47 protein-coding genes (2 of these 47 running past the window's edge) are annotated in these 56,312 nt (G+C 73.0%); 26 read left to right on the plus strand and 21 right to left on the minus strand.

Annotation, left to right across the window (positions count from 1 at the left end):
- Positions 1-621, plus strand: the 3' portion of a protein-coding gene (mqnE, locus tag ACIRQY_RS19075) for an aminofutalosine synthase MqnE (RefSeq protein ID WP_351789496.1). The gene continues 543 nt to the left of window position 1, outside the view; the window shows 621 of its 1,164 coding nt (coding positions 544-1,164); the start codon falls outside the window, past its left edge; the stop codon is at positions 619-621.
- A gap of 162 nt (positions 622-783) precedes the next feature.
- On the opposite strand, the gene ACIRQY_RS19080 is transcribed toward mqnE, so the two are convergent.
- Positions 784-1,317 carry a GNAT family N-acetyltransferase gene (locus tag ACIRQY_RS19080; protein ID WP_351789499.1) on the minus strand — a complete coding sequence of 178 codons (534 nt, stop codon included), beginning with the start codon at positions 1,315-1,317 and terminating at the stop codon, positions 784-786.
- A gap of 158 nt (positions 1,318-1,475) precedes the next feature.
- Here ACIRQY_RS19080 and ACIRQY_RS19085 point away from each other — a divergent pair, with 158 nt between their 5' ends.
- The 3 genes from ACIRQY_RS19085 (at position 1,476) to ACIRQY_RS19095 (ending at position 4,206) form a co-directional block, all read left to right on the plus strand.
- The gene (locus ACIRQY_RS19085; RefSeq protein WP_403927050.1) at positions 1,476-2,036 is read left to right on the plus strand and encodes a hypothetical protein; all 561 of its coding nucleotides are present in this window, start codon (positions 1,476-1,478) and stop codon (positions 2,034-2,036) included.
- A gap of 129 nt (positions 2,037-2,165) precedes the next feature.
- The gene (locus ACIRQY_RS19090) at positions 2,166-2,432 is read left to right on the plus strand and encodes a DUF4229 domain-containing protein (protein WP_351789504.1); all 267 of its coding nucleotides are present in this window, start codon (positions 2,166-2,168) and stop codon (positions 2,430-2,432) included.
- A gap of 427 nt (positions 2,433-2,859) precedes the next feature.
- A complete protein-coding gene (locus tag ACIRQY_RS19095; protein WP_403927054.1) occupies positions 2,860-4,206 on the plus strand; it encodes a dicarboxylate/amino acid:cation symporter in 1,347 nt (448 codons plus the stop codon).
- A 103-nt stretch (positions 4,207-4,309) separates the two neighbouring features.
- Here the strand turns inward: ACIRQY_RS19095 and ACIRQY_RS19100 are convergent, their stop codons facing one another.
- A complete protein-coding gene (locus tag ACIRQY_RS19100; RefSeq protein ID WP_403927057.1) occupies positions 4,310-4,972 on the minus strand; it encodes a pyridoxal 5'-phosphate synthase in 663 nt (220 codons plus the stop codon).
- Between the two features lie 292 nt (positions 4,973-5,264).
- Positions 5,265-6,428, minus strand: coding sequence for a thiolase C-terminal domain-containing protein (locus ACIRQY_RS19105; RefSeq protein ID WP_351789513.1), 1,164 nt, complete (start codon positions 6,426-6,428; stop codon positions 5,265-5,267).
- Positions 6,429-6,533: 105 nt separating this feature from the next.
- Between ACIRQY_RS19105 and ACIRQY_RS19110 the strand changes: the two genes are divergently transcribed.
- A complete protein-coding gene (locus ACIRQY_RS19110; protein ID WP_403927061.1) occupies positions 6,534-7,832 on the plus strand; it encodes an acyl-CoA dehydrogenase family protein in 1,299 nt (432 codons plus the stop codon).
- 9 nt (positions 7,833-7,841) lie between these two features.
- Entirely contained in the window at positions 7,842-8,324 is a 483-nt protein-coding gene (locus ACIRQY_RS19115; protein ID WP_403927319.1) for a nitroreductase family deazaflavin-dependent oxidoreductase, read from the plus strand.
- Positions 8,325-8,419: 95 nt separating this feature from the next.
- On the opposite strand, the gene ACIRQY_RS19120 is transcribed toward ACIRQY_RS19115, so the two are convergent.
- Positions 8,420-9,295, minus strand: a complete 876-nt coding sequence (locus ACIRQY_RS19120) for a helix-turn-helix domain-containing protein (RefSeq protein WP_403927063.1) — start codon at positions 9,293-9,295, stop codon at positions 8,420-8,422.
- Between the two features lie 233 nt (positions 9,296-9,528).
- On the opposite strand from ACIRQY_RS19120, the gene ACIRQY_RS19125 reads away from it, so the two are divergent.
- Positions 9,529-10,197, plus strand: coding sequence for a DUF4097 family beta strand repeat-containing protein (locus ACIRQY_RS19125; RefSeq protein ID WP_403927066.1), 669 nt, complete (start codon positions 9,529-9,531; stop codon positions 10,195-10,197).
- Between the two features lie 109 nt (positions 10,198-10,306).
- Here ACIRQY_RS19125 and ACIRQY_RS19130 read toward each other — a convergent pair whose 3' ends face one another.
- Complete coding sequence (locus ACIRQY_RS19130; RefSeq protein ID WP_351789525.1) at positions 10,307-10,954, minus strand: TetR family transcriptional regulator; 648 nt, start codon at positions 10,952-10,954, stop codon at positions 10,307-10,309.
- 490 nt (positions 10,955-11,444) lie between these two features.
- Between ACIRQY_RS19130 and ACIRQY_RS19135 the strand changes: the two genes are divergently transcribed.
- Together ACIRQY_RS19135 and ACIRQY_RS19140 are read left to right on the plus strand one after the other, a co-directional pair.
- Entirely contained in the window at positions 11,445-12,239 is a 795-nt protein-coding gene (locus ACIRQY_RS19135) for a VOC family protein (protein ID WP_351789528.1), read from the plus strand.
- Between the two features lie 214 nt (positions 12,240-12,453).
- Positions 12,454-14,898, plus strand: coding sequence for a PQQ-binding-like beta-propeller repeat protein (locus ACIRQY_RS19140; RefSeq protein WP_403927069.1), 2,445 nt, complete (start codon positions 12,454-12,456; stop codon positions 14,896-14,898).
- Positions 14,899-14,947: 49 nt separating this feature from the next.
- Here ACIRQY_RS19140 and ACIRQY_RS19145 read toward each other — a convergent pair whose 3' ends face one another.
- The 3 genes from ACIRQY_RS19145 to ACIRQY_RS19155 form a co-directional block, all read right to left on the minus strand.
- Positions 14,948-15,544, minus strand: a complete 597-nt coding sequence (locus tag ACIRQY_RS19145; RefSeq protein WP_403927072.1) for a hypothetical protein — start codon at positions 15,542-15,544, stop codon at positions 14,948-14,950.
- A 239-nt stretch (positions 15,545-15,783) separates the two neighbouring features.
- Positions 15,784-15,987, minus strand: a complete 204-nt coding sequence (locus ACIRQY_RS19150; RefSeq protein WP_403927075.1) for a hypothetical protein — start codon at positions 15,985-15,987, stop codon at positions 15,784-15,786.
- The gene (locus ACIRQY_RS19155; RefSeq protein WP_403927078.1) at positions 15,984-16,352 is read right to left on the minus strand and encodes a hypothetical protein; all 369 of its coding nucleotides are present in this window, start codon (positions 16,350-16,352) and stop codon (positions 15,984-15,986) included. The genes ACIRQY_RS19150 and ACIRQY_RS19155 overlap by 4 nt, the downstream gene beginning before the upstream one ends.
- Before the next feature lie 172 nt (positions 16,353-16,524).
- Here ACIRQY_RS19155 and ACIRQY_RS19160 point away from each other — a divergent pair, with 172 nt between their 5' ends.
- Positions 16,525-16,803 carry a GntR family transcriptional regulator gene (locus tag ACIRQY_RS19160; RefSeq protein WP_351789543.1) on the plus strand — a complete coding sequence of 93 codons (279 nt, stop codon included), beginning with the start codon at positions 16,525-16,527 and terminating at the stop codon, positions 16,801-16,803.
- A 552-nt stretch (positions 16,804-17,355) separates the two neighbouring features.
- On the opposite strand, the gene ACIRQY_RS19165 is transcribed toward ACIRQY_RS19160, so the two are convergent.
- The 5 genes from ACIRQY_RS19165 to ACIRQY_RS19185 all read right to left on the minus strand — a co-directional run bounded on the left by ACIRQY_RS19165 (position 17,356) and on the right by ACIRQY_RS19185 (position 21,410).
- Positions 17,356-18,261 (minus strand): radical SAM protein, encoded by a 906-nt coding sequence (locus ACIRQY_RS19165; protein WP_403927082.1) that lies wholly within the window; start codon positions 18,259-18,261, stop codon positions 17,356-17,358.
- 83 nt (positions 18,262-18,344) lie between these two features.
- Positions 18,345-18,512, minus strand: a complete 168-nt coding sequence (locus ACIRQY_RS19170; protein WP_403927085.1) for a hypothetical protein — start codon at positions 18,510-18,512, stop codon at positions 18,345-18,347.
- A 228-nt stretch (positions 18,513-18,740) separates the two neighbouring features.
- Positions 18,741-19,223, minus strand: coding sequence for a hypothetical protein (locus ACIRQY_RS19175; RefSeq protein WP_403927088.1), 483 nt, complete (start codon positions 19,221-19,223; stop codon positions 18,741-18,743).
- Between the two features lie 622 nt (positions 19,224-19,845).
- Positions 19,846-21,018: a helix-turn-helix domain-containing protein gene (locus ACIRQY_RS19180; RefSeq protein WP_403927091.1), complete on the minus strand. Its 1,173-nt coding sequence runs from the start codon at positions 21,016-21,018 to the stop codon at positions 19,846-19,848.
- A gap of 242 nt (positions 21,019-21,260) precedes the next feature.
- Positions 21,261-21,410 carry a hypothetical protein gene (locus ACIRQY_RS19185; protein ID WP_403927094.1) on the minus strand — a complete coding sequence of 50 codons (150 nt, stop codon included), beginning with the start codon at positions 21,408-21,410 and terminating at the stop codon, positions 21,261-21,263.
- Positions 21,411-21,578: 168 nt separating this feature from the next.
- Here ACIRQY_RS19185 and ACIRQY_RS19190 point away from each other — a divergent pair, with 168 nt between their 5' ends.
- Positions 21,579-22,922, plus strand: a complete 1,344-nt coding sequence (locus ACIRQY_RS19190; RefSeq protein WP_403927097.1) for a tetratricopeptide repeat protein — start codon at positions 21,579-21,581, stop codon at positions 22,920-22,922.
- A gap of 261 nt (positions 22,923-23,183) precedes the next feature.
- Here the strand turns inward: ACIRQY_RS19190 and ACIRQY_RS19195 are convergent, their stop codons facing one another.
- The 3 genes from ACIRQY_RS19195 to ACIRQY_RS19205 are packed head-to-tail and all read right to left on the minus strand — an operon-like array spanning position 23,184 to position 25,531.
- A complete protein-coding gene (locus ACIRQY_RS19195; protein WP_403927100.1) occupies positions 23,184-23,960 on the minus strand; it encodes an enoyl-CoA hydratase/isomerase family protein in 777 nt (258 codons plus the stop codon).
- The gene (locus tag ACIRQY_RS19200; RefSeq protein WP_351789566.1) at positions 23,957-24,382 is read right to left on the minus strand and encodes an OB-fold domain-containing protein; all 426 of its coding nucleotides are present in this window, start codon (positions 24,380-24,382) and stop codon (positions 23,957-23,959) included. The genes ACIRQY_RS19195 and ACIRQY_RS19200 overlap by 4 nt, the downstream gene beginning before the upstream one ends.
- A 6-nt stretch (positions 24,383-24,388) precedes the next feature.
- Positions 24,389-25,531 (minus strand): lipid-transfer protein, encoded by a 1,143-nt coding sequence (locus ACIRQY_RS19205; RefSeq protein WP_351789569.1) that lies wholly within the window; start codon positions 25,529-25,531, stop codon positions 24,389-24,391.
- A 121-nt stretch (positions 25,532-25,652) separates the two neighbouring features.
- On the opposite strand from ACIRQY_RS19205, the gene ACIRQY_RS19210 reads away from it, so the two are divergent.
- Entirely contained in the window at positions 25,653-27,203 is a 1,551-nt protein-coding gene (locus tag ACIRQY_RS19210) for a FadD3 family acyl-CoA ligase (RefSeq protein ID WP_403927321.1), read from the plus strand.
- A 367-nt stretch (positions 27,204-27,570) separates the two neighbouring features.
- Here ACIRQY_RS19210 and ACIRQY_RS19215 read toward each other — a convergent pair whose 3' ends face one another.
- Together ACIRQY_RS19215 and ACIRQY_RS19220 are read right to left on the minus strand one after the other, a co-directional pair.
- Positions 27,571-27,786, minus strand: coding sequence for a hypothetical protein (locus ACIRQY_RS19215; RefSeq protein WP_351789571.1), 216 nt, complete (start codon positions 27,784-27,786; stop codon positions 27,571-27,573).
- A 976-nt stretch (positions 27,787-28,762) separates the two neighbouring features.
- Positions 28,763-31,921: a BTAD domain-containing putative transcriptional regulator gene (locus tag ACIRQY_RS19220; RefSeq protein WP_403927104.1), complete on the minus strand. Its 3,159-nt coding sequence runs from the start codon at positions 31,919-31,921 to the stop codon at positions 28,763-28,765.
- Positions 31,922-32,250: 329 nt separating this feature from the next.
- Between ACIRQY_RS19220 and ACIRQY_RS19225 the strand changes: the two genes are divergently transcribed.
- The 8 genes from ACIRQY_RS19225 (at position 32,251) to ACIRQY_RS19260 (ending at position 44,645) form a co-directional block, all read left to right on the plus strand.
- A complete protein-coding gene (locus tag ACIRQY_RS19225; RefSeq protein WP_351789576.1) occupies positions 32,251-33,471 on the plus strand; it encodes an amidohydrolase family protein in 1,221 nt (406 codons plus the stop codon).
- Positions 33,472-33,796: 325 nt separating this feature from the next.
- Positions 33,797-35,986 (plus strand): FG-GAP repeat domain-containing protein, encoded by a 2,190-nt coding sequence (locus ACIRQY_RS19230; protein ID WP_403927107.1) that lies wholly within the window; start codon positions 33,797-33,799, stop codon positions 35,984-35,986.
- Positions 35,987-36,291: 305 nt separating this feature from the next.
- The gene (locus ACIRQY_RS19235) at positions 36,292-37,212 is read left to right on the plus strand and encodes an LLM class F420-dependent oxidoreductase (protein ID WP_351789580.1); all 921 of its coding nucleotides are present in this window, start codon (positions 36,292-36,294) and stop codon (positions 37,210-37,212) included.
- Between the two features lie 19 nt (positions 37,213-37,231).
- Positions 37,232-37,993: an SDR family NAD(P)-dependent oxidoreductase gene (locus tag ACIRQY_RS19240; protein WP_351789583.1), complete on the plus strand. Its 762-nt coding sequence runs from the start codon at positions 37,232-37,234 to the stop codon at positions 37,991-37,993.
- 107 nt (positions 37,994-38,100) lie between these two features.
- Positions 38,101-39,225, plus strand: a complete 1,125-nt coding sequence (locus tag ACIRQY_RS19245; protein WP_403927111.1) for an LLM class flavin-dependent oxidoreductase — start codon at positions 38,101-38,103, stop codon at positions 39,223-39,225.
- A 172-nt stretch (positions 39,226-39,397) separates the two neighbouring features.
- Positions 39,398-41,137, plus strand: a complete 1,740-nt coding sequence (locus tag ACIRQY_RS19250; RefSeq protein ID WP_403927113.1) for an amidohydrolase family protein — start codon at positions 39,398-39,400, stop codon at positions 41,135-41,137.
- A complete protein-coding gene (locus ACIRQY_RS19255) occupies positions 41,134-42,591 on the plus strand; it encodes an aldehyde dehydrogenase family protein (RefSeq protein WP_351789592.1) in 1,458 nt (485 codons plus the stop codon). Before ACIRQY_RS19250 ends, ACIRQY_RS19255 begins: the two co-directional genes overlap by 4 nt.
- A gap of 488 nt (positions 42,592-43,079) precedes the next feature.
- Complete coding sequence (locus ACIRQY_RS19260; protein ID WP_403927116.1) at positions 43,080-44,645, plus strand: APC family permease; 1,566 nt, start codon at positions 43,080-43,082, stop codon at positions 44,643-44,645.
- A gap of 142 nt (positions 44,646-44,787) precedes the next feature.
- Here ACIRQY_RS19260 and ACIRQY_RS19265 read toward each other — a convergent pair whose 3' ends face one another.
- Entirely contained in the window at positions 44,788-45,000 is a 213-nt protein-coding gene (locus tag ACIRQY_RS19265; protein WP_351789597.1) for a hypothetical protein, read from the minus strand.
- Between the two features lie 237 nt (positions 45,001-45,237).
- Positions 45,238-45,705: a carboxymuconolactone decarboxylase family protein gene (locus tag ACIRQY_RS19270; RefSeq protein WP_351789599.1), complete on the minus strand. Its 468-nt coding sequence runs from the start codon at positions 45,703-45,705 to the stop codon at positions 45,238-45,240.
- 256 nt (positions 45,706-45,961) lie between these two features.
- Here ACIRQY_RS19270 and ACIRQY_RS19275 point away from each other — a divergent pair, with 256 nt between their 5' ends.
- From ACIRQY_RS19275 to ACIRQY_RS19290, 4 genes are read left to right on the plus strand one after another with little or no spacing between them, the layout of a single operon-like run.
- Positions 45,962-46,792, plus strand: a complete 831-nt coding sequence (locus tag ACIRQY_RS19275) for an LLM class F420-dependent oxidoreductase (RefSeq protein ID WP_403927119.1) — start codon at positions 45,962-45,964, stop codon at positions 46,790-46,792.
- A 60-nt stretch (positions 46,793-46,852) separates the two neighbouring features.
- The gene (locus tag ACIRQY_RS19280) at positions 46,853-47,314 is read left to right on the plus strand and encodes a prevent-host-death family protein (protein WP_403927122.1); all 462 of its coding nucleotides are present in this window, start codon (positions 46,853-46,855) and stop codon (positions 47,312-47,314) included.
- Entirely contained in the window at positions 47,311-47,664 is a 354-nt protein-coding gene (locus tag ACIRQY_RS19285) for a hypothetical protein (RefSeq protein ID WP_403927124.1), read from the plus strand. The genes ACIRQY_RS19280 and ACIRQY_RS19285 overlap by 4 nt, the downstream gene beginning before the upstream one ends.
- A 55-nt stretch (positions 47,665-47,719) precedes the next feature.
- Positions 47,720-50,314 (plus strand): bifunctional FO biosynthesis protein CofGH, encoded by a 2,595-nt coding sequence (locus ACIRQY_RS19290; protein ID WP_403927127.1) that lies wholly within the window; start codon positions 47,720-47,722, stop codon positions 50,312-50,314.
- Between the two features lie 121 nt (positions 50,315-50,435).
- Here the strand turns inward: ACIRQY_RS19290 and ACIRQY_RS19295 are convergent, their stop codons facing one another.
- Entirely contained in the window at positions 50,436-51,497 is a 1,062-nt protein-coding gene (locus ACIRQY_RS19295) for a helix-turn-helix domain-containing protein (RefSeq protein WP_351789613.1), read from the minus strand.
- 263 nt (positions 51,498-51,760) lie between these two features.
- On the opposite strand from ACIRQY_RS19295, the gene ACIRQY_RS19300 reads away from it, so the two are divergent.
- Positions 51,761-55,444 (plus strand): S8 family peptidase, encoded by a 3,684-nt coding sequence (locus ACIRQY_RS19300; RefSeq protein ID WP_403927131.1) that lies wholly within the window; start codon positions 51,761-51,763, stop codon positions 55,442-55,444.
- A gap of 304 nt (positions 55,445-55,748) precedes the next feature.
- Positions 55,749-56,312: the 5' portion of an ADP-ribosylglycohydrolase family protein gene (locus ACIRQY_RS19305; RefSeq protein ID WP_403927134.1), read on the plus strand. 555 nt of this gene lie beyond the right edge of the window; the window shows 564 of its 1,119 coding nt (coding positions 1-564); the start codon lies at positions 55,749-55,751; its stop codon lies beyond the right edge, outside the window.

Consider the following 56,312-nt stretch of genomic DNA (forward strand, 5'->3'; position numbering starts at 1 on the left):
TGGGAGGTCCGGCAGCACATCGTGGACCACCGCACCCACTGGGAGGACTGGTCCCGGATCCACCGGCTCGCCCACGAGAAGGGGCTCAAGACCCCCTCGACCATGCTGTACGGGCACATCGAGGAGCCCCGGCACCGGGTGGACCACGTGCTGCGGCTGCGCGAGCTCCAGGACGAGACCGGCGGCTTCCAGGTCTTCATCCCGCTGCGCTACCAGCACGACTTCGTGGACATGCAGGACGGCAAGATCCGCAACAGGCTCCAGGCGCGCACCACGATGGCGACCGGCGCCGAGGCGCTGAAGACCTTCGCGGTCTCCCGGCTGCTCTTCGACAACGTGCCGCACGTCAAGGTCTTCTGGGTGATGCACGGCGTGCAGACGGCGCAGCTCGCGCTCCAGCACGGTGCCGACGACATGGACGGCTCGGTCGTCGAGTACAAGATCACCCACGATGCCGACAACTACGGCACGCCGAACAAGCTGGGCCGCGAGGACCTGCTGGAGCTGATCCGGGACGCGGGCTTCCGGCCGGTCGAGCGGAACACCCGGTACGAGATCATCCGCGAGTACCCGGGCCCGGACGCGGACCGGCGCGAGTCGCCGCAGGCGATGCGGGTCTGAGGCACGGCACGCGGGACCGGGCGGACCGGCGGCGCGCGGGGCCCGGGAAGGGCTGCGTGCGGTGACCGGGTCGCCCCGGGCGATCGGGGAAGGGCCGGTGGGAGTGATCCCGCCGGCCCTTCCGCGTGTCCGGTGCGGGGTGTTCCGGTGCGGGGCGCGGGGTCAGTGCAGCGGGAGCAGCATGATGATGTCGTCGCGGTCGTCGCCGGGGGCCACCCGGATCGCGCCGGGGACGCGGCCGACCTCCTTGTAGCCGCACCTGGCGTAGAAGCTGTCGACGCCGGTGCCGCCCCGGCAGGTCAGCCGGATCGCCTCTATCGCCTCGAAGCCCTCGGCGGTCCCCGCGGTGTGCTCGACGGCGGCCATGAGGTCGCGGCCGTACCCCTTGCCCTGGTGCCGGGGGTGGACCATCACGGTGTAGAGCCACACCCAGTGGGTCATCAGCGGGTGGGTGTTGAAGGAGAAGAAGGCGGTGGCGGCGATCTCGCCGTCCTCGTCGCGGCCGACGAGCAGCCGGGTGCCGCCCTCGGTCATGGCGACGAGGTGCCTGATCAGGGCGGGGCGGATCTCGTCGGGGGTGACGGGGGCCACGAAGCCGACGGCTCCGCCCGCGTTGGAGACGTCGGCCCAGAGGGAGAGCAGGCCGTCGCGCAAGGTGGGGTCGACCGCCGGGTCCACCTCGAAAGTAAGGGTCATGTCAGCATCTTATCTATTACTTGGTTGACTCCTCAAGAGCTCCCGACCTTGGGCCGTCCGGTTCGGGACCTTCGGCGGTGGAGTCGTGACCGGCGACGGGAGTAGCTTGTGAATGTATTCACAAGCACCTGAGACGTGAAGCTGGAAGAAGGTCCGTCATGGCTGTCCACGCGCCGCAGCGCCCCACCCGCCGCGCCCACCTCCCGGGCAGCCAGGACGACGTCCTGGTCCGCTCGGCCCCCGCCCGCAAGGTTCTCGCGGCGGCCCGGGTCCTGGTCGGCTTCTACTTCCTCTGGCCCTTCCTGGACAAGGCCTTCGGTCTCGGCAAGGCCACCCCGTCGGCCGGGGCGTGGATCAACGGTGGGCACCCCACCGAGGGCTTCCTGTTGCACGGCACCAGCGGCCCCTTCGCTCACATGTTCGACTCGGTCGCGGGTGCCTGGTGGCTCGACACCCTCTTCATGCTCGGTCTGCTCGGTGTCGGCCTCGCCATGATCCTCGGCATCGGGATGCGCGTCGCCGCCGTCTCGGGCTCGCTCATGATGGGCTTCATGTGGCTCGTCACCCTCTGGCCCGGCGCCAACCCCTTCCTGGACGACCACTGGATGATCGCCCTGGTTCTCCTGATCACCGCCGCGACCGGGGCCGGGAGCTACTACGGCCTCGGCGGACGCTGGGCGCGGCTCCCGCTGGTCCGCGAGCACCGCTGGCTGATCTGAACCCGGCCCGGGACCCCCTCCCGGCGAGCGCCCCTCCCCGTGCTTCACTGGAGGGGCGCTCGTCCCCATTTGGGGCCCCTGGGCGCCTCTCGGAAACCCGGAAACGTCGGAACGGATGAGTGGACTGACATGCTCCGCTACACGCTGATGCGGCTCGGCATCTTCGCCGGATGCTTCCTCGCCCTGTGGGGCCTCGTCTACGCCGGTGTGCTGCCGCGCGGGCTCGGCGACTCGAACCTGCTCTGGGTCCTGGTGCTCTCCATCGTCATCTCCGCCCCGCTGAGCTTCGTCCTGCTGCGCAAGGTGCGGGACCAGGCCAGCGTCGAGGTCGTCGCCAGGGTGGACCGCGCCAAGGGCCGCCTCGCGGCCAACCGGTCCCAGGAGGACGCGCTCTAGGACCGGTCGGGGCGCGCGGCGGGCGGGGTCCGATCCGCGCCCGAGCGGGGTCCCGTCCCATAAAGGCCACGTAAGGTTCGTCACAGACACGTACGACCCCCGGACACCCCGGGCAGGAGCTTCGAAGGCTCCCGCCTGGGGTGTTCTGCGTTTCCGAGGTGGGCGGAGGGCCGGATTCCCCCAAAGAAGGGCTTTGAGGTTCTCAAAGTTCAAGTGTTAACGTATTCGACATGACGACAGCAGTGCGACTTCCCCATGCCCCGGGCATCCCGCTCGTGGCGCGCCTGCACGTCGATCTGTGCCGCTGTATGTCCGCGGTCTGTTGCCGCGAGCTCTGACCCGGCATCATGCGGCGGCCCGCGCGAGAGCGTCTGTGCCGCACCCCCGTCCCCGTATCGCCCCGCATACGCACCTGTGGAGTGTGCCCGTGTCCGCGTCCGCGACCACGCCCGAGACGAAGCCTCCGACTTCCTCCCGCATACCGAAGGTCCCCTTCTGGGCCCAGATCATCGCCGGTCTGGTCCTCGGCGTCCTGCTCGGCTGGCTGGCCCGCAGCCAGGACGTCTCCTGGCTCAAGGAGACCCTCGGCCAGATCGGCGACATCTTCGTCCAGCTGCTCAAGCTGGCCGTCGCCCCGCTCGTCTTCTTCGCGATCCTGGTCTCGATCACCAACCTGCGGAAGGTGAACAACGCCGCCAGGCTCGCCACCCGCACCCTGCTCTGGTTCATGATCACCTCGCTGATCGCGGTGGCCATCGGCCTCGCCATCGGCCTGATCACCAACCCGGGCGCGGGCACCGGCCTCACCCCGCAGGACGGCAAGCTGCCCAAGCGCGAGGGCTCCTGGATCGACTTCCTGACCGGGATCATCCCGACGGACGTCATCACCCCGTTCACCGAGCTGAACGTGCTCCAGATCGTCTTCATGGCCGCCGTCGCGGGCATCGCCGCCCTCAAGCTGGGCGACCGCGCCAAGCCGATCCTCACCCTCTCCGAGTCGATCCTCGAACTGCTGCAGAAGGCCCTGTGGTGGGTCATCCGGCTCGCCCCGCTCGGCACCGTCGGCCTCATCGGCTTCGCCATCGCCGACTACGGCTGGGAGCTGATCGGCAAGTACGCGACCTTCACCGCCGACGTCTACATCGGCTGCGCCCTGGTCCTCTTCGGCGTCTACCCGCTGCTGCTCGCGACGGTCGCCAAGGTCAACCCGCTGCACTTCTTCAAGGGCGCCTGGCCCGCCATCCAGCTGGCCTTCGTCTCCCGCTCCTCGGTCGGCACCATGCCGGTCACCCAGAAGGTCACCGAGCGCCTCGGCGTCCCGAAGGAGTACGCCTCCTTCGCCGTCCCGTTCGGCGCCACCACCAAGATGGACGGCTGCGCCGCGATCTACCCGGCGCTCGCCGCGATCTTCATCGCGCAGATCTTCGACGTACAGCTCGGCATCGGCGACTACCTGCTGATCGCCTTCGTCTCCGTGATCGGCTCGGCGGCCACCGCCGGTCTGACCGGCGCCACGGTCATGCTGACCCTGACCCTCTCCACCCTGGGCCTCCCGCTGGAGGGCGTCGGCCTGCTCATGGCGATCGACCCGATCCTCGACATGATGCGGACCGCCACCAACGTCGCCGGCCAGGCGCTCGTCCCGGTGATCGTCGCCGCCCGCGAGAAGATCCTCGACCACACGGCGTACGAGAACGCCTCGGCGTCCCCGATCGACGAGCTGGTCGACGTCCGCGAGGCCGAGCAGAAGGTCGCGGTCCCGGCCACCGTCTGACCCCGGACCCCGCCGGGCCCTCCGCCCGGCGCGATCCCGCCCCCGCACCCGCGTGCCCCCCGCCCCCTGTCCGGGCGGGGGGCACGCGGGTTTCCGGCGGGACTCACGGCCACAGGAGTTCGCGGGTCCAGGGGGTCTCCGGGGCGGGTGTGCGGCGGTAGCGCAGCCGGAGGTGGCGGCGGCGGGCGTCGCCCTGGAAGAACTCGACCTCGGACGGTTCGACGACGTAGAGGGTCCAGGTCGGGACGGCGGCGGTCGGGTCCGTCTCCGCCCGTTGCCAGGCCGCCCCGCTCGCCGCCGCGAGGGTCTCCGGGGAGTCCAGGACCTCGCTCTGGCGGCCCACCAGGGCCGCCGCGAGGGCGCCGGTGGTACGGGCGTGCAGATCCTCGTACGCCTCCTCGGAGGTGCCGGTGACGACCCGGCCCCTGACCCGGACCTGGCGGCCCTGGACCGGCCAGTAGAAGCCGAGCGCCGCCTCGGGGCGCGCCGCGAGCTGGCGGCCCTTGGCGCTGGTGGCGTGCGAGGCGAAGTGCCAGCCGCGCGCGTCGGCGTCGTGCAGCATCACCGTCCGCACGTCGGGGCGGCCGTCGGCGCCTGCGGTCGCCAGGGAGAGGGTGTGCGGTTCGCTCTGGCCCGCCGCGACGGCCGCCGTGAACCAGTCGTGGAAGAGGGGCAGCGGCTCGGGCGGGGCGTCCGCCGGTTCGAAGGCGGGCAGTTCGGTGTCCCAGACCCTCAGGGAGCGCAGTGCGTCGTGGAAGTCGTTCATGGGGCCACGGTAGGGCGCGGGGCGCCGGGGGGTCGGCGCGGCGCGGAGCGCCCGGGGGCCGTGGGCTCGGTATGGGGGCGCGGGGCGGCCGGGGTGCTCGTGGAGCGGGGCGGCGTGCGCCGCCGCCCGGGCGGTGGCGGAGGTGGCGGCGACGGTCCGCAGGTCGCCCCCTGCGGGTCGCCGCCCGTGCGGGATCTCCTGTCAGGCCGCACCCGGCGTCCCGCCTGCGCGCGCCTGGCCGTACGAGTGCCCCGTCGGCCCGTCGGCCCGTGCGCGTCTCGGGCCCGGGGCCTCAGCCGCGGCCCAGGACCACCGTGCCCGAGGAGCAGAACCAGCCGCCCGTCCCCGAGGCGACCGCCAGCTCCGGCAGGGAGCCGTCCGGTCGCCGCACCTGGAGCCCCGGCGCCTCCCCGCGCAACTGCCGTACCGCCTCCACCAGCAGGAACAGCCCGCGCATCCCCGGATGGCAGGCCGAGAGCCCGCCGCCGTCCGTGTTCACCGGCAGCCGGTCCTTCTCCTGGACGAACGGCCCGCCCTCGCCCTTCGCGCAGAAGCCCAGGTCCTCCAGGGTCACCAGGGTCATGTACGTGAAGGCGTCGTAGACCTCGGCGAGGTCGATGTCCGCCGGGGTCACGCCCGCCCGTTCGAAGGCGAGCCGCCCGCTGACCGCCGCCGGGGAGACCGTGAAGTCCTCCCACTCCGACATCGTGGTGTGCGAGACGTGCTCGCCCGTCCCCAGGACCCAGACCGGGGCGGTACGGCAGTCCCGCACGTACTCCTCGGCGACCAGCAGCACCGCGCAGCCGCCGTCGCTGCGCAGACAGCAGTGCAGCTTGGTGAACGGGTCCGCGATCATCGGCCCGGACAGCACCTCGTCGACGGTGATCGGCTCGCGGAACATCGCCTCCGGGTTGAGCACCGCGTTCGCCCGGGTCCGTACGGCGACCTCGGCCAGCTGTTCCAGGGTGGTCCCGTACTGGTGCATATGGCGGCGCGCGGCCATCGCGTACTTGGCGATCAGGGTGTGCCCGTAGGGGACCTCGAACTGGAGCGGGCCGCGCGACCCGAACGAGAGGTTCGAGGTGCGCCGCCGGGCCCGGATGTCGGCGCGCGCGGTGGAGCCGTACACGAGCAGCACCGCGTTGGCGTGCCCGGCGGCGATGGCGTCGGCGGCGTGCGCGGCCATCACCTCCCAGGTGGCGCCGCCCACCGAGGTCGAGTCCACCCAGCGGGGCCGCAGCCCCAGGTACTCGGCGACCTCGACCGGCGCGAGGGTGCCGAGCCCCGCCGAGGCCAGGCCGTCGATCAGCGAGCGGTCGAGCCCGCTGTCCGCGAGGGCCCGGCGGGCGGCCTGGGCGTGCAGCGCGTACGGGGTGGCCTCGTCGACCCGGCCGCCGTCGGAGAGGGCGACGCCGACGACGGCCACGCGGCGGGCGCTGTGCGTGAGGGAGGACATGAATCTGACGGTACATCAGATTCTCTCGATCGGGACCGGCGCATCTCTGGCAACCCGCCCACCACCGGCCTAGCATGACGCACCGTCAGAATCGGAGGGAGCCCCATGGACGCCGACGACAGCGCAGAGCCCGCCGCCGGGACCACCTCGCCCGCCGCCCCGCTCACCGAGGAGCAGCGGGAGATCCGGCGCACCCTGCGGGACCTGCTCGCCGAACGGGCCGGACCACGGGAGAACCGCGCGGCCACCGCCACCCCCCAGGGGTACGACCCCGGGCTCTGGGCCCGGATGGCCCGGACCCTCGGCCTCGCCGGGCTCGCCCTCCCCGAGGAGTACGGCGGCGTCGGCTGCGGCCTCGCCGAACTCGCCCTCGCCTGCGAGGAGACCGGCCGCGCCCTCGCCCCCTCCCCGCTCCTCGCCACCAGCGTCCTCACCGCCCCCCTGCTCACCGCCCTGGGCACCCCCGCCCAGCGCGCCGCGCTCCTGCCGCGCCTCGCCGACGGCAGTCTGACCTGCGCCCTCGCCGTCCCCGGCGCGGCCCTCGCCCTTGCCCTCGGCCTGACCGGCGACAACACCGCCGAGAGCTGGTCCGGCGGCGGGCGCGCGGGCGGCGTCCAGGCCCGGCCGGTCACCGGGGCCGACGGCGACGCGGGCGGCGGCGACGGAGGAGGCGCCGGGGGAGGCGCCAGGGGCGGGCACGGCTGGCGGCTGTACGGCGAGGCCGCCCAGGTCGTCGACGGCCACAGCGCGGGGCTGCTCCTCGTCGCCGCCCACACCGGCGGCTTCGCCCGCAGCCGCACCCTGCTCCTCCTCGTACGGGACGGGCCCGACGCACCCGCCCCCGGGCTGGTCAGGACCCGGATGCCCACCCTGGACCTCACCCGCACCCAGGCCACCGTGCAGTTCCGGGACACCCCCGCCGAACTCCTCGGCGAGGAACCGGCCGACGTCCTCGGCGCCCTCGCCGTCACCGGCCGGACCGCCGCCGTGATGATCGCCGCCGAAGCCGTCGGCGCCGCCCGCGAGGCCCTCGACCGGACCGTCGCCCATGTCGGCGCGCGCGAGCAGTTCGGGCGGCCCGTCGGCTCCTTCCAGGCCGTCAAGCACCGCCTCGCCGACCTGTACGTGCAGATCGAGGCCGCCCGCTCGCTCACCCACTGCGCCGCCCGCGAGCCGGGGCCCGGGCCCGAGAGCGGACCGCTCGCCCTCGCCCACGCCCTGGAGGCGCTGCGGGCCACCGCCGGGGAGTCCCTCCAGCTGCACGGCGGCATCGGCTTCACCTGGGAGCACGAGGCACACCTCTACTTCAAACGGGCCGCCTCCGACGAACTGCTCTTCGGGCCCGTGCGGCGGCTGCGCGCACGGGCGGCGGAACGGACCGGACTCTTCGGGGAGGCGGCGTAGATGGCCGTGATGTCGGTGGGGCGCACCATCATGCAGAAGGTGTCGTCGACCCGGGTCTTCGCCCGGATCGGCCCGCACGTCGTGCCCGCGATGGACAAGGCCGTGCACCGGCTGACCCGGGGAAAGGTACTGCTCAGCGCGCGGATGCTGCCCGGGGTCGTGCTCACCGCCCGGGGCGCCCGCAGCGGGCTGCCCCGGGTCACCCCGCTCGCCTGCATGCCCGAGCCGGACGGGCGCTGGCTGCTCGTCGGCTCCAACTTCGGCCGCCCCGGGCACCCGTCCTGGACGGCCAATCTGCTCGCCCACCCGGACGCCGAGGTGAACTGGCGGGGTGAGGACGTGCCCGTCCGTGCGGAACTCCTGACGGGGGAGACGCGGGCGGAGGCCTGGCGGGCGGCCCTGGAGTTCTGGCCGCCGTACGCCACCTATCAGGCCCGGATCGAACGCGAGATCAGGCTCTTCCGGCTGACCCGGCGGACGCCCGGCGTCTGACGGGGTGCTCGGCGGGATGCCTGACGGGCCCCGGTGGGCTGCCTGGCGGGCTGCCTGACGGGGCGCCCGGTGGGATGTCCCTCGGCGGCCGGGCCTCAGGCCGAGGCCGCCGAGGCCGCCGGGGAGGCGGGAGCGTCGGGGGAGGCCGGGGCTCCTGAGGGATGCGGGGCTCCCGAGTCGTCCGGTGTCTCCTCGGCTTCCCCGTCCCCCGGGGCGTCCGGGGCGTCCGGGGTCCGGGGGACGTCCGTCGCCGGAACCGGCCCCGGCTTCGTGTGGAGGATCTCGCGGGCCTGTTCCGCCGCGCGGGCAATGCTCTCCGAGACGAAGTCCAGGAAGCGGGCGATGTTCTCCAGCCGGGCGCCCGCCGGGGTGCCGGGTCCGAAGACCCCGGCGCCCTCCCGCGCGGTCGCGGAGATGTGCGCGGTCGAGTGGGCACTGGCCAGCATCGACCGGTACCAGACGTCGTCGTCCACGACGTACCGCTCGCGGCGGCGCTCGTCGCGCTCCCGGGCGACGAACCCCTGGGCGTCCAGGAACGTGATGGCCTTGGAGACGGACGCGGGGCTGACCCCGAGGTGCTGGACCAGCTCGGACGCGGTGAGGCTGCCGCTGTCGGCGAGGCAGATGGCGGCCATCACCCGGGCGGTCATCTGCGGCATTCCCGACTGCATGAGGACGGTCGTGAACACCTCCTCGTAGGCGCGCACCGCCCCGGCGTCCCGCCCGTGCGGCTGGGGCGCCGGGGCGGCCGGCCGGGACGCGGTCCGCCCGCTCCGGTGGGCGCGCTGCTCGGTGGCGCGGTGGGCGAGGTCGGCGCGGTATCCGGCGGGTCCGCCGTTGCGCATGACCTCGCGGGTGACGGTCGACGTGGGGCGGTCGAGCCGCCGGGCGATCTCCGCGTAGGGGAGGCCGTCGGCGAGGCCGAGGGCGATCCGTTGACGTTCCTGCTGGGTGAGCCTGCCGCCCGGCATCCCTGTCTCCTTCGTGATGTGTGCAGCGTGATGCCCCCAGCCTAGCGTTCACCTTCACTTCATTGCAACGAGCGAGGGAGGGTTGTTGCGTTAGATTCTGGTTCGTTGCAACGATTTACTGCATCTGACCAGCAGGAATGGCGAATGGATGCAACAAAAGTGTTGCTGGATCTGTGAACGCAACGTAGCTTTCTCTCATCGGAAACGGAAGCAAAAACCCCAAGGAGAGCGTCATGCAGAAGTTCCTCACCCCGGCCGCCGTCACCGCCGTCCTCGACATCCCCGCCGGACGTATCCGCCTCATCGCCGCCGACCGGACCGACACCACGGTCGAGGTCCGCCCCGCGAACGCCGCCGAGAGCCGCGACGTGAAGGCCGCCGAGCGGGCCGAGGTCGGCTACGCGGACGGCGTCCTGCGGATCGCCGTCCCGGAGGGCGGGCGCCGGGTCCTCGGCGCCTCCGGCTCCGTCGAGGTGACCGTCCAGCTCCCGGCCGGCTCCCATGTCGAGGCGAAGGCCGCCGCCGCCGACCTCCGGGGCGTGGGGCGGCTCGGGGACGTCACCTTCGAGGGCGCGCAGGGCACCGTCAAGCTCGACGAGACCGGGGACGCGCGGCTCGTCCTCCAGGCCGGTGACATCACGGTCGGCCGTCTCGGCGGCTCCGCCGAGATCCGTACGAGCAAGGGTGACCTCCGGGTCGCCGCCGCCGAGCGCGGCACGGTCGTGCTCGACACCGCGTACGGCGAGATCGAGATCGTCGCGGCCCGGGGCGTCTCCGCCACCCTGGACGCCGGTACCGCCCACGGCCGGGTCCACAACGCGCTCCGCAACACGGACGGCGCCGCCGACCTCGCCGTCCGCGCCACCACCTCCTACGGCGACATCACCGCCCGCAGTCTGTGAGGCGTCCGGTGTGCCCGGCGGGGCCCGGACACGGCGACGCCGACGGCGGTCCGTGGGGGCGGGCCGCCGTCGGCGTCGGCGACAGGACGGGTGGAGGGGGCGGGCGGGTTTATCTGGTCGGCTTCTTGCCGGTGATGCCGAGGTGGACCAACAGGGCCAGGTTCGGCTTGAGTTCGGCCTGCTTCACACCCCAGGTGGTGAAGCCCTTCTGGTGGCCGGCGACCGCGGCGAGCATGGCGACCAGGGAGCCCGCCATGGCGGCGGGACTGACCTCCTTGTCGACCTTGCCCTTGGCCTGGAGCTCCTTCACCGAGTCCGTCAGGGAGTTGGTGACCGAATTCAGGATCTTCATGCGGATCTTGTAGAACCGCTTGTCGCCCTCGGCGGCACCGAGGTCGACGACCCGGAGGATCGCGTCGTGCCTGCGCCAGAAGTCCAGGAAGCCCTCGACCAGGTCCTCGGAGGTCTGCCAGGCGGCCTTGCCGACCCAGGAGCGGCCGGAGACCAGTTCGGTCAACCCGGCTCCCTCCTTGGCCATTTCCTCCGCGATCTCGAGGACCGCGCCCTCGACGTCCGGGAAGTACTGGTAGAACGTCGCGGGTGAAGTGCCCGCCTTCCGGGCCACATCGATGACCTTGACGTCCCGGTACGGCGAGGAGCTGAGCATCTCGCCGAGGCAGTCGAGCAGCTTCTGCCGCGTCGCCTGGCCGCGTCGTCCGGCCACGCGGCCGTCGACGGTGCGTACTTGTCCTGTCATGCCGTCAGCTTACCGAGGGGGTGTCGGCGCGCGATTCGGCCGACTGCAAATGGGGTGCACCCCTGCTGCGTCCGTGTTCTACGAGGTCGGCACGGGTGTCCGGGCCGGGGCCCCGGCGGCGGGGAGGGGCGGGATCTCGCCAGTCCGGGACGGCGTACGGACGGTGCGCACACGGAGTACGGACGGTGTGCACACGGAGTACGGCCCGTGCGCGGACGGCGTACGGCCGAGGTGCGGGCAGCGTACGGCCGAGGTGCGGACGGCGTGCGACCGAGGTGCGGCCCCCGGCTCCGGGTGCGGGCCCGCCCCGGGCCCTGGGTGTGCCCGGGTGGGCGGCCACGGGAACCCCGTACCCGAACAGGCTTATGAACAGGCTGTGGAAAACTTCGGTGGACAACTCAAGCGCCCCAAGGGTTGTACGCCAGAAAATCGCTACTTTGTTCGTATTTCGAGGGGTGCGGGACCGTCTCCACGGCCCTAGCGTGACCCCATGGCCGTACGCACCGAGGGCACCCCCTGCTGGGTGGACGCACAGCTCCCCGACCTGGAAGCGGGCAAACGCTTCTACGGCGGGCTGTTCGGCTGGACCTTCGGCCCCGGCCGGGGCGAGGCCCTCCTCGACGGGCGCCCGGTCGCCGGGCTCCTCCCCAAGCGCGACGGCCGGATGCCCACCACCTGGACCCTCTACCTCGCCACCCCGGACGCGGGGGCCCTCGCCACCCGGATCAGGGCGGCGGGCGGACGGATGGTCATGGAGCCCTACCCCGTCGGCCCCTTCGGCGTCCTCGCGCTGGCAGCCGACCCCGGCGGCGCCGTCTTCGGCCTCCGCCAGCAGGGCGAGGACGACGGCTTCGGGGCCACCGGCGTCCCCGGCACCTTCTGCTGGATGGAGGTGTACACCCGCCTCCCCGACGCCGTCGACACCTTCTACGCCGGGGTCTTCGGCTACCTCGGCCGCCAGGCCGACGCCCGCGAGGAGGGCCGGGAACCCGGCTTCGACTACCGCGTCTGGTCCCCGCCGGGAGCCCGCCCCGGCGACGACGCCGCCTTCGGCGGGCGGGCCGTCCTCACCGACGACTTCCCCGCCGAACTCCCCGGCCACGTCCTCGTCTACTTCGCCGTCCGCGACTGCGACGAGGCCTGCGCCACCACCGTCCGGCTCGGCGGCCGGGTCGCCGTCCCGCCCTTCGACACCCCGCACGGCCGCATCGCCGTCCTCCACGACGACCAGGGCGCCCGGTTCGCGGTCCTCGCCGAACCGCGCGAGCCGTCCGGGACGCCCTGACCCGCGTACTCCGTCCGCCGCGCTCCGCCCCGAAAGTCCCGCTCCGTCCCCCGCCGCCCGCCCCGGACCGACCGGCCCTCCGCACGGCCGGTGACACCCGCCGCGACGCGTGACACCCCGATCCGCCCCCGGGTTCGCCACCGGGCCCTCGGACAGGAAGAATCAGCGCCACGGGGCCGTACCCTCATGGCCCGTACGGGGAGGTGGCAGGCAAGTGGACCAGCTGACGCAGCACGACCCGAGACGCATCGGGCCCTTCGAGGTGCTGGGCCGGCTCGGCGCGGGCGGAATGGGCCTGGTCTATCTCGCGCGCTCGGCCTCGGGCCGTCGCGTGGCGATCAAGACCGTGCGCACGGAGCTCGCGGAGGACCAGCTGTTCCGTGTCCGCTTCACCCGTGAGGTGGAGGCCGCGCGGGCGGTCTCCGGCTTCTACACGGCCGCCGTCGTCGACGCCGACCCGAGGGCGGCCGTGCCCTGGCTGGCGACCGCCTACGTCCCCGCGCCCTCCCTCGAAGAGATAGTGAACGAGTGCGGGCCGCTCCCGGCCCAGGCCGTGCGCTGGCTGGCCGCGGGAGTCGCCGAGGCCCTCCAGTCCATCCACGGCGCGGGACTGGTCCACCGGGACCTCAAGCCCTCCAACGTCCTCGTCGTCGAGGACGGCCCCCGGGTGATCGACTTCGGCATCGCGTCCGGGGTCTCCAACACCCGGCTGACCATGACCAACGTCGCCGTCGGCACCCCCGCCTACATGTCGCCCGAGCAGGCCCGCGACTCGCGCAGCGTCACCGGCGCCAGCGATGTCTTCTCGCTGGGCTCGATGCTGGTCTTCGCCGCCACCGGACACGCGCCCTACCACGGCGCCAATCCGGTCGAGACCGTCTTCATGCTGCTCCGCGAGGGCCCCGACCTGGAGGGCCTGCCCGAGGAGCTGCGGCCCCTCATCGACTCCTGCATGCAGACGGACATCGGCCGCAGACCCACCCCGGCCGACCTCCAGGCCCAGCTGGCCCCGCACCTCTTCGGCCCGGGCAGCGACGACAGCGGCACCGCGTCCGCCTGGCTGCCGCACAGTGCCACCGCCATGATCGAGACCCGCAGGGGCGGGGGCCGGACGGTCCCCGCCGCGCCGCCGGTCCCGCGCCGCACGCCCCCGCCGCCGCCCCGCCCGCCGGGCGACCCCCGCTTCCCGGAGCCCGCGCCCGACGCGGGCCGCCGTCCGGGGGCGGCGCCCGTCGGCGGCGGACGGCACGCCGGACGCGCCGAGAGCGCCGGGGGCCCGGTACGGCTGGGCGGCGCGACCGTACCGATCGGACCCGGCCCCCGGGTCGCGGACACCCGGGCCGCGCTGGCCGTCGGCCGGAGCGCCGACGCGGGCCCGGCCACCGGCTGGATCCGCCCGCCGGGCGGCGGCCCGCACGGCGCGGACCACGGCTCGTACGCCGGGGAGCCCGGCCCGCCGCCCGGCGCCCGCCCGGTCGGCGTCCCCGCACAGGGCGCCGAACCGGCCCCGGCGGAACCGGGCCGCTGGCGGCCCTGGCGCTTCCGCATGTCGAACGACGTGTGGGGCACCCCGGTCGTCGACGGCGACCTGCTGTACGTGACCTCCTTCGAGGTGCACGCCCTGGACACCGGGAGCGGACGCCGCCAGTTCAAGACCCGGGACGTGGCCTGGTCGATGGCGGTGGCCTCGGGCCGTATCCACGCCTCCGACGGACCCACCCTGTACGCCCTCGACGCCACCGACGGCGGCGAGCGCTGGCGGCAGCGCACGGACGCCTGGGTGTACTCGCTCCAGGTCGACCGGGGCACCGTCGTCACCGGTACGCGCGGCGGCGGGGTGCAGGGCTGGGAGGCGTCCAACGGCGCCAAGCTGTGGGAGATCACCGGCGCCCAGACCGACTTCGAGACCCCGGAGGCCGGGCCCGCCGTGCACGGCGACACCGTGTACGTGTGGCGGGACGCCCGGCTCCAGGCCCTCGACGCCCGGACCGGCGTGGAGCGCTGGTCGTACCCGATCGGTGACGCCGCCTCCTGCGCCAACGTGCCGGTCCGGCTCGCCCCGGCCGAGGACGGCCGGGTGTACGTGGCCGCCGGGAACCGGGTCCTGGCGGTCGACATCGCCTCCGGCCACGTCCGCTGGCACTTCGAGGCGCCCGCTGTCTTCCTCTCGCCCCCGGCCTTCGCGCCGGGACCGGCGGTCACCGGCGGCGGGGTGTACCTCTCCGACCACCTCGGCACGGTGTACGCGATCGACGCCGCCACCGGCCAGGACCGCTGGCGGATCGCGACCGAGCCGCGCCAGTCGGCCGAGCCGGTGCTCGTCGCCGACGGCAATGTGCACGTCGGCAGCGGCAGCGCGCTCTACACGCTCGACGCGGTCACCGGCACGCCCCGCTGGCGGTTCGCGGCGGGCGGCGACCTGGTCGGCTCGCCGGTCGTCGCCGACGGCCGGGTGCACTTCGGCTCCGCCGACCACGTCCTCTACACCCTGGACGCGAGCGGCGGGCAGCTGCGCTGGAAGCTGGCGACCGGCGGCGAGATCACCGGCTCGCCGGTGGCCAGGGGCGGGGTCGTGTACGCGTGCAGCAAGGACCGCTGCGTGTACGCGCTCGACGCGGTCAAGGGCACGGCCACGGGCCGGGGACCCGGCGCGCGGTAGGGAAGAGGCATCTGCGGACCCGCCGTCCGGGGGAGCGGCCCCCTCGGGGTCAGACCCTCGGGGGCGGGTCCTCGCGCGGGGGCTCCGGCGGCGGTACGTCGAAGGTGCGGGTCGCCGCGTACGGCGTCGAGGCCGTGGGGTGCTGGTCCGGCGTCCCCCCGGTGACGTCCGGCGGCGGTTCCGCGGGAGGTACGGGCTCCGGCGCGGGCCCCCGGCGCGGTGCGGCGCGGCGGCGGGACCGGCCCGACATCACGAGCGCGCCGAGCAGCAGCAGGACCCCGCCGCCGAGGGCGTTCGCCACGCCTTGGCCGAGTCCCCGGCCGTCGCCCGAGATCACCAGGCTGCCCTCGGCCTGCCCGACCCGCACCATCCACAGGACCGTGAAGCCGAGGACGACGATCCCGGCGGCGGCCACCAGTGCCCGGGAGCGCAGGACCACGCCGAACAGGGTGAGCAGGGCGGCGAAGGCGAACGGCAGCAGGATCGAGGCGAGCACGTCGGGCTTGCCGTCGGTGATGCCGGTGAACAGGTCGCCGATCGCGTAGTCGCGCCCGTGACGGCCGTCGTACCAGGCACGGAAGGGGCTCCAGACGGCGGCCGTCGCTCCGGCGAGAGCCAGGACCGAGCCGATGACGTTGCGGACCATCGCTGCGGCCTCCTTCACGGGGACGGCTCTCGCTCCCGACGCTACGCCGGGTGGGTGAGGCCCGCCACGCGGCCCGTCCCCTGGTGAGCCGGTGGTGCGGTGGTTCCTCGCGGGCGAGGATCCTGCTGGCGTGTGCGGAGGGCGGGCCCGACCCGGCGGGCACGCCCGGCCGGGCGTGAACCGGGGCACCCCGCCCGGCACATGGCCGAACGGGGCGTTCCGTTGTCCGCGCGGGGGCGCTACACGCCTTCCTGGACCTCTCCGGGCATCGGGGCCGGGCTCGCTGTCGTCAGCTCCGCGGGGCAGCCCCACAGGGTCACTCCGGGGCCGCTGGCGCGCTCGACGTAGCCGAGTTCGACGGGGACGGTCGTCCATGTGCCGCAGACGACGCAGAGCGCGCCCGTGCGGGCCGGGGTGGTGGCGGTCAGGGCGTCGCGGGTCATGCGGTCACGCGCGCGGCGGTGAGAGCGGCGAGGGTTTCGAACTGGTCGCCCGCGTAGCCGTAGGCGTGGTCCACGCCGAGGGAGGCGAGGACGGCGGCGGTGCGCCGTTCGCGGATGACGCCGAGCCGCGCGGTGGTGTCCGCTTCCCGCCGGAACCGTTCGGCCGCTTCCTCTTTGGTCGGGCAGGTCCACGGGCGGGACCAGGGCGACACGGGTGCGGGTGCGGACGCCGTCCGCTCGCCGAGGTGGGCGGCGGAGTGGCGTCCGGAGCGGCGGGGGGCCGTGGCGAGGACGGCCGCCAGGACGACCGCGAGGACGGTCACGAAACCGAGTCCGAGGAACAAGTGGGCGGTAAGATCGCGCATTGTCTGTCAGCTCCCAATGGCTGATGGGCGGAGCCCCGGTTGACCGGTCCTAAGCGGTCTGCCGGGGCGATCTCGTTGTGCTGCGCACGACGATAGAGCAACTGGTCTAACAGGTCTAGGTGGTCTGCTCGTCTAAGTCGCCTGGGAGTGACGGGTTGTCTACGCTTCGGCCATGCCTGAGCAGCCGCAGAATCCGCATGCCCCGCACGCGCCGTACATGGCGGTGCTTGCTGAACTCTCGGCGGACATCAAGGCGGGGGCGTACCGGCCGGGCGACAAGATCCCGTCGGATGCCGAGTTGGTCAAGCGCTTCGGGGTGGCGCGGATGACCGTCCGGCGGGCGGTCGGCATCCTCCGGGAACGGGGTGTCGTGCGGACCGAGTGGGGCAAGGGGACGTTCGTGGTCGACCCCGCCGAGGACCGCCAGGCCGACGACCAGGCCGACGCGTAGCACCCCGCCCGCGCACCGCAGGGTGCAGCGCACGGACGGGGCGGGTGTGTCACGCCCTCGCCGCTCCATCGGAGAGCGGCCCCGTACGCGGGGGGCAGATCGGGTCGGGCGTTCCACGGTCCGGTACGGCAGAGGCGGGGGAGCGTCCGCCGTACCGGGATCTGAGGAGTTGTGTTACTCGGGGCTGCCTGGGGCTACGGCCGGGGGCCGTAGCTGGGTAAGGGAGCGCTGGTAGAGGGTCTGCCCCGCGTAAGAGGCGTACGCGGGAGCCGGTGAGGCGTCCTCGATGACGAGTTGCGCGGCAGCTTTGAGAACGGCCCCCCACGCCAACACGTGCTGTTGCGCGCTGCGCCCGCACTGCTGCGGTTCTCCGGGCAGGCACAGCGGTAGCCCTGCGGGCAGCAGTTTGTTCGCCGCGTGACGGACGAACCGTGCGCGGTCCAGCCACTGTTCCTCGGTCCGGCCGGGGCCCGTGACGGATTCCCCGCACCACGCGTTGAAGTCGTCTCCGTGATCAACCATGCGTCTCGCCGCTTCCTTCGCTGGTTCTGCCTAGGTGGACGCGCCGATGGTAGGGGCGCCCAACAGTGTCGGGGCTTCTTCGGGGTCGCAGTGCCCGACCGAGGGAACGCACGGGGTGCACGGTCCGCACATGGGAAGGAACTGCGGAGGGGTGCACGACTGGACCCCGTCGCCGTGTACGGCCCCGATATCCGCCGTGACCCTCGCCGCGCGCGCCCCGTTCCATACGTCGGCCATCGAGGAATCCTTGACGTTCCCCATCGTGAGGAACCGTCCGAGGACGCACGGCCACATGTCGCCCGTGGGGCCGATGGCGCACTTCTCGTGCGCGCAGTGCCCGCACAGGTCGCCGATGGTGGGGGCGGCCCCGGCACTGGCACGGCCGAAGGCGCGCATCCGGTCCCCGCCGACTTCCGGCACCCCGAGGGAGACCAGATCGCGGGTGGCTTCCCGCACGCGCTGTCCCTCGCGCACGGCGACGACTCCGCCCCGCATGGGGATGCCGAGCGCCACGGCCCGTTCGATGTTGGCACGGGTCTTCTTGTGGGAGCCCCGGAGCCGTGTCACCCGGTCGTGCTCCCCGGGGTCGTCCGAGTAGTACGACGTGGCGAGCTTGACCTTGTAGTCCCGGAACGTGTCCCACAGTTCCTCGCGGATGTGGGCCATGTTCGAGAACACCTCGACGCCGAGCCCACGCTCACGCGCGTGCCGGATCAGGGCGGACAGGTGCGGGTACAGCGTCGGCTCACCGCCGATGAACTGGACATCGCGGGTGCCCATGTCCGCAAGCTGGTCGATGACGTTCAACCAGTCCTCGCGGGACATGGTCCCGTGGGTGCCCGTGGGTCCGCTGTCCGCGTAGCAGTGGGAACACGACTCCTGGCAGAGCCCTGTCACCTCCAGCCACGCGAACGTGAGTAACGTGGATGCCGCCATTGGTAACGCTCCCTCGGTGTAGGGGTTCCGATGGACCGGCGGGGAAGTTGGCCCTTCCCCGCCGGGCTCTTCTTGACGACGTCCTACGCGGTGAGCAGCGCCCGTGTGAGGACGTGTTCGAGCGGGCCGCCCCTGCCGATCGCTTCGTCGGCGTCGGCCTGGTCGTCGTCCTGGCGCCCGATGTCGGTCGGCTCGCTCGCCGGCTCGGTGTCGGTCGGGTCCTCGATGGTGGGTTCGGTCGTGACGGGCATGGCCTGTCTCCGTTCTTCCAGCGGCCCCGGCCCGGTTGGGCGCGGGGATGTGTCCTCGGCACGTCGCCATGTCGGACCGAGGACCGCATCCGTCAGACCGTCGACCGTGATGTGTCCCGGCGGTCTCGGGGGATTCCCCGGATGCGGAAGTGGACCCGCCCCCGGCGCAGCGCGAGACACGACCCAGTGCTGTCCTGGAGACGGGGTCTGTACAGCGGGGGCGGGGGATCAGGGGGCGTCCGCGTACAGCGGGGCCGTGAGGGTGCCGACGCGTTGTGCCGCCGGGGCCGCCGGAAGGTCCCATATGTCCCCGGTGCGGGCGGTGCTGAGCCAGATGCTCAGGACGTAGGTGGCGCCCGTATCAGGGAATGCGGCACGGAAGGGATGCCGTGTCCCCAGTACCTCAAGAACGTCCGTTGCAGCGGGCTCGGAGTCTGCCCAACTCCGAAGAGCCGGAGCGCAATCGGGGCCGGACGGGGTGACCGGTCGGAAGGCTCTGGGCGGCCCCCAGCTCACCTGCTTGGGAGCGGGGTCGATGCGGTCCGCGAGTCGGCGCGCTTCACCCCGGAGCCACCGCACGGCGAATTCTGCGGAGATGCATTCGAAGATCGCCAGGCGGGTGGCGGCGGTGGCGTACGCGGTTTCGGTGGGCCACTCCGCGTACACCTCGGCGACGTAGGCGGGCAGTGTCACCGCCGTCAGCCCGGTCACGGCGTGCCCGCCGGTCGGCGTACGTATACGGCGGTGTCGTCGGCGAGGACGCTCCGCACGGACACCGAACCCGACCACCGCACGTGGACCAGTCCGAGGCAGCGACCGTGCACCAGCGTCACGGACTGCGCGGTGCGCCACCGGGGAGCGGCACCGGTACGCACACGGTCACCGGGGCGGATGCGGTGCGCGGAACTTCGGCGGGCGGGGCCGAGGGCAGGCGTCACCGCGGGCGCTCGATCGGAACGGGTGTGATGAGTGTGCGGATGTCCGCCCACTCGGCGGCGTCCGGCTCCCGGAGGGACTGGCCGGAGGCGGGCCACTCGGTACCACCACCGGGCGGACGCAGTATGAACAGTCCGTGGTCCGTCCGGACGATCTCGCCGTACCGGGGACTGCCGTTGACCGTGTCCACCGCGTACCCGCTGACGCACGGCTCCCATGCCGGGCCAGGCGGATACGAGGGGTCGGACCATAAGCCGGAAGCGACATCGCCGAGCGCACGACGACGATCATGATCGGCGGAGCTACGTCGGGGGGTCATACCGGAGAAGGTAAGGTCAGCGACCCGGCACTGTCTGTGGCACTTCCGCTACCCAGGGTGCGGAAGTGTCACACGCATCTATAGAGCCAGGTTCAGCGTCTCGGCCATGTTCCGCATCTCGGGAGTCAGGCTCCGCCGACCGTCAACGACGGTGCGCAGGGCGTCTCGTGCGGCCGTTTGGTAGGGGAACCATTCGGGCGCCCGTGTCTGGACTTTGGTGAGCTGCCCGAACGCCTCGGCGAACCCGCCGAGCTTCGCGTGGGCGTAGGCCACATCGATACCGTGGCGATTCTGAACACTGGAGCACGGGCGCACACCGAGGAGGGGCACCTTCCGCGCCAGAGTGAGCGCCGTGTCCGGGTGGTCGCGGACGACTGCATCTTCGACTGCCAGCAGACGCACTGTTGTTGGTCCGAATGTTCGGATGAGTTCGTGGTCGACCGAGACTTCTTGCCCGATTGCGGTTGCGGCGGTTTTTGCCCACCGCTTCATGTCCACTGCGGCCCCGATCTGGTTGTTGCGCACGGCTGCCCCGGCCGCCCGCAGCAGCAGCAGCCCCCATGCGGCCAGCTCGGCGTGGGTGGCGCGGGTGAGGCGGGGCGGCTCCAGGTCGTCCGCCCATTTGGTGGCCAGTGACAGAGCTTCGTCCAGACGCCCCTGCCGGATCAGCAGCCACGCGGCAGTGTTGACACTTGCGGACGCTGCCAGACGGTCCTGCGCATCCGCAAGCGACCGGCGGACCGCCAGCTCTGCCAGATCGAACTGCCGTGTGTGAGTCAGCGCGCTCGCGGCGAGTTGCAGAACTTGCACGCGGACCTTTCGCCCTTCCTCGCCGAGGGTGTCCGCGTCACGCAGCAGTGCGGGCAGCACGGCCGAGAGCTTGGCGAACTGGTCCCCTCGGGACAGGTCCGCCGCCCGTGCGAGAACCCTTTTGACCCCGGCAGGTGTGGCAGGGTCGTCCTCTTCCCCTTCCTGCGAGGGGGGCCGCAGCAACTCGGCGCGCATGGGGGCCCACAGGTCCCGTGTTTCGGCAGACGCCCCCTCTTCCTTCGGAGCGTCCACCAGGCTCATGGTTTCCATCCGGAGAGCCCGTGCGAGCGCGTGCAGTGTTTCCATGCGCGCTGTCGACCGCTCGCCCTGTTCGAGCTTCCGAATGGTCGACAGGGACACGCCCGAGTGCTCGGCCAGCTCACGTTGGGTGAGGCCGCGCAGTTTGCGGGCCGCCTTGACTTTCTTCCCCGCGTCAGTCATGGGACCCAGCGTACGACCGGGGAGAGGCTTCCGTCACAGTCCCAGAAACGCAGGAAGCCCCGCCCCGAACCGAGTTGGGTACAGGGTGGGGCCGATTCATACCTTTGCGCGGTGGGGGTGCCGCAGAAAGGTAGTGGGCGGAGTGTGGCGGTCGGGTCAGAGACAGTTGCTCTGCGTAGATTTCCTGACGAGCCATCCTCTCTGCCGTGCAGCGCCAGGAGGGGAGGGGAGTGCCCCCTGGGTCAGAACGGCGGCCACTCCGCGCCACCGCCGGGCGGGCACAGCGCGAAGACTCCGGCCGTGACGCGGATGATCTTGCCGTACCGCTTGCGGCCGTTGCTGGTGTCCACCGCGTATCTGTTCAGGGTGGGCGCCCACGTGCCACTGACCATGCTCAACCGTCTCCCTGTGGTGCTCGACTGCGGAGGGAAGCACGGGCCGACAGGACTCCCCGTACCGTGCTTGCGCTAGGCAACCGCTTGACCACGCACAGCGGTACGGTTGAGAAGGCGGCAGGAATAAAGAGCGTTAAGCAGTCGGAGCACGGGAGTTGGTGACCAGTGACGACACGACAGTCGAACGCCGGACTTGAGCGGCTGCACCGGGAAAGCGGATGGACCCTGCGGCAGTTCGCCCAAGAGGTCAACCGCATTGGAACCGAGCGTGGAACCCCTCTCAAGTACCAACAGCCATCAGTGCACCAATGGTTGAGCGGTCACCTGCCGAAAGAGAGTGTTCGGCCGCTCATTCTGGAAGCACTCGCCCGGAGGCTGCTCCGTCCCATCACGCACGCCGAGGCGGGATTCCCGGCACCCCCGGAAGAGTCCAACGGTCACCCGAATACCGTTGAAGGGCTGGTGGACCTCGGGAGGCAGGACATGGACCCCTCGCGCCGTAGCGTCCTGAGTGCGGGACTGTTCTCCGTGGCCCTTACGATCCCTGGGTGGCCGGACGTGGTGGGGCGTATGGAAGCTGCACAGGCAGGCACTCGGACCCGTATCGGAATGACTGACGTGCACGCGGTGTCGGCCATGACGGAACAACTATCCTCCATGGATGACCAGTTCGGTGGCCGGACTGCCCGTCCTCTCGCTGCCGCATTCTTGGTGAACACCGTTGCTCCTTTTCTGCGGACTGACGGGCATGAGGACGTAAGGAAAGCCATGATGTCCGCCGCATCCGATCTCTGTTACCTCACCGGGTACATGGCGGTCGATGAGGGATTGCACGGGCTCGCACAGCGGTATTACCTGAAAGCCCTGGAGCTTGCGGGGGCGTCAGAAGACCACCTGACGTTCTGCACCACACTCCGGGGTATGAGCGTGCAAGCGGTAGACCTACGCCAAGGGGCGATGGCCATGCGGCTCGCGGATGCCGCGGCGGCTTCTTCTCCGCAAGCGGGTCCACGGATGCGAGCCTTTCTCGCCGGCCAGCAGGCGCATGCGGCCGCGCAGGTCGGAGACAGGCGGTCCGCGCGCATCTATTTGCAGGAAGCCGAAGTCGCCATGGATAAGGCGGAGTCCCGAGGGAAGGTATTCGGCTCGTACGACCCTGCATCGCTCAACTATCACACGAGTCAAGTGCGATTCGAAATGGGCGACGTGCAAGGGGCTGTTGCTGCCATGCAGGAATCAGACCGGCTTCGATACAGCATCTATCGACGCACGCGTGTCAAGGAGCGGGCGATCCTTGCCGAGCGACAGCTGGCCATTGGCCATCTGGAAGCCGCGTGCAAGACGTGGGGGCTCGCACTGGATGACTATCCGCTCGTCAACTCGGGCCGGATCGACGAGCGAATGACAGGCATGTTCAACCTGATTCGCCCGCACACCCGAAACCACGACGCCAAAGCTCTGTACGAGCGTGCGCGCCAGACCGTCAGGCCCGAACTTGTTCCGGCATGACGAAAGCCCCACCCTGCCCCTGAACCGGGGGCGGGACTTGATTGCGCTGGAGGTAATGGCTCCGCGTAAATTGTCCAACGAGCCATGCGAGCTTTTTGCCTTCCTGCCGTGCAACGCGGGGAGGGGAGTACCCCCTGGTCGGAACGGCGGGCGCTCCGCCTCACGACCACCGTGGCCACCCCGAGCGGAGTGCGTGCCGCACGGGCGGAGTGTTCATCCGGGACGCGGGCGCTCGGGCCGCCCCGTCCGCCCGCCGTCCCGTCACCGGAGCCGGTGTCCGTGCGTTCTGCGGCCGAACAGTTCCGCCTGCCGTTCCGGTGGCAGGTTTCCCAGGGTGACCAGGTGCGGGGCGTGTGCCAGGGCCCGGGACCTGGCGCTCTCCTGGACGGACCACAGGGCCCGTACCGTGCCCTGGACGGCCTCCGTCGGATGGGTGGCGATGACGGCGGCGGCCCGCCGGGCGGCGTCGAGCGCCCCGCCGGGCGGGGTCAGTTCGGAGACGAGCCCGGTCTCGTACGCCCGCCGGGCCGAGATCCGTTCCGCGCCGCCCATCAGGGCCATCCGGGCGGCCTCCCCGTGCGGCATCCGCAGCGCCATGTGGACGGTCTCGAAGGCGCTGACCATCCCGTAGGTGGTGTGCGGGTCGAAGAAGGACGCGTCCTCCCCGGCGATCAGGAACTCGGCCTCGCCGATCAGGTAGAAGGCCCCGCCGCAGGCCATCCCCTCGACGGCGGCGACCACCGGTTTCCACAGGTCGTTCGCCTTGGGCCCGATCGTGAGGAGGGGGTCGTCGATCGTGTACGGGGAGGAGGGCTGGGGCACCTCCCCGGCGTCCGTCCGGTCGACGCCGGTGCTGAAGGCCCGCCCCCCGGCCCCGGTGACGACGATCGCGCGGACCTCGTCCTCGTACCGGAACGCCCGCCAGACGGCGGCGAGTTCACGGGCCATCCCCAGGGTGATCGCGTTGTGCCGGTCCGGCCGGTCGAGGGTGACGACCGCGACCCCGGTCTTCTCGTCCCGCTCGACGCGGACGCTCATCCGCGTTCCAGGAGCCAGCGGGGGACGGCGAGCCCGTCGAGCGGGGTGAAGGCCACCCGCACGGGCGCGCCGATCCGCAGCCGCGCCGGGTCGACCGAGTTCAGCGGGGCGTCGGGGGCGGCGACCACGTTCCCGACGAGCCGGACGCGGGGGGCGTCGGCCAGCTCCACGAGGACCGCGTTGTACGGGGCCTGGGCCGCGTACTCGGGCAGCAGGGGCGGGTGCGGCAGCACGTACGACCAGATCCGGCCGCGTCCGGACATCAGCCGCCACTCGCTCGCGAAGGACCGGCAGTGCGGGCAGCAGGGGCGGGGCGGGAAGCGCAGCTCGCCGCAGTCGGCGCAGGCCTGGATCCGCAGCTCGCCCCGGGCGGCGTACTCCCAGAAGGGGGCGCCGTCCTCGTCGACGACAGGTGTCAGCATCTTCTCTCAGCTCCTCAGCAGGATCGCCGATGTGGGGACGCCCTCGCCCGCCGTGACCAGGCAGGTGGCGGCGTCCGGGACCTGGGCGGTGGAGACGCCCCTGAGCTGCTTCACGCCCTCGTTGATGAGGTTGAAGCCGTGCACGTACGCCTCGGAGAGGCCGCCGCCGCCGGTGTTCACGGGGAGCCGGCCGCCGATCTCCAGGGCGCCGCCCTCGGTGAAGGCCGCTCCCTCGCCGCGCCCGCAGAAGCCGTAGCCCTCCAGGGAGAGCGGGACGAGGGGGGTGAAGGCGTCGTAGATCTGGGCGACGTCCACGTCCTGGGGGCCGAAGTCGGCGTTCTTCCACAGGTGCCGGGCGGCGGTCCAGGCGGGCCCGGAGAGCGGGTCGTCGTTCCAGTAGTTGACCATGCCGTGGTGCTGGGCGGGCAGGCCCTGCGCGGCGGAGTGGACGTACACCGGCTTCTGGCGGCAGTCGCGGGCCCGTTCGGCGCTGACGATCACGCAGGCGAGGGCGCCGTCGGTCTCCAGGCAGTTGTCGAAGAGGCAGAGGGGCTCGCTGATCCAGCGGGAGGTCATGTACATCTCGCGGGTCAGCGGCCGTTCGTACATGATCGCCGCGGGGTTCTGGTTGGCGCGGTTGCGGCAGGCCAGGGCCACGTTGAAGAGGTGGTCGCGGGTGGCGCCGTACTCGTGCATGTAGCGGCGGGCGAGCATCCCGATCTCGTCGGCGGGGCGGAGCAGCCCGAACGGGCGGGTCCACTGGCCGGGGGTGGGGAGCTGGACGGCGGTGTTCTTCCAGGGGCGGGGGCCGCTGCCCCGCTTCCGGGACCGCCAGGCCACGCCGACGCTCGCCTGGCCGGAGGCGATCGCGGCGGCGAGGTGGCCGACGGTGGCGCAGGAACCGCCGCCGCCGTAGCCGACCTTGGAGAAGAAGGTGACGTCACCGGCGCCGATGGACTTGGCGACGTCCACCTCGTCGGTCTCCTCCATCGTGTACGAGGCGAAGGCGTCCACCTCGCCAGGGTCGATCCCGGCGTCGTCGAGGGCCGCGAGGATCGCCCGGCAGGCGAGGGCCCGTTCCGTCTCGGGGAGCTGTTTCGCGAAGGCGGTCTGTCCGATCCCGACGATGGCCGTGGCGTCCTTGAGCAAGGCAACCTCCCCATGTGGCAGTGCTGCTGACAGCGCGTCAGGTTACAACTAATCTGACGAACAGTCAGCTCATAGGAAAGCGCTCATGGGAACGGTGCCCATGGGAACGGTGGAGGCGGAGATGCGCGGAGACCTGGAGTGGGGCACGATCCCCGGACTCGTCCGGGCGGCGGCGGAGCGGTACGGGACGCGGGAGGCCGTCGTCGACGGACGGGCCCGCGTCAGCTACGCCGAGCTGGGCGAGCGCGTCGAGCGGGCCGCCGCGGCCTGCCTCGCCACCGGCATACGCACCGGTGACCGGGTCGCGGTCTGGGCCCCCAACACCCTGGACTGGATCGTCTCCGCACTCGGCGCGGTCACCGCCGGAGCCGTCCTCGTCCCCCTCAACACCCGCTTCAAGGGCGCCGAGGCCGCCTCCGTCCTCCAGCGCTCGCGGACCCGGCTGCTCTTCGTCACCGGCACCTTCCTCGGCACCTCCTACGTGGCCTCGCTGCGCCGCTCCGGCGTCGACCTGCCCGATCTGGAACGGGTCGTCGTCCTCGGCGACAGCGCGCCCGAGGAGTGGACCACCTGGAAGGAGTTCCTCGCCGAGGGCGACGCCGTCCCGGCCGCCCGGGTCCACGAACGCATCGCCGCCATCGACCCGCAGGCCCCCTCCGACATCATCTACACCTCCGGCACCACCGGCCGCCCCAAGGGCGCGGTCATCAGCCACGCCCAGAGCCTGCGCTGCTACGCGATCTGGTCCGAACTCGCCGGACTCCGCGAGGACGACCGCTACCTCGTGGTCAACCCCTTCTTCCACACCTTCGGCTACAAGGCGGGCGTCCTCGCCTGTCTGATGCGGGGCGCGGTGATCGTCCCGCAGTCCGTCTTCACCGTCGACACGGTCCTCGCCAACATCGCCACCGAACGCGTCACCGTCCTGCCGGGCCCGCCCACCCTGCACCAGTCCCTCCTCGACCACCCGGCCCGCGCCGCCCACGACCTCTCGTCGCTCCGGCTCGTCGTCACCGGGGCCGCCGTCGTCCCGCTCCTGCTCGTCGAACGGCTCCGCTCCGAGCTGGGGATCGCCACGGTCCTCACGGCGTACGGCCTCTCCGAGGCCAGCGGCATCGTCACCATGTGCCGCCGCGACGACCCGGACGAGACCGTCGCCACCACCTCGGGCCGTCCCATCCCCGGCACCGAACTGCGGCTCTCCGAGACGGGCGAGATCCTCGTCAGGGGCCACCACGTGATGCGCGGCTACTTCGAGGACGAGGAGGCGACGGCGGCGGCGGTCGACGCGGAGGGCTGGCTGCGGACCGGGGACGTCGGGGTCCTCGACGAGGCGGGCAACCTGCGGATCACCGACCGCCTCAAGGACATGTACATCGTCGGTGGCTTCAACGCCTATCCGGCCGAGATCGAACAGCTCCTCGGCCTCCATCCCGACATCGCGGACGTCGCCGTCGTCGGCGTCCCCGACCCCAGGCTCGGCGAGGTCGGCAAGGCCTTCGCGGTCCGCCGCCCCGGCGCCCGCGTCACCGCCGACGACCTGATCGCCTGGTCCCGCCGCGAGATGGCGAACTACAAGGTCCCCAGGGAGGTCGAGTTCCTCCCCGAACTCCCGAGGAACGCGAGCGGCAAGGTCCTCAAGGGCGAACTGCGCGGCCGGGTCCGCTCCTGAACGGACCGGTCGAGCACCGGGGCGCACGCGAGGAAGGGGCCCGCCGAAGTCCGGGGCGCACACGGAAGGCGCGGGCCGGGGTCCGGGAGCGCGTACCCGGAAGGGGATCGCTCGAAGTCGGGGCCGCGCACGTGCAAGGGCCCGCTCGAAGTCGGGCGCGCGCACGCGGAAGGGGCCGGGCTGTTGCCCGGCCCCTCCTGTGCGGTGGTCCGATCGCGTTGCGCACGGGCCCTGCCCGGACGGATCCCCCCGGTTCCGTCCCGGGCGTCCCCCGGGCCCGTGTGCTCCCCCGTCGACCGGACCTCCCCGGTCGGCCCCGGCGGCTCCCCCGAAGTCGCCGCCGCGGCCATTCCCCGTCGGGAGTGGTCTAGTTGAGCGGCTTGACGGCGTGGTCGGCCGGGCCGGTGACCTTCTCGGCTATCGCGTCGAGCGCCGGCTCGGAGGTCGCGTGCATGTCCTTGGTGACGATCGCGTGCTCGTCCGGGCCGGTGATCTTCTCGGTGATCGCGTCGATCGCGGGCTCGGAGGTGGCGTGCATGTCCTTGGTGGCGATGATCGGGTCCTGCTTGATCGGGTCGGTCATGCTCGTCAACTCCTGCTTGTGATGTCCGAGAGATGAGGAGATTCGTCCGGCTGTTCCCCCGTTGGACAGCCGGACGAATCTCCGGGAGCCGATCACCCTAGTACGCGGGTGTCCAGGCCCTCATCGGCGACCCGTCTGCCCCCCGACGCGGCGGATCGTCATGGGCAGAATCATGCCGGATGGCGATAAACGAACGATGAACGCACAGGCCAAGCGGACGGAGGCCGCCCGGAGGCGGGCGGCACGCGGTCCGGGCGGGGCCCGGTGTCCGTACGGCCGTGGGGCGCTCGGGACCGTGAGCACACCGCCCGGGACCGGTGTCCGTACGGGCCCGAGGCCGGTGTCCGTACGGGCCCGAGGCCGCCCGTCACCGTCCCCGTGCGCGCGGGCCGTCCCCGTCCCGTACGGGGAGTCTGCCCGGGTCACGGGAACGCCCTTCCCGGGGACGGCCGGAACGAGCCACGGGGATCGTACGGAGGGCTCGCGGCCGACCGCCGGAAGGCGACCGGGACTCGGGGCGGCCCGCCGAGGACCGGCCGTCCGGCCGGGGACAACAGCCCGTCCCGCACCGGCCGTCCGGCCCGGGCGCGCCCACGACCGTGGCCGTCCACGGCCCGTGCCCCCGGCAGGGCCGTCCGGCCCGCCCCGGCGCCCGGTCGGCCCCGGCACGGCAGCCTCGGGCTCGTCCAGCCTCGGGCCCCGGTCCGGCCTAGGGCTCGCCCGGCCTCGTCCTCGGGTCCCGGTCCGGTCGGACCGGGGCCCGGTCACCCGGTGAGGCCCGGACGGCCCGCGCTTCGTCGGCCGCCGTCCGGCCCCGGCCCGGGGCGCGAGCACCACCGGTCCCGTGGGCGTCCGCGTCCGACCGGACATCCGGCCCGGGCCCCGCCCGGGGGCGGTGAGGAGCCCGGGGCATCCGCCCTGGTACGCAAGCCCGTTGCCCCGCAGTCCGCGCGGCCAGCGCCTACGCGGTCAGCGCCTACGCGGCGTTCGCCGGGGACAGGAGGGCCCGGACCTCCGCCGCCTCCGGTGCGCCGAGTTCGTCGAAGATGCCGAGCGCCTCCCGCCAGCAGACCAGCGCCCGGCCGCTCTGTCCGATGCCGAAGAGCGCGCGCCCGAGCACCGTGAGGACGTTCCCGCGCCGCCACTCGCCGCCGATGCCGCGCAGCACCGTGAGCGCCATCTCGGCGTTGGCCGCCGCCGGGGCGTGCCGCTGCGCGGCGAGGTCCACCTCCGAGAGCCGGAAGAGGGTCATCCCCTCCCACAGGCGCTGCCTGCTGTCGGCGAAGACGGCCAGCGCCTCCCGGAGCTGCTCGCCCGCGGCGGCCAGCTGGTTGTCCTGGGTGAGGGCGAGCCCCAGCGCGTACCGCCCGTTGGCCCCGCGCAGGGCGTGCCCCATGGCGTCGTAGATCGCGGTGCCCTGCCGGGCCAGCGCTATGGCGCTCGACGTGCGGCCGGTGGCCAGGTGGATGCGGGAGAGGTTGCACAGCGCGCTCGCCTCGCCCGGCTGGTCCCCGATGCCACGGAACCGTTCGATCGCCTCCGTGAAGTACTGCTCGCCCTCCGCGAAGCGGCTCTGGTAGAGCGCGATGATCCCGCGCGCGTTCGCCGACCAGCAGGCGGGCACCGGGTCCCCGGCCCGGTCGGCGTGCGGCAGGGCCAGTTCGGCGTCGGCGTCGGCCTCCTTGAAGCGGCCCGCCGTGTGGTGGACCCCGGCCAGGACCATGAACGCGCGGCCCGCCGCCCGGTCGTCCCCGAGGGCGCGGGCGGCGTCGCGCACCACGGCGCCCGTCGCCTCGAACTCCCGGGAGTTCGCCCCCGACTCGCCCAGGTCGAGCGCCGCCCACAGCAGGTCCACGGCCCGCCGCACGGTGTCCGGGGCCGCCGCCGACTGACGGACGCAGGCCAGCAGGCAGTTGGCCTCCGCGTACAGCCAGTCCTGCGCCGCGTGCCGGTCGGTGAAGGTGAGCCCCTCGTGGACGGCGGGCTCCAGGTGGTCGACGAGCCGGTCGCCGGGGCGCTCGATCGCGTACACCCGGGCCGCCGTCGACAGGTAGAAGTCCAGCAGCCGGGAGAGCGCCGCCGCCTTCTCCGACGGGGGCTGCTCGTCGCGGTCGGCGCAGGCACGCGCGTAGAGCCGGACCAGGTCGTGGTACCGGTACCGGCCGGGCGCCGCCGACTCCACCAGGGACGTGTCGACGAGGGCCTCCAGGAGGTCCTCGGTGTCCCACAGCGGCAGGTCGAGGACGGCCGCCGCCGCCGGGAGCGAGATGTCCGGGCCGTCCGCGAGACCGAGCAGCCGGAACGCGCGCGCCTGGGCGGGCTCCAGCTGGCCGTACCCCAGCTCGAACGTGGCCTTCACCGCCAGGTCGCCCGCCTGGAGTTCGTCGAGCCGCCGCCGCTCGTCCGCCAGCTTGGCCGCGAGCACGGACACCGTCCACGTCCGGCGGGCCGCGAGCCGCGAGGCCGCGATCCGGATGGCCAGCGGCAGGAACCCGCAGGCGCCGACCACGTCGAGGGCCGCCTCCCGCTCGGACTGGACCCGCTCCTCGCCGACGATCCGGGTGAACAGCTGGAGGGCCTCGTCCGGCGACATCACGTCCAGGTCCACCAGGTGCGCGCCCGCCAGGTCCACCATCCGGATGCGGCTGGTCACCAGGGCCGCGCAGCCCGCCGTGCCGGGCAGCAGCGGGCGGATCTGCGCCGCGTCCCTGGCGTTGTCCAGGAGGACCAGGACCCGGCGTCCGTCCAGCGTCGAGCGGTAGAGCGCCGCCCGGTCGTCGAGCGCGTCGGGGATGGCCGAGTCGGGGTGGCCGAGCGCGCGCAGGAACGAGCCGAGGACGGTCTCCGGCGCCGCCGCGCCCGAGCCCGCGCCCTGGAGGTCCACGTACAGCTGTCCGTCCGGGAAGTGCGGCCTGGCCTCGTGGCCGACGTGCACGGCCAGGGTCGTCTTGCCGACGCCGCCGATGCCCGCGAGCGCCGACACGGCCATGACGTGGCCCTCGGCGGTGGCGAGCCGGGCGCCGAGTTCCCGTACGAAGGAGGCGCGGCCGGTGAAGTCGGGGACGGTCGCCGGGAGCTGTGCGGGCCGGGCGACGGGCGCCGCCGCCGGTGCGGGCTCCTCGACCGGGCGGGCCAGTTCGGCATCGGCCTGGAGGATGCGCTGCTGGAGCCGGGAGAGTTCGGGGGTGGGGTCGACGCCGAGTTCGTCGGCGAGGAGCCGCCGGGTGTCGGCGTACACGGCGAGCGCCTCGGCCTGCCGTCCGCTGCGGTACAGGGCCAGCATCAGCAGTTCGCGGAGCCGTTCGCGCAGCGGGTGCCCGGCGGTGAGCGCGGTCAGCTCGGACACGGCCTCGGCGTGCGCGCCGATCTCCAGGTCGACGTCGAGCCGGGTCTCCAGGAGGCTCAGCCGCCACTCCTCCAGACGGGCCCGCTGGGTCTCGGCGTACGGCCCCGGTACGGAGGCCAGCGCCTCGCCGTACCAGAGGCCGAGGGCGGCGGCGAGCCGGTCCCGGGCGCCCGCCCGGTCCCCGGCGGAGCGCAGCTTCTCGGCCTCGGCGACGAGTTCCTCGGCGGTGGTGACGTCGAGGGCGGCGGCGGAGGTGCGCAGGGCGTAGCCGCCGGACTCGCTGACCAGGACCTCGGGGCCGAGGGCCTTGCGGAGCCGGGAGGCGTACGTCCGGACGGCCGCGAGGGCCTGCGAGGGGGACTCCTCGCCCCAGAGCGCGTCGATCAGCTCGGCGGCGGTGGCGGTGCGTCCGCCGCGCAGCAGCAGGGCGGCGAGCAGGGCGCGCTGCTGCGGGGAGCCGGTGGGCACGGACTCGTCCCCGCGCTGGGCGCGGACCGGCCCGAGCACGGCGAACCTGAGGCCCCCGGGGGAACCGCTCCCGGCCCCCGGGCCGCTCGGGGCTCCGGCGCCGGTCCCGGTGCCGGCGGGCGCGCCGGATCCGGTGGCCGCCGTGTCCGTGGGCGCCTCGGGTCCGGTGGTCCCCGTGTCCGTGCCCGCGCCGCCGTCCGTGACGGATTCGCCGTCCGTGACGGGTTCGCGATCCGCGTCCGGTCCGGCGCCCGCCCCGGAGCCGCCGGAGGGCGCGCCCCCGGTGGTGGTCATGTCCGTACTGGTGTCCTGGTCCGTCATCGGACCCCCGGTCGTCGCCGTGTCCGTGGTTCCGGCCGTGTCCGTGGCCGTACCCGCGTCGGCCGCCGCGCTCGTCCTCGGAGCCCGCTGCACCGGAACTCGCGGCCCGTTCTCACGGTCCATCGCTCCCCCTGCCGTACCGCAACCGCTGGTCTCGCCCCGCACAGTCTGCCTTGTCCGGAGGGGGTCCGTCAGCATCGGGTCGGTCTCGCCGGGGCCTCGATCGGGCCTCCGGAGGGCTCGCGGGCGGGCCGCCGGGGCGCCCCCGTCCGCCCCGATCTGCCGCACACTAGCTGACGGCCCGTCAGATCGGCGCTACCGTGAAGCACATGGAGACCTTCCCGAAGATCATCTCGGTGGACGACCACACCGTGGAGCCCCCGCACGTCTGGCGGGACCGGCTCCCGTCCCGCTACCACGACACCGGTCCCCGGATCGTCCGCGCCCCGCTGAAGGAGATGACCTTCCTCGGCGGCAGGTTCGCCCCGGTCATGGGGGCCAAGGGGGACGAGGGGCCGATCGGCGACTGGTGGGTCTACGAGGACCTGCACCGGCCCCTCACCCGGCTCGACACCGCCGTCGGCTACGACCGCGACGAGATACGCCTCGAAGTCATCACCTACGAGCAGATGCGGCCCGGCTCCCACTCCGTGCCCGAGCGCCTCGCCGACATGGACGTCAACCACGTCCAGTCCGCGCTCTGCTTCCCCACCTTCCCCCGGTTCTGCGGACAGACCTTCACCGAGGCGTCCGACCGGGACCTCGGGCTGCTCTGCGTCCGCGCCTACAACGACTGGATGGTGGAGGAGTGGTGCGGGCCAGAGGCCCGGGGGCGGCTCATCCCGCTCACCCTCATCCCGCTCTGGGACCCCGAACTGGCCGCCGCCGAGGTGCGCCGCAACGCCGCGCGCGGAGTGCGGGCCGTGGCCTTCTCCGAGATCCCCCCGCACCTCGGACTCCCCTCGGTCCACACGGACCACTGGGACCCCTTCTTCCGTGCCTGCGACGAGACCGGCACGGTCATCGCCATGCACATCGGCTCCTCCAGCCGGATGCCGTCCACCTCCGCCGACGCCCCGCCCGCCGTCGGCTCCACCATCACCTTCGCCAACTGCTGCTTCTCGATGGTCGACTGGCTGATGAGCGGCAAGTTCGAGCGCTTCCCGAACCTGAGGATCATGTACGCGGAGGGGCAGATCGGCTGGATCCCGTACATCCTGGAGCGCGCCGACGTCGTCTGGGAGGAGAACCGGGGCTGGGGCGGGGTCGCCGACAAGGTGCTGCGCCCGCCGTCCGAACTGTTCGCCGGGCACGTCTACGGCTGCTTCTTCGACGACGCCTTCGGGCTGCGGAACCTCGACGCGATCGGCGCCGGGAACGTGCTCTACGAGACGGACTACCCGCACTCGGACTCCACCTGGCCCAAGTCCCGCGAGGTCGGCGAGGCGCAGATGGGCCATCTGCCCGGGGACGTGGTGGAGCGGATCGTCCGGGGCAACGCCATCGACCTCCTCGGCCTGACCCCGGAGGGCCTCTGGCCGGGGGCGTGAGGTCGGTGCCTGAGGCCGGGCCCCGGCGCGAGGCCGCCGCCCCGGCGTGACGCACGTCCCGGCGTGATGCCGGACCCCGCCGGGATGCCTGACCCCGCCGGGATGCCCGACCCGCCGGGGTGGCGGCCTCGGCCCGGGGTGGCGGCCTCGCGCGGGGTTCGGGTCGTCGCCGCTCCCGGTGACATCCCGTCATGACCGGTTTGTTACGGTCGATCCCGAGTTCGCCCGCAGATGCTTCCGTCCACTCGTACAACCCTTCGCATCGCCCGGTGGTCTTCCCCAGCGAGGCGCACCGTGCGCCCGCCGCTCCATGGAGGAACCGCCCGTGCACCGCTCGACCCGCCGTCGGCTGACCGCCGCCGTCACCACCGTGCTCGCCGTCACCCTCGGCGCGGGCGCGCTGGCCGTCCCCGCGCAGGCCGTGCCGACGGCCGTGACCGCCCCGGCGGCCGAGGGGCCGGTCGTCCCGCTGCCCCACGCGGACTCCGACATCGTCTCGGCGGGGGTGACGGGCTTCGTCACCCGGTCCGTGGGAGACGGCGGGTACAACCTCGTCTGGTCGCGCTACAGCGACGGCACGGGCAAGGCGTACGGCGGGCAGACCGTCCTGCGGTCCACCCGCGCCGAGGACTTCCTCGTCTCCATCACCTCGTACCGGACCACCCAGCAGTCCATGAGCACCGGGGACGTCTTCGAGGTGAGGACGGGTCTCGCCGCGTCCCACGCGGGCTCCGCCGCGGACGCTGTCTTCACCCGGACCGGTGACGAGGGCGGCGCACAGGTCCTCAGGCGGCACACCAAGGCGGACGGGGACGTCGTCGTGACCGGTTTCCCCGCCGGGGCGACCGGCTTCCAGGTCGGTCCCGGTACGCCCGAGGAGGCGCTGGTGACCTTCACGGACGGCGGGACCGTCAAGTGGGGGCTGATCGACCTCGGGGCCGCCACCGTCGGCGAGATCCGCACGAAGCCCCCGGCCTCGACCGGCGTCGCCGTCTCCGCGAGCCGGGTGGCCTGGAGCGAGGGCGCGGGGGCGGACCGCGCCAAGGTCGTCCTGCTGGACCGTGCCACCGGCAGGACGTCCGAGCTGCCGCTGCCCGCCGGCTCGGCCCACCGGCTCCGGGTCGGTCTGGTCGGCGACTGGGTCGTGTACGGCGAGCCGGGCGCGCTCGCCAACGGGGCCGTCGGCACCTTCGACGCCGTCGTCGCCCAGCACCCGGTCACCAAGGCGAAGGTGCGGCTGCTCGACCACCTCACCTCGCTCGCCGCGGCTCCCGACGGAAGCCTCTACGTGAGGGGCGGCACGGTCGCCGGGGGCGAGGGCCTGTACCGGGTCGTGGCCGCGGGGGGTGCGACTCCCGTGGTCACCAAGGTGGCGACCACTGGCGAACCCACCAAGGTCGTCGTCGGGGGCGCGGGCATCCCCCGCGTGGTGGACCTCGCCGCGCAGCGCGAGCAGGTGGCGTTCCGGTGGGGCCTGTCCCGCAACACCGTCAGCGCCAAGCTGACGCTGCGGCACGTCCGCACCGGCAAGACCTACCAGAGCAGCGAGAGCCACCCGCACCAGCCGGAGCTGGTGTTCTCCTGGCGGGGCTACCTCAACAACGGTCCGCGCATGGAGCCCGCGCCCAACGGCGACTACACCTGGGAGCTGACCGCCGCGCCGCTCAACGGCATCGGCCCCGCCACCGGCGCCAAGGGCACGTTCAAGGTGGTCCGCACGGTCCAGCCGCGCGACCTCAACGACAACGGCACCGCCGACCTGCTGCTGCGGGACGCCTCCGGGCGGCTGTGGCGCGACGACACCTACTACACGCCGTTCGCCATGGACGGCCAGCTCCAGGAGGGCGAGAAGCGGGCGCTGATCGGCCCCGGCTGGAACGTCTACGACAGCGTCGAGGCGGTCGGCGACGTCGCGGGCTCGGCGGTCGGGGACGTCGTCGCCCGGGAGAAGTCCGGGGTGCTCTGGCTCCACCAGGGCAAGGGCGACGGCACCTTCGCCCCCCGCGTCCGGGTCGGCGGCGGCTGGGGGACCTACGACCGGATCACCGGCGGCAGCGACCTGACCGGCGACGGCCGGGCCGACCTCGTCGCCGCCGACAGGCAGGGCGTCCTGTGGCTGTACGCGGGGACGGGCAACTCCAAGACGCCGTTCTCCGTCCGCAAGCGGATCGGCGGCGGCTGGGGGACCTACAACGACATCACCGCCACCGGGAACATCGCGGGCGCCCCCGCCGGGGACCTGGTCGCCCGTGACCGGGCCGGCGTGCTCTGGCTGTACCTCGGCAAGGGTGACGGGACGTTCGCGCCGCGCGCCCGGATCGGCGCGGGCTGGAACGCCTTCACCCACCTCGTCGCGCTCGGCGACGCGAACCACGACGGACGGCCCGACCTGATGGCGTTCGGCCCGGAGGGGAACCGGCTCTACCGGGGCACCGGCAACTGGAAGGCCCCGTTCAAGCCCGCCGAGGTCGCGGGCCTGGCCTACGTCTCCGACCCCCACCAGCTGATCGGCTGACCGCACCGCAGCGCACACCGCGCCGCACCGCACCGGACCCCGACGGGGCCGGGCCGGGGACGCCCCCGGCCCGGCCCCGTCGCCGTCCCCCGGCCCGTCGCCGTCTCCCCGCCGGGGGACAGCCACCCGTGGCCGCCGTGCCCCGGACCCTCGCCGTCCACCCCGGCAGAGCCGCCCCGCGTCCCTCCCGGCCCGGTCCGAACTCCTCCCGCACAAGCCTTGCCTGATGGGTCATCAGGTACGAGCATGGCTCCGCTCGCGTATATGACGATCCGTCAGGTATACATGGCTCCGAGGGGGTTCCCATGGTGGTCTACGGGATGCAGCTGCCCGTACAGTCGCAGTCCGCCCTCTACGCCGAGCCCTGGGAGGCGGCCGCAGGGCCCGCCGATCTGCTCGCCGTCGCCCGCGCCGCCGAGGCCCACGGCTTCGACTACCTGGCGAGCTGCGAGCACGTCGCCGTCCCGCGCCGCCTCGCCGACGCCATGAGCACCGTCTGGTACGACCCGGTCGCCACGCTCTCCTTCCTCGCCGCCGCCACCGAGCGGGTCCGGCTGCTCTCGCACGTCGCCGTCGTCGGGCTGCGCCATCCGCTCGCCACGGCCAAGGCGTACGCCACCCTCGACCACCTCTCCGGCGGACGGCTCGTCCTCGGGGTCGGCGCCGGGCACGTCCGGGAGGAGTTCGACGCCCTGGGCGTGGACTTCGCCCGCCGGGGCGCCGTCCTCGACGAGACCCTCGACGCGCTGCGCGCCGCCCTCGGACCCGAGGAGTACCCGGAGCACACGGGCGAGCTGTTCTCCTTCAAGGAGCTGGGCCAGCGGCCCCGGCCCGCCCAGGAGCGCGTCCCGCTCTGGGTGGGCGGCTCCTCCCCGGCGGCCGTGCGCCGCGCCGCGCTCAAGGGCGACGGCTGGCTGCCGCAGGGCGACCCGCGCGAGCGGCTCGCCGAACAGATCACCACCCTGCTCCGGCTGCGCGCCGACGCGGGCGTCACCGAGCCCCTGACGGTCGGCGCCATCACGGAACCCCTCCACGTCGGCACGCCCGCCTGGCGGGTCGGCCGCCGCACCCTGAGCGGCCCGCCGGAGGAGCTGGCCGCCTCCCTGCGGGCGTACGGGGAGATGGGGGTGCACCAGATCCAGGTCCGGTTCCGGTCCCGGAGCCGTACCGAACTCATCGACCAGATGGCGGCCTTCGGCACGGAGGTCGCCCCCCTTCTGAACTGAACCGAGGAGCGTGGCGGGCATGGGCAAGCTCGACGGGCGGGTCGTCCTGATCACCGGGGCGGCGCGCGGGCAGGGCGAGCAGGAGGCGCGGCTGTTCGCGGCGGAGGGCGCGCGGGTGGTGCTCGCGGACGTCCTCGACGGGCCGGGGGAGGAGCTGGCCGGGGAGCTGGGGAAGGAGCGGGCGGCCTACGTCCGGCTGGACGTGACCCGCGAGGAGGACTGGGCGGCGGCGGTGGCCGTGGCGAAGGAGCGGTTCGGCGGGATCGACGGGCTGGTCAACAACGCGGGCATCCTCCGCTTCAACGAGCTGCTCGCCACCCCGCCCGACGAGTTCGACGCGATCGTCTCGGTCAACCAGAAGGGCTGCTTCCTCGGCATCCGGGCGGTCGCGCCCGAGATCGCGGCGGCGGGCGGCGGGACGATCGTCAACACCGCCTCGTACACGGGGCTCACCGGCATGGCCGGGGTCGGCGCCTACGCGGCCTCCAAGCACGCCGTCCTCGGGCTGACCCGGGTCGCGGCCCTGGAGCTGGCCCCGAAGGGCATCCGGGTGAACGCGGTCTGCCCGGGGGCGATCGACACGGCCATGAGCAACCCGGAGGGCGTGGACCCGGCGGCCACGGCGGAGCTGTACCGCAAGCTCGTGCCGCTGGGGCGGATCGGACGCCCGGAGGAGGTCGCGGCCCTGGCGCTCTTCCTGACCGGGGAGGACTCCGCGTACATCACGGGCCAGCCCTTCGTGATCGACGGCGGCTGGCTGGCCGGGGTCAGTCTATTCTGACGGGCCGTCAGGTATTGACGGCCCCACCCCGCGGTGCGAAAGTCTGGCACATCATGAATCTGACGGAGCGTCAGAATCATTGGAGACGACGAGGACGGTGAACCCCCTTGGAATTCGGGATCTTCGTACAGGGATACGTCGGCAAGCGCGCCGAGACCGATCCCGAAGCCGAGCACAAGGCGCTCATGGAGGAGACCGAGTACGTCATCCAGGCGGACCGGTCCGGCTTCAAGTACGCCTGGGCCTCGGAGCACCACTTCCTGGAGGAGTACTCCCACCTCTCCGCCAACGACGTCTACCTGGGCTACCTCGCCCACGCCACCGACCGCATCCACCTCGGGTCCGGCATCTTCAACCCCCTCGCCCCCGTCAACCACCCCGTGAAGGTCGCCGAGAAGGTCGCCATGCTCGACCACCTCTCCAGCGGCCGGTTCGAGTTCGGCTCCGGCCGGGGCGCGGGCTCCCACGAGATCCTCGGGTTCATGCCGGGCATCACCGACATGAACCACACCAAGGAACTCTGGGAGGAGACCATCGCCGAGTTCCCCAAGATGTGGCTCCAGGACGAGTACCAGGGCTTCCAGGGCAAGCACTGGTCCCTGCCGCCCCGCAAGATCCTCCCCAAGCCGTACGGGAAGTCCCACCCCGCCATGTGGTACGCGGCCGGGTCACCCTCCTCGTACGCCATGGCCGGACAGAAGGGCCTCGGCGTCCTCGGCTTCAGCGTGCAGAAGGTCTCCGACATGGAGTGGGTCGTCGACTCCTACAAGACCGCGATCAAGGAAGCCCGCGCGATCGGCGACTTCGTCAACGACAACGTGATGGTCACCTCCACCGCGATCTGCGCCGAGACCCACGACAAGGCCGTCGAGATCGCCGTCGGCGGCGGACTCAACTACCTCCAGTCGCTGCTCTTCCGCTACCACGACACCTTCCCCCGCCCCGAGGGCATCCCCGAGTGGCCCGAGCTGCTCCCCGAGTACTCCGCCGAGATCATCGAACTCCTCATCCAGGAGGAGCTGATGATCTGCGGCGACCCCTCGGAGGTCCTCGCCCAGTGCAAGCGCTGGGAGCGGGCCGGCGCCGACCAGCTCTCCTTCGGGCTCCCCATCGGGATCTCGTACGAGGACACCATGAACTCGATCAAGCTGATCGGCGAGCACGTCATCCCGCAGATCGACACCGACCCGGTCCACCGCACCACCCGCTTCCGGCAGGCGGCGGGCGCGTAACGCACCCACGCGTGGGCGGTGTCTTCCCGGACCGCCGCCCACAGCGCCCCGACCGCGGCGGCCCGCGGCCGGGGCACGCCCGCGTCCCGGCCCGCCCGGCCCGGCGCGCGCACCCGGCGCGGGGCCCGCCCGCACCAGGACCGGGAGAGACCCCGAGCGGAGAGGGACCGTCATGCTCGACCACCTCATCACGGGCGCCACCGTCGTGGACGGCACCGGCGCCCCCGCCTTCACCGCCGACATCGGGCTGCGCGACGGCCGGATCGCCGTCGTCGCCGAGCCCGGCGCCGTCCGCGAGGAGGCCCGCACCACCGAGGACGCCACCGGCCTCGTCCTCACCCCCGGCTTCGTCGACCCCCACACCCACTACGACGCCCAGCTGTTCTGGGACCCGTACGCCACCCCCTCCATGAACCACGGCGTCACCACCGTCGCGGGCGGCAACTGCGGCTTCACCCTCGCCCCGCTCCACCCGGACCGGCCCGAGGACGCCGACTACACCCGCCGCATGATGTCCAAGGTGGAGGGCATGGCCCTGAAGGCCCTGGAGGAGGGCGTCGACTGGAGCTGGTCGTCCTTCGCGGAGTACCTGGACGCCCTGGACGGCCGGATCGCCGTCAACGCGGGCTTCATGGTCGGCCACTGCGCGCTGCGCCGGTACGTGATGGGCGCCGACGCCGTCGGCGGGACACCCACCCCCGACCAGCTCGACCGGATGGTGGCCCTCCTCAAGGAGGCCATGGAGGCGGGCGCCTGGGGGCTCTCCACCACCCAGTCCGCCACCCACTCCGACGGCGACGGCGCCCCCGTCGCCTCCCGGCACGCGGCCCCCGACGAACTGATCGCCCTCTCCCGGGCGGTCGGCGAACACGAGGGCACCCAGCTGGAGGCCATCCTCGCGGGCTGCCTCGACCAGTTCTCCGACGCCGAGATCGACCTGTTCGTCGCCATGACCGCCGCCGCCGGACGCCCCCTCAACTGGAACGTCCTCACCATCGACGCCGCCGTCCCCGAACGCGTCCCGCGCCAGCTCACCGCCTCCGAACGGGCCCGGGAGTCCGGCGGCCGGATCGTCGCCCTCACCATGCCGATCCTCACCCCCATGAACATGTCCCTCGGCACCTTCTGCGCGCTCAACCTCATCCCGGGCTGGGGCGAGGTCCTCGCCCTGCCCGTCCCCGCACGCATCGCGGAACTCCGCGACCCCGCCGTCCGCGCCGAGCTGCTGCGGCGCGCCGACTCCCGGGAGGCGGGCGTCTTCCGGCGGCTCGCGGACTTCGGCCGGTACGTCGTCGGGGACACGTACAGCAAGGAGAACGAGGGGCTCACCGGCCGGGTCGTGAAGGACATCGCCGCCGCGCGCGGCCAGGACCCCTTCCAGTGCCTCGTCGAGATCTGCGCCAACGACGAGCTCAGGACCGTCCTGTGGCCGATGCCCCCCGACAACGACCCGGCCTCCTGGGAGCTGCGCCGCGCGACCTGGGAGCACGAGGACGTCCTGCTCGGCGGCTCCGACGCGGGCGCCCACCTGGACCGGATGTGCGGCGCCCCCTACACGACCCGCTTCCTCGGCGACTGCCTGCGCGGCCGGAAGCTCGTCCCCCTGGAGAGCGCGGTGCGGATGCTGACCGACGACCCGGCCCGGCTCTTCGGGCTCCGCGAGCGCGGCCGGATCACCGAGGGCTTCCACGCCGACCTGGTCCTCTTCGACCCGGAGCGGATCGACGCGGGCCCGGCGACCCTGGTGCACGACCTGCCCGGGGACAGCCCCCGGCTCGACTCCCGCGCGGTGGGCATCGTCTCGGTGCGGGTCAACGGCGTGGAGACGGTACGGGACGACGAGGTGACCGGCGCGATCCCCGGCAGGGTGCTGCGCTCCGGCCGTGACACGAGGACGGTGAGCACCCGATGACCCGTACCGAGCGGCTCTTCGTGGGCGGCGAGTGGGTCGAGCCCGCCCTCGGCCACTACGAGGTGGTGAACCCGGCCACCGAGGAGGTCGTCGGCCTCGCCCCCGAGGCGTCCAGGGCCCAGGTCCACGAGGCCGCCGCCGCGGCCCGCGCCGCCTTCGCCTCCTGGTCGCGCACCAGGCCGGAGGAGCGGGCGGCGATCCTCGACCGGGCCGCCGGTCTGATGGCCAGGGACGCGGAGGAGAACACCCTGCTGGCCCGCGCCGAGACGGGCGCCACGACCGGCACCGCGCGCGGGATGCAGGTCGCCGTCGGCGCGGCCCGCTTCCGGCGGTACGCGCGGGGCGCCATGGAACCCGTCGAGCAGGCCCTGCCCCCGCAGATCAACGAGGCGGGGCCGATGGGCCGGGCCGGGGTGTTCGGCGCGGTCGCGGTGCGCCGCCCGGTCGGTGTGGTCAGCTGCATCACCTCGTACAACAACCCCTGGGCCAACCCGGCGGGCAAGGTCGCCCCGGCGCTCGCGATGGGCAACACGGTCCTGGTGAAGCCCGCCCCGCAGGACCCGCTGTCGGTGTACGCGATGGCCCGCGCGCTCGAAGAGGCCGGGGTCCCGCCGGGTGTCGTCAACGTGGTGACCGGCTCCTCGGCCGAGTCCGGGCGGGCGGCCGTGGACTCCCCGGACGTCGACATGGTGTCCTTCACCGGCTCCACGGAGGTCGGGCAGGCGATCGGCGAGGTCTGCGGCCGGGAGCTGAAGCGGCAGCTGATGGAGCTGGGCGGCAAGGGCGCGGCGCTGGTCCTCGACGACGCCGACCTGGACTCGGCGGTCATGGGGATCGGGACGACGTTCTCCTTCTACAGCGGGCAGATCTGCACCGCCCCCACCCGGGTCCTCGCCCAGCGCGGGATCTACGAGCGGCTGGTGGAGAAGCTCACCGGCTACCTCCGGCACCTGCGGGTGGGGGACCCGGCGGAACGGGGCACGGTCGTCGGCCCGGTGATCTCGGCGGCCCACCGCGACCGGGTGGAGGCGTACGTGGAGCTGGGCCGGAAGGAGGGGGCGCGGATCGTCGCGGGCGGCGAGCGGCCGGACCTCCCGAAGGGCTTCTACGTGGCGCCGACGCTGCTGGCCGACTGCACCCCCGGGATGCGGGTGGTGCGGGAGGAGATCTTCGGGCCGGTCGTCGTGGTGGTGCCCTTCGACGACGAGGAGGAGGGGATCGCCCTCGCCAACGACAGCGACTACGGCCTGATCGACTACGTGTGGTCCGGGGACGTGGCCCGCGCCTTCCGGATCGCGGCCCGGCTGCGGGCGGGCGGGGTGGGCGTGAACACGATCGGCCGGAACATGGAGGCGCCGTTCGGCGGGTTCAAGAAGAGCGGGGTCGGCCGGGACGTGGGCTCGTACGCGCTGCACGCGTACAGCGAACTCCAGGCGGTGGTGTGGCCGGGGTGAGCCGGGACGGCCGGAGTGGGCCGGGATGGTCCGGGATGGTCCGGGGATGGGTCGGGGTGGGTCGGGGTGAGCCAGGGAGGTCCGGACCGTCCGGGTGCTCCGGGCGGTCCGGGGCGGTGGTCAGGGTCCTGGGGATTCCCGCCCCGAGCACCCCGGGGACCCTGGCCCCGAGCGACTCGGGGCCAGGGTCCCCGGGCCTTGAGGACCTCCGGCCCTGGCCCGGACGCGGACCGGGAGGGGCGGCCTCGGGGGAGCCTTCGGAAAATTCCTCGGGAAATTTTGAAACCGGACATTTCGGGCAGGGCTGCGGTTCCCGCATATCGGACACGGGTCCACCTACCTACCAGTTGGTCGGTAGGTGGCGGTTGTCGATCTTCCAATCATTGGCGGGTGTCTGATTCGACCCCCGCATTGAAAGGCGATGATCGATCAGATGAGCGGATTTGGATCCTCCGGATGTGGAAACCGCATGATTTAACGTCCTGTTCATGACTCAGGTGGAAGCCCGGCCCCCGGCCGGAGACACGGTAAGGGGCGTCAATGCCCCTGGCGACACCAACGGCGTGCGCACCAAAGGCCTCGGCGGGAACTCCGTCGGCCTCCTCGGCAGTGCCGTCATCGGCATCTCGACCGTCGCCCCCGTCTACTGCCTGACCTCCACCCTCGGCTCGACCGCGGGCGAGGTCGGACTGCAGATGCCCGCCATCTTCCTCGCGGGCTTCCTCCCCATGCTCCTCGTCGCCTTCGCGTACCGGGAGCTCAACCGGGTCATGCCCGACTGCGGCACCTCGTTCACCTGGACCGTGAAGGCCTTCGGCCCCAGGATCGGCTGGATGTGCGGCTGGGGCCTGGTGATCGCGACGATCATCGTGCTCTCCAACCTGGCCGGGGTGGCGACCTCCTACTTCTGGCTGCTCGCGGGCGAGATCAGCGGCAACGCCTCCATCGCCGCCCTGGACGACAACAAGGCCGTCCACATCCTCACCTGCCTGGCGCTCATCGCCGCCGCCACCGCGATCAGCTACCGGGGCATGACCGCCACCAAGGGCGTCCAGTACACCCTCGTCGGCCTCCAGCTGGTCGTCCTCGCCGTCTTCGTGGGCATGGCCCTGTCGAAGGCCGGGTCCTTCGAGACCTCGGTGGACTTCTCCTGGTCCTGGATGAACCCCTTCGCGGTCCAGTCCTTCGCCGCCTTCACCGCGGGCCTCTCGCTCTCGATCTTCATGTACTGGGGCTGGGACGCCTGCATGGCGACCAACGAGGAGACCACCGGCAGCGCCAGGACCCCCGGCCGCGCCGCGCTCATCGCGATGGTCGTCCTGGTCGGCTCCTACCTGGCCACCGGCATCGCCGCCCAGATGGTCGTCGGCTCCGGCGAACAGGGCCTCGGCCTCGCCAACCCCGAGACCTCCGACAACGTCTTCGCCGCCCTCGCCGGACCGGTCATGGGCCCGACGCTCGGCGTCCTGCTCTTCGTCGCCGTCCTCGCCTCGGCAGCCGCCAGCCTCCAGACGACCTTCATCCCGGTCGCCCGCACGGTCCTCGCGATGTCCACGTACGAGGCCCTGCCGAAGTCCTTCACCAAGGTCCACCCGGTCTTCAAGACCCCCGGCAAGGCGACCGTCGTCGCCGGTGTCGCCACCGGCGTCTTCTACACGGTGATGACCCTGGTCAGCGAGCACGTCCTGGTCGACACGATCTACGCGCTCGGTCTGATGATCTGCTTCTACTACGCGCTGACCGCCTTCGCCTGCGTCTGGTACTTCCGCGGCGAGCTGTTCCGCTCCGGCCGGGACTTCGCCTTCAAGGGCCTGATGCCGCTGCTGGGCGGGACGATGCTGACCGCCGTCTTCGGCAAGACGCTCTACGACATGTGGGACCCGGCGTACGGCTCCGGCTCCGCCGTCCTCGGCGTCGGCTCGGTCTTCGTGATCGGCGTCGGACTGCTGCTGCTCGGCGTGGTGATCATGCTGGTCATGCAGCGCAGGAGCCCCGCCTTCTTCCGGGGCGAGGTCCTGACGAAGGAGACGCCGTCGCTGGTGATCGCCGACTGACGGCTTCCTGACGGCCTCCGGGCCGTCCCGGAGAACGACGAAGGTGGCGGGCCCGTGGGGGGTCTCGCCACCTTCGTCGCTCTCCGCGCGGTTTCCGGCCGTCTTCCCGGCCGTCTTCCCGGCCGTCTTCCCGGCCGGGTGGTCAGTGCCGGGGGAGCAGGCTCTCGACCATCGTGTTCGCGGGCGGCAGGTCGGGCGAGGCGGCGGGCTTGGCCTTCGGGTTCAGGACCCCGCTGAGCGGCACCACCGAGGGCAGGTTCAGGCCCCCGGTGTCGGCGGCGGCGGTCCCGGCGGCGAGGGCGCCGCCACTCGCGGCGAAACAGGTCAGGGCGACGGCGGTCAGGATCTTCTTCATGCCCGCACCAACGCGGAGGGGCCGGGTCCGGTTACGACCGGATGTCTTGGGCCGGATGTTCTCGGGCCGGGGGACGGGGGCCGGGGAGCGTGCGGGCCGCCCGCCGGGGCGGGGGCGCGCCGGGCCTCGCGCCGCCCCCGCCGCCGCTCCCGGCCCCCCACCGCCGCTCCCGGCCCCCCGGCGCCGTCCCCGGCCCCGCTCACGGCTCCCGGCACGGGCCCCCGCCCCCGCCCCCGCTCACAGGGCCGTTCCGGCCGGCTGCCGGACGGTCACGTTCAGGCGGTTGAACAGGTTCGTGAGGCCGATCATCAGGACGATCGAGGCGAGCTGCTTCTCGTCGAAGTGGTCGGCCGCCGCGTCCCAGATCTCGTCCGGCACCGCGTCCGGGGCGTCGGCCAGCCGGGTGGCCGCCTCCGCCAGGGCCAGGGCCGCCCGCTCCTCCTCGGAGAAGTACGGGGTCTCGCGCCAGGCGGCGACCGCGAACAGCTTCTCGTCGTCCACCCCGTTCTTCCGCGCGCTCCTCGCCCCGAAGTCGACGCAGAAACCGCAGTTGTTGATCTGGCTTGCCCGCAGGTGCACCAGCTCCAGGACGGACTCGGCCACCCCGCCCCGCCGGGTGGCCTTCACCAGGTCCTGGATCGCGGCTCCGGCCTCCGGCAGGACGTAGGCGGGATGGGTCATGCGGGCCTTGGGCTCGTACGCCATGGTGATCGCTCCTCGACGTCTCGGGGGCGGGCCGTCCCGCCGCTTCCACAGCACTGACGGACCGCGCGCCGAAGATGTGACGAGTTCCCGGAAACTTTCTTTCCGACGGCCCCGGCCCCCGGTCCTGCGGACGGGCGGACGGCCGCAGGTCGGGACGGCCCGGGCCCGTAAGGGCGGCGCGGCGGCGCCCGGGGCCCGTGGCCCGGTGGCGGCCGGACCCCTCGGAAATCCGGCCCGCACGCCCTACCGTGCCCCCATGCGGATCTCGACCACGATCTTCCTGACCGACGAGACCATCACCCCCCTGCGGCTCGCCCGCGCGCTGGAGGAGCGCGGCTTCGGCGGGCTCTACCTGCCCGAGCACACCCACATCCCGGTCGAACGGACCACGCCCTACCCGATGGGCGGGGAACTGCCCCATGAGTACGCCCGCACCCTCGACCCCTTCGTGGCCCTCGCCCAGGCCGCCGCCGTCACCGAACGCCTCCACCTCGGCACCGGCGTCACCCTGGTCGCCCAGCACGACCCGATCGCCCTGGCCAAGCAGGCCGCCACCCTCCACCACCTCTCCGGCGGGCGCTTCACCCTCGGCGTCGGCTTCGGCTGGAACCGCGAGGAGGCCGCCGACCACGGCGTGGACTGGGCCGCCCGGCGGGATCTGGTCGCCGACCGGGTCCATCTGATGCGGGCTCTGTGGGCGCCGGAGCCCACCGCGTACGAGGGGAAGCACGGGGACTCCGTACGCGCCTCCGAGGCCTGGCCCAAGCCCGTCGGGGGCGCCCTCCGGGTCCTCGTGGGCGGGGCGGGCGGGCCCAAGCTGTTCGCCGCGACCGCAGACTGGGCCGACGGCTGGCTGCCGATCGGCGGCGGAGGCCTGACGGAGGCGCTCCCGGCGCTCCGCGAGACCTGGGAGCGGGCGGGCCGCGACCCGGAGGCCCTGCACATCGTCCCGTACGCGGTCCAGCCCACCCCCGGCAAGCTCGCCCACTACACGGACCTCGGCTGCGAGGAGGTCGTCCTCCAGCTCCCGTCCGCACCGGAGGCGGAGGTACTGAGAACACTGGACGCGTACGCCCCGTTCGTCTGACGCCGGTATTCGCCCGATGCTCGATTGACTTCGGAACACGTTCCGAAGTATGGTCGGTCCATGCTGACGCAGACTGTCTCCTTCTCCGAGCTCTCCAAGAACTCGAAGCGGGTCGCCGAACGGCTCGACAGCGAGTACCGCCTGCTCGTCACCCGACGCGACGGGCAGGACCTCTACCTCACCACCGCCCGGTACGACCAGGACCGCGAGGAGACCGCCGACGTCACGGCCCGCCTCCTCGCGGCGCTCCTGGCCATGGACGACGGGGCACGCGTCATAGGGCGCGCCCTTCCCTCGGTCTTCCCCTGGGTACGGCACCTCTCCGCCGAGGAGGTCCGGGAGTTCGTCCACGACCTCCTGGCGGCGACGCACGACGCCGCACAACTCGATGTCCACGCCACCCTGCACCGCACGATCGCGGAGTGGCGGGCGACGGCCCGCATCCTCGCCGACCCGGGCCTCACGGCCCAGCTCACCCGGTCCCTCCCGGACGAGGACCACGGCGAGGTGGCGGCTTCGTGACGCCCGAGCGCGGCGACGACGTCGCCCCGCCGCCGGTCGGTGAGGAGTGGCGCCTGCGCTTCGCGACGAACGAAGCGGCAAAGGGCTGGGGCGAACTCGCCGCCGAGGCCCCCGGCAACACCAGGCGCTGTTTCGACGCCCTCCGCCGTGACCCGCTCCGGCAGGGGGACCCGGACCGCCGGCACCGGCCGCGCGGCCGTCTCGCCACCGGGACCCTCGGCGGCCGCGTCTACCCTCAGTGGGAGTACGAGGTGACCGCAGGAGGCCGGGTCCGGTATCTCGTCGACGCCCTCCGCCGTACGGTGCACCTGGTGTATGCCGCGCCGAGGCACCCCGGGGGCGCGACCTGACCCTCCCCGCGGGCACCCGGAGCGCCGGGGTGTGCGGCGCTCGTATGCTCGGTTCATGACGGATCACCAGGAAGCCCGGCCCACCGCGAACGCCATGCGACGTGCCCTGCGCAGGGCCAGGGACGGGGTCGCGCTCGACGTCGGCGAGGCCGCCGTGCTGCTGCGGGCGCGCGGTGACGACCTGGCCGATCTCGTCGCCTCCGCCGGACGGGTCCGCGACGCGGGTCTCGCGGCGGCCGGACGCCCCGGGACCATCACGTACTCGAAGAGCGTCTTCATACCGCTCACCCGCCTCTGCCGCGACAAGTGCCACTACTGCACCTTCGTCACCGTCCCCGGCAAGCTCCGCCGGGCCGGGCACGGCATGTTCATGTCCCCGGACGAGGTCCTCGACATCGCCCGGCGCGGCGCGGAACTCGGCTGCAAGGAAGCCCTGATCACCCTCGGCGACAAGCCCGAGGACCGCTGGCCCGAGGCCCGCGAATGGCTCGACGCGCACGGCTACGACGACACCGTCGCGTACGTGCGGGCCATGGCGATCCGCATTCTGGAGGAGACCGGTCTCCTCCCGCACCTCAACCCCGGGGTCCTGTCCTGGACCGACTTCCAGCGACTCAAGCCCGTCGCCCCCTCGATGGGCATGATGCTGGAGACCACCGCCACCCGCCTCTGGTCCGAGCCCGGCGGCCCCCACCACGGGTCCCCCGACAAGGAACCCGCCGTCCGCCTCCGTGTCCTGGAGGACGCCGGACGCTCCTCCGTCCCCTTCACCTCCGGGCTGCTCCTCGGCATCGGCGAGACCCTGGAGGAGCGCGCCGAGTCGCTGTTCGCGCTCCGCCGGATCTCCCGCGCCTACCACTCGATCCAGGAACTGATCATCCAGAACTTCCGCGCCAAGCCGGACACGGCCATGCGCGGAATGCCGGACGCCGCACTCGACGACCTCGTCGCCACCGTCGCCGTGGCCCGGCACATCATGGGCCCCGCCGCCTGCCTCCAGGCCCCGCCGAACCTCGTCGACGCGGAGTACGAGCGGCTGATCGCGGCCGGTATCGACGACTGGGGCGGGGTCTCCCCGCTCACCATCGACCACGTCAACCCCGAGCGGCCCTGGCCGAAGATCGAGGAACTGGCCGAGCGGTCCCGCGCGGCCGGGTTCGAGCTGCGCGAACGCCTCTGCGTATACCCCGAGTTCATCACCCGGGGCGAACCCTGGCTCGACCCCAGGATCGTCCCGCACGTCCGCGCCCTCGCCGACCCCGCCACCGGCCTCGCGAACCCCGACGCGCCCGTCAGGGGCCTGCCCTGGCAGGAGCCCGACGAGACCTTCACCGGCACCGGCCGCACCGATCTGCACCACACCATCGACACCACCGGCCGCACCCACGACCGGCGCGACGACTTCGACGAGGTGTACGGCGACTGGGAGTCGCTCCGCGAGGCCGCCGCCCCCGGGATGGTCCCCGAGCGCGTCGACGCCGACGTCCGCGAGGCCCTCGCCGTCGCCGCCGACGACCCGACGAGGCTCACCGACGCCCAGGCCCTCGCCCTGCTGCACGCCGACGGGCCCGCGCTCGACGCGCTCACCCGGATCGCCGACGACGTCCGCAGGTCCGTCTCCGGCGACGAGGTCACCTATGTCGTCACCCGGAACATCAACTTCACCAACGTCTGCTACACCGGCTGCCGGTTCTGCGCCTTCGCCCAGCGCCGCACCGACGCCGACGCGTACACCCTCTCCCTCGACCAGCTCGCGGACCGCGCCCAGCAGGCGTGGGACGTCGGCGCCGTCGAGGTCTGCATGCAGGGCGGCATCCACCCCGACCTGCCCGGCAGCGCCTACTTCGACATCGCCCGCGCGGTGAAGGAGCGCGTCCCCGGGATGCACGTGCACGCCTTCTCCCCGATGGAGGTCGTCAACGGCGCCACCCGCACCGGCCTCTCCATCCGGGAATGGCTCACCGCCGCCAAGGAGGCCGGGCTCGACTCGATCCCCGGCACCGCCGCCGAGATCCTCGACGACGAGGTCCGCTGGGTCCTCACCAAGGGCAAACTGCCCACCGCCACCTGGATCGAGGTCATCACCACCGCCCACGAACTGGGCCTGCGGTCCAGCTCGACCATGATGTACGGGCACGTGGACCAGCCCCGGCACTGGCTCGGCCACTTCCGCACCCTCTCCCGCGTCCAGCAGGAGACCGGCGGCTTCACCGAGTTCGTGACCCTCCCCTTCATCCACACCAACGCCCCCGTCTACCTCGCGGGCATCGCCCGCCCCGGCCCGACCGTCCGCGACAACCGCGCGGTCACCGCGATGGCCCGCCTCCTCCTCCACCCGCACATCCCCAACATCCAGACCAGCTGGGTGAAACTGGGCGCGGAGGGCGCCGCCGAGATGCTCCGCTCGGGCGCGAACGACCTCGGCGGCACCCTGATGGAGGAGACCATCTCCCGGATGGCCGGATCGAGTTACGGCTCGTACCGTTCGATCCGCGACCTGGAGGCCATCGCGGAGGCCGCCGGCCGCCCGGCGAAGCCCCGCACGACCCTGTACGGCGAGGTCCCGGAGGAACGGCAGCGCGCCGCCAGGACCTCCGACGGCCACCTCCCCGAACTCCTCCCGGTCCTCCCGCCGGAGGGCCAGGCCTGACGGAACCGGCCACCGGACGGGCGGCTCTCCGGGAGGACGGCTCCCCGGGCGGGCCGCCCTCCGGGAGGACGGCTCCCCGGGCGGGAGGGTCTCCGTGAGGACGGCCCTCCGGGCGGGAGGGTCAGCCCAGCCACCCCCGCTGCGCCGCCTGCCACACCAGCTGGGTCCTGGTCAGCGCTCCGGCGCGGTGCATCAGGGCCTGGACCCGGCGCTGGACCGTGCGCTGGCTGACCCACAGCTGGGAGGCGATGGCCTTGTCCGCGACCCCGGCGACGATCAGCGACAGCAGATAGCGCTCGTCGTCGGCCAGCTGGACCGCCGGGCGCGGGCCCTCGCCGAGGTCGGCCAGCTCGCCCGAGTCCGTGACGTGCAGCGGGGACGCCGCCACCCACTGGCTCTCGAACAGGGCGATCAGCGCGTCCAGCAGACTGCTGCTGTGGACCACGGCGGCGGTCGGCTCGGCGCCCCGCCCGGCCGGGTCCCCGGCCCCCTCCGTACCGGCCCCGGCCTCTTCGCCCCGGCTCTCGTACACCAGGGGGCAGATGGCCATCGAACTGTCCGCGATCACCAGGCGGACCGGCAGCGATCCGACGGCCGCCCGCGCCTGCTCGCCCGCGCGGATGCTCCGGGCGACGTTGTCCACCATGCCGGGCACTTCGAGCAGTTCGCGCTCGTAGATCGTCTTGTAGCGCACCCCCCGGGCGAGCAGCTCCCACTCCTCGTCGTTCTCCGCCGCCGCCAGCGCCACCGGCCGCGCCTTGCAGAGCCAGCGCATCTCGCTCGCCGCGTACGCCATGTGCCGCAGCCGCTGCCGGATCACACCGGCCCCGGTGATCACCTCGACGAGCTGCCCGGCGTCGTGCCGACGGCCCCCCGCCCGGTACTCCTCGGCGAGCTGCTCCACCCCCCGCCGCGCCCACTCCAGGGCCTCGTGCCCGCGCAGCAGCAGCGGGCGCAGTGCCGCGTCGGGCGCCACCGGCACGTACCGCTCGGGCCCGCCCTCCGGCGGATCGGCGACCCGCCCCACCAGACCCTTGTCGTGGAGCGACGACAGCAGCCAGTGGACCCGCGCCACGTCGAGACCGAGCCGCGCGGCGATCCCGGCGGCGTCGGACTCCCGCGCCCCGACGAGGAAGCGGTACACGCGTTCCTCCGTGGCGCCGACCCCCGCCGCCTCCAGCATGTGCCCTTCTCCCACGACGTCCCCCCGCCCCGGCCGACGCGACCGCTCCCGAACAGGGCGTGATCAAACCACACCAACCCCATGGGAAACGAGAGTCCGCATTACCACAGGGGCCCCATCCCCGGGCGGTGAACGGCACGAAGTGGCGGCGGGTGGACATGTCGCTTCTTCGTCAGTCGCGGACCGTAGCGGAGGTGATCCTTTCTGTTGACTCTTGGTTCCGCCGGACACGGACCCCCCGCCGGCGGAAGGAGCGCCTCACCATGCGACGCAGACGGAGAACCGCACTGCTCAGCTTCGCCCTGGCGGCCACCATGGCCGCCGGAGGCTTCGCGTACGGTGCCGCCCCCCTCCCGGCGGCCGGGGAGGACGCGGTGACCGCCGCGCCCCGGGACGCTGTCCGCACCGCGACAGTCACCCTGGTGACCGGCGACAAGGTGACCGTCGCCACCCGGGCCGGGAAGACCGTGGCCGTCAACGTCACCCCGTACCGGACCGACGCCACCGGGCTGCGCACGTACACCGTCGGCACCGACGTCTACGTCATACCCCGGGACGTCGAGCCGCTGATCCACAACGGCCGGGTCGACAAGCGCCTGTTCAACGTCACCCAGCTCGTCGCCCAGGGCTTCGACGACGCCCACCGCGCGGCCACCCCGCTGATCGTGCGCTACGACTCCGCCACCGCCCCCACCCCCGAGGGCGCCCGCCTCACCCGGGCGCTCCCCGGTGTGCGCGGCGCGGCCGTCAGCGCCGACAAGGCGAAGGGCGACACGTTCTGGGAGGCCGTCGACGACGACAGCGCCCGCGCGGGCACCCCCCGGGCCCGGCTCTCCGGCGGCATCCAGCGCCTCTGGCTCGACGGCAAGGTCGACGCCCTCCTCGACCGGAGCGTCCCGCAGACCGGCGCCCCCGAGGCGTGGGCCGCCGGATACGACGGCACCGGCGTCAAGGTCGCCGTCCTCGACACCGGCGTCGACGCCACCCACCCCGACCTCGCCGACCGCCTCGTCGAGAGCCGCAGCTTCGTGCCCGGCGAGACCGCCCGCGACGGCCACGGCCACGGCACCCACGTCGCCTCCACGATCCTCGGCAGCGGCGCCGCCTCCGGAGGCACGTACAAGGGCGTGGCCCCCGGCGCGAAGCTGCTGGTGGGCAAGGTCCTCGGCGACGACGGCTCCGGCTCGGAGTCCGGCATCATCGAGGGCATGGAGTGGGCCGCGCGCTCCGGCGCCAAGGTCGTGTCCATGAGCCTCGGCGGCCAGGAGGGCGCCGACGGCACCGACCCCATGTCGCTCGCGGTCAACCAGCTCACCGCCAGCACCGGCGCGCTGTTCACCATCGCCGCGGGCAACAGCGGCCCCGGCGCGAAGACGGTCGGCTCGCCCGGCGCCGCCGCCGCGGCCCTGACCGTCGGCGCGGTCGACTCCGCCGACGCCGTCGCGAACTTCTCCAGCCGGGGCCCGCGCGGTGACGGCGGCCTCAAGCCGGAGATCACCGCCCCCGGCGTCCGGATCGTCGCGGCCCGCGCCGCCGGCACCACCATGGGCACGCCCGCGGGCGACTTCTACACCAGCGCCAGCGGCACCTCCATGGCCACCCCGCACGTGGCGGGCGCCGCCGCGATCCTCGCCCAGCGCCACCCCGACTGGTCGCCCGCACAGCTGAAGAACCAGCTGATCAGCACCGCGAAGACCACCGCCGACACCTCCGTGTACGCCCAGGGCGCCGGACGCGTCGACGTGGCGCGCGCGGTACGCCAGCCGGTCTCCGCCAGCGGCACCGTCGACTTCGGCCTGCGCGGCTGGGACGACTCCGCCCCGGTCGAGAAGAAGATCCAGTACGTCAACGACGGCGACGCCCCCGTCACGCTGGCGCTCACCCTCGGCGAGGCGGGCGAGCGGCTCCCCGCCGGTGTCCTCGCCCTCGGCGCCGACTCGGTGACCGTACCGGCGCACGGCACCGCCGAGGTCGCCGTCACCCTCGACACCGCGGGCGTCGCGACCGGTTCGCACGGCGCCCACGTCACCGCCCGCGCCGCCGACGGGACCACGGCCGTCACCGCGATCGGTTTCGGCCGGGACGTGCGGCGCTTCGACGTCACGCTCAAGGTCCTCGACCGCGACGGCAGGCCCACCAAGGGCATCGCGGCGGTCACCGACACCACCCTGGACAAGGTGCAGCTCCCGGAGACGTACCCGGTCGGCGAGGACGGGACGGTCGTGATCCGGGTCCCGCGCGGCGAACACTCCTTCACCGCCGAGGTGTTCCACTACAGCCCCGACTGGAGCAGGCTCCACGAGTACACCTACGCGGCCCGGCCCGGCGCCCTGATCGACTCCGACCGGACCCTCCTCTTCGACGGCTCCAAGGCGGGCCGGGTCACCATGACCACCCCGCTGCCGTCCGAGGCCAACCGGGTCAGGGTCGGCGTCTCCGCCCGCGCCACCACGGGCGTGATCCACGACCGCGAGACCTGGCTGGGCGGTGAGACGGCGGTGTACTCCGTGCCCTCGGAGTCCACCGAGGACCGCCTCTTCGAGTCGCGCGTCGGCTGGACGCTGTCCGCCCCCGCGCTCTCGGCCCGGCTCCTCGGCCACGGCGGCCGCACCCTCGACGCCTCCTACTTCCAAGGCTGGATCGGCTCCGCCCGCTTCGACGGCACCCGGGTCCTGCGGGTCGCCAGGCCCGGCGAGGACGTCCGGGGCAAGGTCGCGCTGGTGAAGCGGGACGACGCGAAGACCACGACGTACGCGCAGGTCGACGCCGCCGCCGACGCCGGAGCGGTCGCCGTGATCGTCGCCAACGACACCCCCGGCAACTGGCTGGCGGGCCACTGGCGCCAGCAGGAGACCCGCATCCCCGCGATGACGGTCTCCGGCGCCGAGGGCGAGCGCCTGATGTCCCTGTCCGGCGCCCGGATCGCGTTCTCCGGCACGGCGGTCAGCCCGTACTCCTACGACCTCCTCAAGTACACCAACGGCCGCGTCCCCGCCGACCAGCGCTACCGCGTCCGGGCCGGGGAACTCGCCACGGTCGACACCCGGTTCCACGGCGCGACCGCCGGGGCCGAGGCCGGATACAGCAGACTGACCCGCTCCCCGATGCAGCCGGTGGCGAACTACCTCTACGGACGGGTGACGCTCCAGCGGACCCTGACCGAGTACGTCACCCCGGGCCTGAGCACCGGCGAGGCCATGAAGCTCGGCCCCGTATGGACGGCGGGCGGCGCCTGGCAGGTCACGACCGGCACCACGCTGGCCCCCGGCCAGAAGGTGCGCCGCGACTGGAACAAGGCCGTGGTCCGCACCGCGCTGCCGGACGGGCTGGACAACGCGGCCGTCCGTGACGGAGCGCTCGCCGGGATCGGGGCCGTCGGACTCCTCGACAGCGGCTCCGGCCGGTGGACCGCCCTGCGCAGCGGCGCCGACAAGGAGCTGACCACGGTCTACCGGGACGGCACGCTCCTCGGCACCGCCCCCTCCGCCTCCGTCGCCTTCCCGGTGGTCCCGGAGCGCGCCGAGTACCGCGTGGTCACCGACGTGCGGCGCGACGAGCCGGGCTGGACGACCTCCACCGGGGTCCGCACCGACTGGCGCTTCCACTCCGAGCGGGGCGAGGGCCGGACGCCGCTGCCCGTCCTGTCGGTCGACTACCGCCTCGGCACCGACCTGGCCAACAGCGCCCGGACGAAGTCCCGGACGTCCGTCGGCCTCGGCGTGCGGCACCCCAAGGGCCTGACCGGCTCGAAGATCACCGGGGTGAAGCTGTGGGCCTCGTACGACGACGGCGCCTCCTGGCGGCAGGTCCGTCTGGACGGCGCTCTGAACGGCCGGATCGACAACCCGTCCGCCGCGGGCTTCGTCTCGCTGCGGGTCACCGCCACCGACGCCGACGGCAACTCCGTCGACCAGACGGTGACGAGGGCCTACCAGGTCCGCCGCTGACGGTCCGCCGGAGGATCTCCGGGGATCCCCGGAGGACCGCTGAAGAACCACCGAGGAGCCTCTGAAGAACCACCGAGGAACCTCTGAACGACCACTGAGGAACCTCTGAGGGACCGCTGAGGGACCGCTGACAGGAAGGCCGGGGCATCCCCACACGGGTGCCCCGGCCTTTCGCCATCCCCGGCCAACTGCGGTCAAAAGTGGCCGGAAGGGCGTCGGATCACATAACGTTCCGGCCCCCGAGCGGGCGTACCCGGTCCATTACAGTGCTGCGCAGACCGGTCTACGGGGGAGGGGGCGCGTCGTGGCCACGACAGCCGCGGCCGTGTGGGGCCGCGCCGAACAACAGGACTTCCGCGCCCGCGTCCGGGGCTGTCTGCTCGGCGGCGCCCTGGGCGACGCCCTGGGCGCGGGCGCCGAGGGCCGTACGCTCGCCGAACTCCGCGAGGCCCACGGCCCCGGGGGACTCACCGAGCCCGCCCCCGCGCACGGCCGCCGGGGCGCGGTCACCGCCGCCACCCAGATGGGCCTGTTCACCGTCGACGGCCTGATCCGCGCCCAGGTCCGCCGCGACACCGGCGCCTGGCACCCGCCCACCGACGTCCACCGGGCCCATCTGCGCTGGGCCGCCACCCAGCGCGACTGGGGCCCCGACGAACGGCGCGGGGACAACGGCTGGCTGGCCCGCGAGGAGTGGCTCTACACCCGCCGCAACCCGCCCCGCGCCTGCCTCACCGGCTTCGGCGACGAGGTCCTCGGCACCCTCGACAAGCCCAAGAACCCGTCCGCCGCCGACTCCGGCGCCCTCGTCCGCTCCGCCCCCTTCGGCCTGCTCGTCGGCTGGGAACCGCAGCTCGTCTGCCAGCTC

The organism is Streptomyces sp. NPDC101490, from assembly GCF_044767145.1.
GTDB lineage: Bacteria > Actinomycetota > Actinomycetes > Streptomycetales > Streptomycetaceae > Streptomyces.

What these genes read in the sequence shown, in the direction of transcription:
- ACIRQY_RS19080 (WP_351789499.1), bottom strand. Translation starts at nt 1,317, where the DNA reads ATGACCCTTACTTTCGAGGTGGACCCGGCGGTCGACCCCACCTTGCGC.
- ACIRQY_RS19085 (WP_403927050.1), top strand. Translation starts at nt 1,476, where the DNA reads ATGGCTGTCCACGCGCCGCAGCGCCCCACCCGCCGCGCCCACCTCCCG.
- ACIRQY_RS19090 (WP_351789504.1), top strand. Translation starts at nt 2,166, where the DNA reads ATGCTCCGCTACACGCTGATGCGGCTCGGCATCTTCGCCGGATGCTTC.
- ACIRQY_RS19100 (WP_403927057.1), bottom strand. Translation starts at nt 4,972, where the DNA reads ATGAACGACTTCCACGACGCACTGCGCTCCCTGAGGGTCTGGGACACC.
- ACIRQY_RS19105 (WP_351789513.1), bottom strand. Translation starts at nt 6,428, where the DNA reads ATGTCCTCCCTCACGCACAGCGCCCGCCGCGTGGCCGTCGTCGGCGTC.
- ACIRQY_RS19110 (WP_403927061.1), top strand. Translation starts at nt 6,534, where the DNA reads ATGGACGCCGACGACAGCGCAGAGCCCGCCGCCGGGACCACCTCGCCC.
- ACIRQY_RS19115 (WP_403927319.1), top strand. Translation starts at nt 7,842, where the DNA reads ATGTCGGTGGGGCGCACCATCATGCAGAAGGTGTCGTCGACCCGGGTC.
- ACIRQY_RS19120 (WP_403927063.1), bottom strand. Translation starts at nt 9,295, where the DNA reads ATGCCGGGCGGCAGGCTCACCCAGCAGGAACGTCAACGGATCGCCCTC.
- ACIRQY_RS19125 (WP_403927066.1), top strand. Translation starts at nt 9,529, where the DNA reads ATGCAGAAGTTCCTCACCCCGGCCGCCGTCACCGCCGTCCTCGACATC.
- ACIRQY_RS19130 (WP_351789525.1), bottom strand. Translation starts at nt 10,954, where the DNA reads ATGACAGGACAAGTACGCACCGTCGACGGCCGCGTGGCCGGACGACGC.
- ACIRQY_RS19135 (WP_351789528.1), top strand. Translation starts at nt 11,445, where the DNA reads ATGGCCGTACGCACCGAGGGCACCCCCTGCTGGGTGGACGCACAGCTC.
- ACIRQY_RS19145 (WP_403927072.1), bottom strand. Translation starts at nt 15,544, where the DNA reads ATGGTCCGCAACGTCATCGGCTCGGTCCTGGCTCTCGCCGGAGCGACG.
- ACIRQY_RS19150 (WP_403927075.1), bottom strand. Translation starts at nt 15,987, where the DNA reads ATGACCCGCGACGCCCTGACCGCCACCACCCCGGCCCGCACGGGCGCG.
- ACIRQY_RS19155 (WP_403927078.1), bottom strand. Translation starts at nt 16,352, where the DNA reads ATGCGCGATCTTACCGCCCACTTGTTCCTCGGACTCGGTTTCGTGACC.
- ACIRQY_RS19160 (WP_351789543.1), top strand. Translation starts at nt 16,525, where the DNA reads ATGCCTGAGCAGCCGCAGAATCCGCATGCCCCGCACGCGCCGTACATG.
- ACIRQY_RS19165 (WP_403927082.1), bottom strand. Translation starts at nt 18,261, where the DNA reads ATGGCGGCATCCACGTTACTCACGTTCGCGTGGCTGGAGGTGACAGGG.
- ACIRQY_RS19170 (WP_403927085.1), bottom strand. Translation starts at nt 18,512, where the DNA reads ATGCCCGTCACGACCGAACCCACCATCGAGGACCCGACCGACACCGAG.
- ACIRQY_RS19180 (WP_403927091.1), bottom strand. Translation starts at nt 21,018, where the DNA reads ATGACTGACGCGGGGAAGAAAGTCAAGGCGGCCCGCAAACTGCGCGGC.
- ACIRQY_RS19185 (WP_403927094.1), bottom strand. Translation starts at nt 21,410, where the DNA reads ATGGTCAGTGGCACGTGGGCGCCCACCCTGAACAGATACGCGGTGGAC.
- ACIRQY_RS19195 (WP_403927100.1), bottom strand. Translation starts at nt 23,960, where the DNA reads ATGAGCGTCCGCGTCGAGCGGGACGAGAAGACCGGGGTCGCGGTCGTC.
- ACIRQY_RS19200 (WP_351789566.1), bottom strand. Translation starts at nt 24,382, where the DNA reads ATGCTGACACCTGTCGTCGACGAGGACGGCGCCCCCTTCTGGGAGTAC.
- ACIRQY_RS19210 (WP_403927321.1), top strand. Translation starts at nt 25,653, where the DNA reads ATGCGCGGAGACCTGGAGTGGGGCACGATCCCCGGACTCGTCCGGGCG.
- ACIRQY_RS19215 (WP_351789571.1), bottom strand. Translation starts at nt 27,786, where the DNA reads ATGACCGACCCGATCAAGCAGGACCCGATCATCGCCACCAAGGACATG.
- ACIRQY_RS19220 (WP_403927104.1), bottom strand. Translation starts at nt 31,921, where the DNA reads ATGACGGACCAGGACACCAGTACGGACATGACCACCACCGGGGGCGCG.
- ACIRQY_RS19225 (WP_351789576.1), top strand. Translation starts at nt 32,251, where the DNA reads ATGGAGACCTTCCCGAAGATCATCTCGGTGGACGACCACACCGTGGAG.
- ACIRQY_RS19235 (WP_351789580.1), top strand. Translation starts at nt 36,292, where the DNA reads ATGGTGGTCTACGGGATGCAGCTGCCCGTACAGTCGCAGTCCGCCCTC.
- ACIRQY_RS19240 (WP_351789583.1), top strand. Translation starts at nt 37,232, where the DNA reads ATGGGCAAGCTCGACGGGCGGGTCGTCCTGATCACCGGGGCGGCGCGC.
- ACIRQY_RS19250 (WP_403927113.1), top strand. Translation starts at nt 39,398, where the DNA reads ATGCTCGACCACCTCATCACGGGCGCCACCGTCGTGGACGGCACCGGC.
- ACIRQY_RS19255 (WP_351789592.1), top strand. Translation starts at nt 41,134, where the DNA reads ATGACCCGTACCGAGCGGCTCTTCGTGGGCGGCGAGTGGGTCGAGCCC.
- ACIRQY_RS19260 (WP_403927116.1), top strand. Translation starts at nt 43,080, where the DNA reads ATGACTCAGGTGGAAGCCCGGCCCCCGGCCGGAGACACGGTAAGGGGC.
- ACIRQY_RS19265 (WP_351789597.1), bottom strand. Translation starts at nt 45,000, where the DNA reads ATGAAGAAGATCCTGACCGCCGTCGCCCTGACCTGTTTCGCCGCGAGT.
- ACIRQY_RS19270 (WP_351789599.1), bottom strand. Translation starts at nt 45,705, where the DNA reads ATGGCGTACGAGCCCAAGGCCCGCATGACCCATCCCGCCTACGTCCTG.
- ACIRQY_RS19275 (WP_403927119.1), top strand. Translation starts at nt 45,962, where the DNA reads ATGCGGATCTCGACCACGATCTTCCTGACCGACGAGACCATCACCCCC.
- ACIRQY_RS19280 (WP_403927122.1), top strand. Translation starts at nt 46,853, where the DNA reads ATGCTGACGCAGACTGTCTCCTTCTCCGAGCTCTCCAAGAACTCGAAG.
- ACIRQY_RS19290 (WP_403927127.1), top strand. Translation starts at nt 47,720, where the DNA reads ATGACGGATCACCAGGAAGCCCGGCCCACCGCGAACGCCATGCGACGT.
- ACIRQY_RS19295 (WP_351789613.1), bottom strand. Translation starts at nt 51,497, where the DNA reads ATGCTGGAGGCGGCGGGGGTCGGCGCCACGGAGGAACGCGTGTACCGC.
- ACIRQY_RS19300 (WP_403927131.1), top strand. Translation starts at nt 51,761, where the DNA reads ATGCGACGCAGACGGAGAACCGCACTGCTCAGCTTCGCCCTGGCGGCC.